Below are 57,671 nucleotides of genomic sequence, written 5' to 3' on the forward strand. Positions count from 1 at the left end.
ACCACCATCGAAATCCACCACGGCCGAGATGACCGGCGGACTGGGCGACACCGCCAAGTGATCGATGGTGTAGGTGACGATGACGCCGCGGACTTCGGACTGCGGTCGCGGCACCTGCGAGTCCACCCCGTGACAGCAGATGCAGACCCGATCTGCCGGGATGTTGACGACACCGCACTTCGAGCACTCGCCGACGATCAATCCAAATTTGTACGCCGCATCGCGGAAACTGGGAGGCGCCGCCGGGGGTTGCGGGTCCGGCCGCCGCGGCGGTTCCCGATGCAAGTGCCCACGCCAGCTCAAATACGTCGGATAGGAAACCGAGCGACCGCCATCACGTAACCGAGCAATCGGCACACTATTTCGGTGGTTCACGATCGCCTCGGTGGTCCGGGCAACGATCCCGACCGCGCCATCACCAATCACGACCACGGCGATGACCTCACCGGGCTCCGCGTGATCGAAGACCTCAGCGAGTCCGCACCCGATCTGCGCGACTCCGGCGCTCCCGGCGGTACCGGCCGCCGTGGCATACCGCGCAGCGTGACGATCCACGCCGCACCCGGCCACGACGCCACGCACCGCACGATCGTGCATGCCGACGACCACCAGATGATCGACATCGCCCGTCGTGAGACCAGCCGTGGAGAGCGCATCGGTCAGTACGTCACGTCCCGCCCCGACGAGGGGGCCTTCGGCGAATCGCTCCTCCCATACATGGGCGGAAACGTCGCCCGGCACTCGCCAACGATCGAACACCTCGAGCGTGCGACTCGCCGTACCGAGAAATTTGGCGATCACCGGCAGTTCGTCCGACCCGGGGCCGACAAGTAACGCCGAAGCACCGTCCGCTCCCAACTTCTCGTCCGCACTGCCCGGAAGCCCGGAACGCGTATCCGAAAAGATGGTGAGAACCGCCCCGTCGCCGCGATGGCGAGCTGCGGTGACGAGTGCACCCGCAGCCGCCCGCATGGAGCCAAGATAGTCCAAAGCCAAAGCGGTGGAAGGTAATTGAAGAGCAGCGTGGACGACGGCCGCATTCGCGCGTTCGAGGTACGCCGGAACCGACGTCGCCAGCAATACCTGCTCGATCCCCGTGCGATCATGCCCGCTCAGTGCGTCACGCGCCGCCTCAACCGCCATCGAGGTGGTGTCCTCGTCGTAACCCGCGACGGTTCGACTCCCTGGCCCGCCGGCTCCGCCGAGCGCCTGCCCGATTTCCGACAGCTGCAGCCGGTGACGCGGCACATGGCTGCCATAACTGAGTATTCCGTGCATGAGACTCCTCGTCGCCGACCAACGGCGTTAAAACAGTATACGCAATTATATGCATAATAGCCGCCGTCTGACTCTACGCAGTCAGTTTCAATCGACGCGAGGCGGTATGTACACGAGAAGAGTATCATCATCCCTATGACCGCACGAAGCATCAAAGATGCCGCCGCCATTGTCGGGATGGGCTTGACGCAGTTCGGCGAGCTGTGGGATCGCAGCGCCGACGATCTGATCGTGGAAGCAGCCCTCGCCGCATGCGAGGACGCCGGCATCGAACTGTCCGACGTGGACGCGTTCTGGCTCGGCACCCGCGCGACCGGCATGAGCGGCCTCGCGTTGAGCCGACCGTTGAAACTGTCCGGGAAGCCGGTGACCCGCGTGGAGAACTTCTGCGCCACGGGTTCGGAAGCGTTCCGCAATGCCAGCTACGCGGTGACCTCCGGGGCTTACGACGTGGTCATGGCATTGGGTGTCGAGAAGATGAAGGACGCCGGTACCTCCGGACTCGTTCCAGTTCCGATCCCGCATGACGGCACAGCCGCCGAGCTGACCGGCCCCGCCTACTTCAGCCTGCTGGTACCGGCGTACGCCGAGAAATACGGTGTGTCCCAGGAGGATTTGCGCACTGCGCTCACATCGATCGCGTGCAAGAACCACTACAACGGTGCCCGCAACCCGAAGGCGCAGTTCCGTAAGGAAGTCTCCCCCGAGACCGTCGCGAAGGCACCGCCGGTCGCGGGCGCGCTCGGAGTCTTCGACTGTTCCGGGATCAGCGACGGTGCCGCGGCCGCGATCCTGATGCGCGGAGACGACGCCGCCGCCCATCGCACGGACCCGTTGTACGTCAAGGGCCTCGCGCTCATCGCGGGCGACGGTTCCGGCCAGCGTGACACCGAATACGACTTCACCACCTTTCCCGAGGTGGTGAGCGCAGCTCGCGAGGCATACCGTCAGGCGGGAGTCACCGATCCTCGCTCCGAGATCGCCATGGCCGAAGTGCACGATTGCTTCACGCCGACCGAGATGGTGCTGATGGAAGACCTCGGATTCTCTGAGCGCGGATCAGCCTGGAGCGATGTGCTGAAAGGCGCCTTTGACCTCCACGGCGACCTCCCCGTCAATCCCGATGGCGGGCTCAAGAGTTTCGGCCACCCGGTCGGCGCATCCGGATTGCGCATGCTCTACGAATGCTGGCTGCAGTTGCGGGGACAAGCACCCGCCGAACGGCAAATCGATCTTCACGGCCGGAGCCTGGGACTGACACACAACCTCGGAGGCCCGCCCGGAGACTGCGTCTCGTTCGTCTCCGTCGTCGGCACGGAGAAGGGCTGACCCGGCTCGCGAGAGCCTCGCGCCGCGGGCGCGTTCATTCAGAGGTCGGGCCGTGCCCAGCAGCATGCGGCAGCGCTTCCGAAATCAGCACACCGATATCGGATACTGTGTTTTCGCAATGCTCGGTCGCCTTCCCGAGAGGACACCCATGTCGACTGCCGACGCTGCGGGCTTCGACCAGGCCGACGCCTCGCCACAGCCTGAGGGAAAATCCCGCAAACTCGGCGGGATCGTCGCTGAGCGGATCGAGAACTCAATTATGCAGATGGGCTGGCCTATAGGCCGAGTCATCGGCTCGGAGGCGGAGCTGCTCGAGCAGCACCACGTCTCCCGCGCGGTGTTGCGAGAGGCTATCCGGCTCTTGGAAGACCACGGCACCGCCATGATGCGTCGCGGCCCCGGCGGCGGACTGGTCGTAACCAAGCCGGATGCGCGGGCAGTCATACGCTCCGCCGCTGTCTACCTCGACTCCGAGGCAATCACCCCGGACAAACTCTCGGCGGCGCGGATAGCCATCGAACTGATCGCGGTGCAACTCGCCGCCGAAGCCATCGATGAAGAGGGAATCCAGGAACTCAGGGCGGTTCTCGAACACGAGAAGACCGCGATTGCTACAGGTGGCCGTGCGGGGGCGACCCGCGACGTCCATTCGACCCTGGCAAAGCTGAGTGGCAATCCGGCAATTCAGCTCTTCACCGAGACGCTCGCGCAGCTCGAGCTCGACATCTTGCGCACGAGTGCGGCGTCCGGTGACCAAATCACCAGGTTTCGGCAGGACTTCCTCAAGGACCATATCGCCATCGTGGATGCGGTCATCGCCGGAGATGCCGGGATCGCCCGGTACCGGATGCAACAACATCTGCTGCGGGTCGGCGAGGATATTCACCCGCGTGGGTCGGTGCAGGGAAAGTCGCACCCCGATTCGGATACCGACCTCGCCTCGACCACCCAGTAGCACGGCACCCTACCTGCCCGCGCCCCATCGCCGCGGTTGTGCGGGCCTCATCGCTGCCGCGCCCTGACACGGCTCGACATTCCGACGGGCACGACCGGCCCCGGCCACCATTCCCGTGCGCCAACCGAAGGCACCATCGAGATGTCGGGTCGGAGTCGGCTGAATTCTAATCTGCGCACCCGCGCCCATTCCGGCGACACCTGTTGCCGTTGACTGCATTTCGTTTACGCCCGACGGACACGAGACCTCTCCCACTCCGCAGGACCTACATGCTGAGACGACGTGAGACAACTGCCGACGTGGTCGCAGGCCATCCGTCCGAGCCAGGCAAATCAGTGACCCTATATATCCAATCACGACGCCATCATCGGGATTCCTTGACGATGAAGGAGCTATATTAGGATACTTATCCTATACTGTGGTGAACCACATCACAGGAGTGCGGTATGCCGATCACCCAGCACGCCCGAAGCACCGAGGTCGATCTCGTTCAACAAGTCCCCTTCGATGCCGAGTCGAGCTCCCACACCATCGGAGGTCCTACGTTCCGTAGTCCGTCGACAATTCCCGTCGAATGAGACAAAAGCCCCTGCTCGACACCGATACGAAGATGAAAGGAGGCCGCCGTGACCGAATTCAGCAGTTTTTCCGCGCGCGAGACCAAGATTCTCGGCCGGGTCACCGGCGCAACGAACCCGGAAAGCGCCGAGCTTCTCGACGATGGCAAGACCCTGGTTTTCGGCAACTGCGCCATGGTGGTGGGCAATCCACACCATCGCGAAGGTAAGAGCCTGGTGTACCTGAAGGACCAGGCGTTCATCACACAGGCGCGGATCGACGACAGTGGTGAGGTGACGGTCACCAATCGACATCTGGTCGACGGCCTGACCGCCACGCTGGGCACCGAGATCCACCGCCTCGGCACCGACGTGTGGCCTGCGGGGACAGGCCTGACAGCTTGCGGCGGAAAACCTTTGGCGGTCGACGTCAATGCGCCACTCGGCACCGACGCGGAGGCTCGCCAGCAAATCTTCGCCTTCGATCCTCTCACCGGGGAACCACGCGGCCGGATCGCGCTGTGGGCGGACTCCCCAATCGCGAAGGCTGTAGGGCACCCGGTCGAGATGCCCAATGGCGTCGCGGTGGCACCCATCGGCGATATATACATCGCGGACAATCCGAACACCAACCCCTCCAGCGCACTGCCACCCCCGTCACCGTCAGCGGTTTACCGTATCCCCTACGGGAGCATCGACGGACTACTCGAGGACAGCGCCGAGGCGGCCGCGGCCGTACGGGCAGTCGAATGGGACGGTTGGTTCAACGGTGTCGCGGCGTCTCCGATCGATGGCAGCGCCTGGGTGGTCACCTCCTCGTATCACGATCCATTGAACGGTGCCGTAATCCGCCTGGACGCAGAAGATTTCGCCGCGGGACGGCTGCCGGACCCATTCGTCAAAGACCTGGGAATCTGCGATGGGGTCGCAGTCAGCAAGCGCGGCACAGTCTTCGCGACCAACCCGGTCGCAAAGGAGATCTTCGTCTTTCCAGCCGACGGTTCTCGCCAACGGCTGACGCTCGAGGGCGAACTGCTGCCGACCGCCAACCCAGCCGATGTGAACGTCATCTACCCGGCGTTCCTCGGGGGCGAACCGGCGCTCACCGTCGGCGACATCGCCGTCGGCTCGGCTCCCGAGACTGCTCAGGTCCTCATCCTCGATATCACCGGACTGTAATCCTCGCGGTCACTCGACGTTCCGTGCCGGCGGAGGCTGTGCGAGAGCCTCCGCCGGCATCGTCCCGCGCCACATGACACACGATGCGAGCGAACATCGCGACACATGAACCGTGATCTCCGACACAGGAATCGCGATAACAGCTCAAGCGAAAGAGACCGCCTGGAGCTCGAGCAATGAGAATGCCGCGGGTTCAGCCTCGGGTTACCGCCTCGCTGCCCCATTCCCGAATCTGTGCAGGCTGCCGTCCGGCAGCGATTGGAGATCCACGTGAAAACTCAGAATCAGGAGCGCCACGACGCCATCGTCATCGGAGCCGGATTCGGTGGAATGTACGCACTTCATCGGCTTCGAGATGGTCTTGGCATGGACGTCGTCGCGATCGAGCGGGGCAGCGATGTCGGCGGCACCTGGTACTGGAACAGATATCCGGGCGCGCGATGCGATGCCGAGTCGATCTTCTATTCGTATTCCTTCGATCCGCAATTGCAGGCCGATTGGCGATGGTCCGAGAAATACGCCACCCAGCCCGAGATCCTCTCCTACGCCGGACATGTCGCCGACCGCTACGGTCTGCGACGCAACATCCGCTTCGACACAGAAGTCACTGCGGCTCATTTCGACGAAGCGACGAACGAATGGCTCGTCCAGACGTCCTCAGGAGATTTTCGGGCACGTTTCCTGATCACCGCCCTCGGCTGTCTCTCAGCATCACGTATTCCCTCTATCGAAGGGATCGACGACTTCACCGGGCAGATCCACCACACCGGTCGCTGGCCGCACGAGGGCGTGGACTTCAGAGGCAAACGTGTGGCGATGATCGGCACCGGATCATCGGGAATTCAACTCCTGCCGGCGATCGCGGCCGACTGCGCACATGTCACAGTCTTTCAACGCACTCCGAGTTACAGTGTGCCAGCACGCAACCGCACACTGGGCCCCAATGAATTCACGCGTATTCGCGCTGTATACCCCCACCTTCGAGCGGACGCCCGGAAGTCGGCAGGCGGGCAGGTCACCGCGCCGCCGATAGGCAGTGCACTGTCCGGTGACACCGATATTCTCGGAGAACTCGACCAGCGCTGGGCAGAAGGAGGCGCCAGTTTCCTCGGCGCTTTCACCGATACTCTGGTCGACGAACGGGCCAACAAGATCAGCGCCGACTACGTCCGAGAGCGCATCAAGGAAACCGTGGCGGATCCGACGACCGCAGAGCTGTTGTGCCCCAAGGAGTATCCGATCGGAACCAAACGGATCTGCGTCGACACCGACTACTACGCCACCTACAACCGCGACCACGTCGATCTCGTCGACGTGTCAACGACCCCCATCGAACGGATCACCGCTGAAGGCCCGACAGTGGACGGCACGGTATATCCAGTCGACGCCATCATATTCGCGACCGGTTTCGACGCCATGACCGGGGCGTTCGAGGCCGTCGACATGCGCGGGCGCGGGGGCATGACTCTGCGCGACGCATGGGCGGCCGGACCTCGCACCTACCTCGGCCTCGCCGTGCACGGATTTCCGAACATGTTCACAATCACCGGCCCTGGAAGCCCTTCGGTCCTGTCGAACGTGATCGTCTCCATCGAACAGCACGTGGAGTGGATCGCCGACTACCTCACTCATCTCGCCAAGTTCGGAATCACCAGAACCGAGGCCGACCAGGATGCTCAGGACAACTGGGTCGACGAGGTCAACAAAGTCGCGGACGCGACGCTGTACACGAAGGGGCGCTCGTGGTACCTGGGCGCCAATGTGCCCGGCAAGCCACGCGTCTTCATGCCCTACGCCGGCGGCGTCGGCGCCTATCGGCAGCGGTGCGACGACGTCGCTGCGAAAGGCTACCCCGGCTTCACGCATGGCACAGCGCCTGATGGGCGGCCTGCAACCACGAACACGGCGAAAGACTCACCTCGGCCGATCGCACAGTCTTACCGCATGACCACGAACAACACCCGCCAGAGGAGCTCGCAATGACCACTCGACCCGATGTTGCGCCGTCCGTGACCGAACACAACGACGCATTCATCGCGGGGCGCTGGACGCCCGCCACCGGGGAGGCAGTGCTGAGTGTCGTGAACCCTGCCACCGAACAGGTCATTGCCACTGTCCGGGAGGCATCGTCGGCCGATGTTCGCGCTGCGGTCGATGCTGCCCGCGCCGCTTTCGACGACGGGCCTTGGGCGCAGACAACACCGGATGATCGCGCTGCGGTCCTCGCTGCGATCGCCGATGCGCTCGACAAGCGCGCCGAGCAGGTCACCGCGCTGCAGACAGCAGAGGTCGGTGCTCCGACCGCTTTCAGTCAGGCCAGTCACGGCCGCGCCGTGGGCTGTCTTCGCTACTACGCCCAGCAAGCGCGAGAGTTCCCATTCAGGACGGACCGCCCGCGCGCGGACGGGAAGATCACTCGAATCCTTCAACAGCCGGTGGGCGTGGTTGCCGCCATCGCACCATGGAACGGTCCACTGGCAGTCGCTTGCCTCAAGATGGGTCCCGCTCTCGCCGCAGGATGTACGGTCGTACTGAAACCCGCGCCCGAAACACCGCTCACAGCAATGGTTCTCGCCGACATCATCGCGGAGCTGGTCGACGCTGGACAGATGCCGGCCGGGGTGGTCAACGTGATCAACGGCGGCCGCGAGATCGGGGCCGAACTCGTCGCCAACCCCGGAGTGGACAAGATCAGTTTCACCGGCAGCACCGCGGCGGGCAGCCGGATCATGGCCTCGGTTGCCGACCGGATCGGCCGGGTGACACTGGAACTCGGCGGCAAATCGGCGGCCATCATCCTCGACGACGCGGATCTGGACCAGGTGCTGCCCAGCCTCATCCCCGGTAGCTGCGGCAATACCGGGCAGATGTGTTTCGCGTTGACCCGCGTGTTGGTCTCCGAACGTCGCCACGACGAAATCGTCGCCGCGATCGCCGACGGGATGGAAAAACTCGCTGTGGGCGACCCCACCGCGCCCGGGACGTTCATGGGGCCGCTGGCCATGCAGCGGCAGCGCGAGCGGGTCGAAGAGTACTTCGAGCTCGCCCGCACCGAAGGTGCGAGAGTGGTCACCGGCGGCAAGCGCCCCGCCGGGTTGGACGTCGGCTACTACATCGAGCCGACTTTGCTCACCGACGTCGGCAGCGACAGCCGAATCGCCCAGGAAGAGATCTTCGGACCGGTTGTCTCAGTGATCACCTACCGCGACATCGACGACGCCGTTCGCATCGCGAACAACTCCGATTACGGACTGTCCGGCGCGATCTACACCGCCGACATCGAGTCCGGATACACTATCGCGCAACGCATTCGGACGGGGACGATATCGGTCAACGGATCCGTATTCGATACCACGGTCCCATTCGGCGGCTTCAAGAAGTCCGGCATCGGCCGGGAGGGCGGACCGGAGGGCATGCATCCCTTCCTCGAAACCAAATCCGTGCACATGCCGAACTGACTCAATGCCCGGCGGGCCCGGACACCTCGATGGTGCCCGGGCCCGTCGCTCTCGGTTCTTCGCTTCCCGCCAATCGCGTCACGGTGTCGGGGACGGACGCGCTCAGCGGTCGGCGCGCGCATCCTCCAGGATCAGATCACTTGCCTTCTCCCCCACCATGATCACAGGGGCGTTGGTATTGCCACTCGTCAGCAAGGGAATCACCGATGCGTCCGCGACCCGCAGGCCCGCGACACCGTTGACGCGAAGCTGCGGATCCACCACCGCGTCCGGATCGGTGCCCATCCGAGCGGTACTCACCGCATGCTGACCGGCGTAGGACTTGCTCTTGATCGCCGCTAGTAGTGCCTCGTCGGACTGTGCTTCATGACCCGGAGAAGTCTCCCTGACAACATATTTCGCGAACGCGGGGGCGGCGAGGATCTCTCGGACACGGCGAATGGCGCGGATCATGTCTGCCGCATCTCGGGGATCACCGTAGAGCGGCCGCTCGATGACAGGTGGGTCCGCGGGGTCCGCGGAGCGAAGCGATACCGATCCGCGGCCCCGCGGATGCACGACGCAGATCAGAGCGCGTGCTGTCGAATGCTTCTCCAGTTCCATCGCATGCAGGTCATAGCCCTCGGTCTTCTTTGCAGCCTGCCCGTATCCCATGGGCGCGAACATGACTTGGAAATCGGTCCGACTCGACTGTGGTGAGAAACTGCCGAAAAGAACAGCCTGGGCCGCGGTAGCCGTCGCGGCGCCGCCGCCGCGCAGAACGAAATCGATGCCGTGCTTGATTACGCCGCGCAGGTTCAGTTCCTCATTGAGCGTGGTCACATTCACGTCCATCGTGACGGCGAAGCACGGATGTTCCTGCAAGTTGCCGCCAACCCCGGGCAGATCCCGCACGACCTCGATCCCGTTGTCACGCAAATGATCCGCTGGCCCGATACCGGACAACATCAGCAGCTTCGGTGTGCTCAGCGCTCCGGCTGAGACGATCACCTCTCGCAGCGCCCGGAAATGCGCCGGCCCTCTCCCGGTACGCGCCTGGACGCCGGTCACCCGACCGTGCTCGGTGACGATTCGATCAACCGCGACACCGGTCAGCACCGTGCAGTTCGGCCGACGGCGGGCCCGCAGCAGGTAGCCGCTCGCGGTGCTCCAACGCAGACCACGTCGTTGCGACAACTGAATATGTGACGATCCGAGCTGCTGCCGACCGTTGTAGTCCGGGTTGTACGGCAGTCCGGATTGATCACCAGCCATAACGAAGGCATCGTTGAGCGGGTGCCGTACTCGCGTCCGGCTCACGTACTGGGGACCGTGGTTGCCTCGGTACTCGTCCGCCCCACCGTCGAAGGTCTCGGCACGTCGGAAGTACGGCAGTACGTCCCGATAGCTCCAGCCCTCGGCACCGGCCTTTTCCCACTCGTCGTAATCGAGCGGATTGCCGCGCACCCAAATCATTCCGTTGATCGAGCTGCCACCGCCGACGACTTTGCCGGCCGCCCACCGATCCACCCGGCCGTCCAGTGAGGGATCGGGCTCGGCAGAATACTGCCAGTCCAGCTCGGGCGGGAGCTTGTACAACCCCGCCGGAACATGAATGAACGGGCTCCAGGCCTCCCCGCCCGCCTCCAGGACGAGAACTCGATGCCGACCAGATTCCGAGAGGCGGTCGGCAAGCACCGCGCCTGCCGAACCTGCGCCTACGACGATGTAGTCCCACTCCTGCGAGGCCGCACGGCGGGCTCTTGATTGCTCTCGTGCCATAGCTTGCTGTCGTTCCTTCGATTCACTGCGGGGGCCTGCGGACGCGGATGTCTCGGTGCGTGCGCAAAAGCGCCCAGCCAGACCGTGACTCCTGTAACAGGATACTCAATATACCCATACCGACGGAGGAGTCAGTCAATTTGCAGACAAATGCGCAATAACATGCACTATATTCGCGAGATGCGTAGGCGTCAGAAAGGTGCTGCCATGCCCACTGCCATGTGCCCATCGCATTGCAGATGGGATTGGCGCGGCCTCGGCCCGCCGCAGCCAGCTCGGACAGTCGGCCAGCCCGATGCCCGCACCGCCCATTGGGCCGCAGTCGCAAAGCGCCGGGGGAGCCACATCGAACGGGCCACGAACCCGAAATTGCACGTCGGCGACACACAGGCCGAAACCCCTGCTCAGGGATCACGCGGAACGTGAGTATCCATGCACGCGACATAGGCATATGCGCCGACCGATGACGCAAACGCCAAACCCACGCGCATACCAACAACCGTCCACGACGGCGATCTACTCCTCACCCACCTACGACATCGGCCGCCATGCGCGCGACGTCCTCATACACGGCACGGACCGGCGTGCTCTGCGTTGTCCGGTCACGGCTCGGCCACCGATGCAGTCGAACCGATACCTCAGTCGGCAGGCTTTTTTGTCCGCCTCATCTTGTCGGACGTCTGCATGCTGGCCTCCAGATAACTACTGATCCCCTCGAGGTGGCGGAGCATACGATGCTTGGCCAGCGCGCCGTCCTTGGCCACGATCGCCTCCACGATCCGGGCATGCGCGTGGTGGACATCGGCCTGCCGATCGGTGGCCGCTTTCTTCTCCTTCGGCTGAATTTCCGGCGTCAAGCGAGCCATGACCTCGAGAAACAATCGCAGCGCGGGATTGCCCGTGAGATCCGCGATCATCAAGTGGATCCCGTGGCTTCCCAGGTGACCACTTTCCTGCATCTGCTCCTCGTGCGCGAGCGCTTCCCGCAGCATTCGCACCCCGTCCTCGTCGATGCGCTCGGCCGCGAGTTCGACGATCGTCAACTCCACCGCCGATCGCGCTTCGAAGATGTCCCGGGGACTCGCCTGGTGGAACTGCAGGTACATGGCAGCGGACTGAGCCACCGAGGCCGCCCTCGGAGCCGTTACGATCAGGCCGCCTCCCGGCCCGCGACGCATGCGTGCGATCTCATCCCGTTCGAGCAGTCGCACCGCCTCCCGGAAGACCGCTCGGCTGATTCCGAGTTCGGCGATCAATTCCGGCTCGGATCCGATCACCTCACCCACCGGAAACCCCAGATCCGCGATACGGCGATGCAATTTACGCACCACCACTTCTGCCAACTTGCCCGCCGACCCGTCGGCGGCCCGGGGCGCAACTGCAGCGTCCGACAGTAAAGGCCCCTCAATGGCCGCCATCGCGTCTTCCTTCCCTCACCCCATCACCAGGAGCGAATGGATCGCTCCGAGCGAATCGCCCGGCACAGCCGAACGCACACACCAACAGTTGACAGTTACACGAGCGACAGGCAGTGCACACTACCAGGCTCACCCGCAGCAGCCATGATACCGCTTGTGGGTTTTTCGTACACTCTTTTCGAGCCGCCCAGAGCTGAACCCGAGCCGCTACTCATGGATCTTGTCGACGATTCCATGCAGGACAAGGCAAGTCGCAGTCGTGAAAGAATCGTCGGCTCACCGCGGAGTGCCTTCATCGAGCCCCCGAGCGATCGCGTCGGCCACGAAGCGGATACCTTCCTCGCTCCCAGGGAGGACATTGACGTAGGTGAAGAAACCATGGGATTGTCCGTCGAACCGCTTGTGCTGCACCGGTACTCCGGCGTCGGCCAGACGATCGCGGTAGGCTTCGCCTTCCGCGCGCAGGGGGTCGTACTCGGCGGTGAGCACCACGGCAGGTGGCAGACCCACGAGGGATTCACTGCGTAGTGGAGAGGCTTCCGGTTCGTTGCGCCGTTGAACGTCAGGTAGGTAGTGACCCCAGAACCACTCCACCGACTCTTTGTGCAGCAGCACTTGGTTTTCCGGTGCCAGGTAGGCCGGGTTCTCCAAGTCGCAATCGGTGGCCGGGTACACCAGAACCTGCATCGCCAGCCTCGGCCCGTTGCGGTCCCGCGCGCGCAATGCCATCACGGCCGCGAGGTTCCCACCGGCGCTGTCGCCCGCAACCAGGATAGGAACACGTTGCCCAGCAATCGCTTCGAGGTTCTCCTCGACCCAGGACAGGGCGGTCCAAGCGTCCTCGACAGCAGCTGGATACGGATGCTCGGGAGCTTTGCGGTATTCCACCATCACGACTGCGCATCCCGTCGCCGCCGCAAGCTTGCGCCCCAGGGTGTCGAACTCGTCGATGGTGCCCAGAACCCAACCGCCGCCGTGGTAGTAGACGATAACTGCCATGGGATCCAGGCGGGGCAGCAACGTGCGCACCCTGAACTCGCCGCGGTCGAATGCGGCCAACGTGCGCTCGGTTGCCGAGTGCATGTCCGGACCGGCGCCGTACATCGCGATGAGTTGCACACCGTTCGCACGGAGCTGGTCCGGCTCATGATGCCAGATCGGCGGGCGACCGCTCGCGGCCATCTGCTCGATGAGTTCTGCCGTCGACGCATCCAAAGGCATGGGGCGCGTCCCTTCTGAGAGATTCCATCGCCATCGACGGATAGCGGTGATGGCGGTCACAGAACCGTACGACAGACGGTGCGGCAACCTCAAGAGCCAGAGTCGATTAGAGTCAACTAAATTGTTCCGCGGCGCAATCGATCAAGCTTGAGACGGGGTCACGGAACCTCACCTCACCACATGCGCAGGACTTGCGGTGGCGGCAAGCAGTCAACGACCTCGATCACCTAGCGTCTGCCCGGAATCGTAGTCCTACCAGTCTATATCGCAGACGGCGCCACCAAGCACCCGACACCTCCAAGATACCCAGAACCGCCCCGAGGCCATGCACTGGAAGCAGTCCGAGCCATCTCTCCAGACCACCCCGCAGTTTTATTTAGTATTCTTATATAACCCAGTGCGGACTGCGTGTCCGATGGACATTCGAGCCGCGTCCCGTCCCGGACCGGCCCCGCCACCATCCCCCTCCACTTCCACCAACACGGGCCCATCCAACGCACCGGTTCAGCTTTCGCGTTCGGCATGGCCCACCGACCATGGCCCGCACGCCAGTCGTCGCACCACTCGGCGTCGCGGGCATCAGACGCTCGAGATCCAAGTTTGAGTGCACTATTACGCCATCGTCGCTCACCCAGGTCATCAGGCGACCGGATCCCCAATTCGACACTGACACTGAGGCTTTCATTGCAGTAACTAAGGGAAGATCATCCTCAGGGCGTCACGCTTCCACCCGCGATTGACGCACAGACTCCGCTATTTAGTATACGCTTATCGAGATAGGCGTCACCAGGCGAAGACAGGATGGATAGACCGTGTACGAGTACGACAAGTTCTTCGTCGGCGGACGATGGGCCGCCCCCACCGGTTCGAACCGACGTGACATCGTCTCGCCCGCGACCGAGGAAGTGGTAGCGAGCATTCCGGAAGCCACCACAGCCGACATCGATGCCGCCGTGGCGGCGGCACGCGCCGCCTGGGACGCTCGGACCTGGCGCGACGCCCCAGTACGTGAGCGCGCCCAGAAGATCCTGGCCCTCGCCGACCTGCTCGACGGCCGCACCGAAGACCTCGCCAAGCGCGTGACCGCAGAGATGGGTCAGCCGATGGGTCTGTCCACGCGCAGCCAGGCCACGGCCATTCACCTGATTCGTTCCTTCGTCGACGCGCTGGACCGCATAGTCTTCGAGGAGCGTCGGCAGGGCCCGTCGGGTCCGGCAACGGTGCGTCGGGAGGGCGTCGGTGTGGCCGCGGCCATCTCGCCGTGGAACGGCCCCTTCTTCCTCTCGGTGATCAAGGTGGTCCCGGCGTTGCTCGCCGGGTGCTCGGTGATCGCCAAGCCTGCGGACAACACCCCATTGACCGGTTATGCGCTGGCCCAGGCAGCCACCGAACTGGACCTTCCTGACGGCGTACTCAGCGTCATTCCCGCCGGCCGCGAGGTCGGCGCGCACCTGGTGGCCCAGCGCGGCGTGGACAAGGTCAGCTTCACCGGTAGCACCGCCGCCGGACGAGCGATCGCCTCGGTCTGCGGTGAGCAGCTCAAGAGCGTGAGCCTCGAACTGGGCGGCAAGTCCGCCGCGATCGCCTTGGACGACGTCGACCTGTCGGTACTGGTACCCGCGATGGTCGCCGGTGCCTTCTACAACACCGGCCAGGCCTGCACCGCACTGACCCGCCTGGTCGTGCATCGCTCTCGTTACGACGAGGTGGTCGACGCGATGGTCACCGCCGCCAAGGGCATGGTCATCGGCGATCCCATGGACCTCGCGACGCAGATCGGCCCCCTCGTCAGCGCCGAACAACGTGACCGAGTGGAGCGCTACATCGAGATCGGCAAGTCCGAGGCGACCCTCGCCTGCGGCGGCGGCCGCCCCACGAATCAGGCCAAGGGATTCTTCGTCGAACCGACCATCTTCACCGACGTCCGCAACGATATGCGGATCGCCCAGGAGGAGATTTTCGGCCCGGTGCTGTCGATCATTCCGTTCGACGGCGGCGACGATGAGGCCATCGCCATCGCGAACGACACCGCTTACGGGCTGCACGGTGCGGTGTTCACACCCGACGCCGAACGCGCGGCCCATGTCGCGAGGCGGGTCGAGTCCGGGACCTTCACCATCAACGGGTACGTAAACAATCCGGCTGCTCCGTTCGGCGGAGTCAAGGCCAGCGGGCTCGGTCGCGAATTCGGCGCCGAAGGCGTAGAGGAGTACCTCGAGTTCCACACGATCAACGACCCTCGCGCGAGCGAATGATCGCTCGACCGTGGATGTATCCGAGATCGATCAGTTCGATCACGCAGGATCCCTCAGCAGGATGGCGTCTTACAACGCCTGCCCGGCACGCCTCGAACCTTGTGCTGACTGGCACCGGCGGATTGTCTGCCTTGTCATGACCGTTCGTCTGGCGATCACCCTCGGTCGGCTCAACCCGAAGTCGTGGCGCGAGACCGCACTCGTCGCTGACCAGCTCGGCTTCGATGCGGTCTTCCTTTCCGATCACCTCGTAGCACCGGTACAGATCGCGGGTTCGCTGCATGGGTCCGACGACTCGCGTCTGATGGCACCGGATACACCGCTGTACGACCCGCTGGGCTACTGCATGTATCTGTCCGGCATCACGGAGAAGATCAAACTCGGCACCTACGTGTATCTCCTCGGACTGCGGCATCCGTTCGTATCCGCTCGCGCGGCGGCCACTCTCGACCAGGTGAGCGGCGGCAGGGCATTGCTCGGCGTTGGCAGCGGCTGGCTGATCAGCGAATGGGCGGCCGCGGGTGTTCCGCCCTCCGATCGAGGGGGTCGGCTGGAAGAGGCGATCGCCGTGTGTCGGCGATTGTGGTGCGAGGATCGGATCGAGCACAGCGGGGAACATTGGTCGTTCCCGACGGTGGGGTTCGCACCGAAACCGGTTCGGCCGAAAGGGGTTCCGATCTTGGTGGGCGGAGAATCGAACCGAGCCCTCCGTCGAGCCGCCAGGCTCGGCGACGGCTGGATGGGCATGGACGGACATACGCCTGCCACCGCAGCCACCAAGGTTGCGCGGCTGCGCAGGCTTCGCGAAGAAGCCGGGATGGCCACCGAGCCATTCGAGATCACAGTTGGTGGTTCAATGCGCACCGCGGATGACTACACCGCATGGGACTCGGCAGGAGTCGATCGGCTTGTGATCACACCGTGGACATCATCCCGGACGGCAGTCCGCGAACTGCGTGAGTTCGCCTCGGCAATCGGTATGCCAGCCGATTCGAACTGAAGTTCCGTATGGTCCCGTATGGCTTCCGTGGATGATTCGAAAGCGCGGCTCGATCGGCCGCCGATGCGAATGCTTGCCTTGGCGTCGCAGTCCGAACGCTTCCTGTCTCCTGAACTCCACGCTGCTCAGTCAGGCTCGATCCACGTCGTCGCAATTAAACGTCACATCATGGACGACCCCACCGCCGAACAAACCACCTCACCGCGCTCGTCGGTCAGCGTCACAGTGGCCTCGGCTAAAAGGCTCCCGCGGTCGGTCCGGTCGACCACGCCTCAGGAAACGCAAGAAGCAGCAGACCCGTGAGGCCTTGCGCCGCACAGCTATTCGTCTCTATGCGGAGCGAAGTGCGGACTCGGTCACGATCAACGACATTTGCGCCGCCGCCGACGGTTCGCCACGCACGTTCTTCAACTACTTCGAGACGAGGACGACGCCCTCCTGGACTGGTACGCGGATCGAGCCGGTGGAACACTGGCCGATCGGATCGCCACCCGTCCAGCCGAGGAGTATCCACTGCAGGCGGTTCACCGGGCGGTCACAGGGAGCATTCGCCGCCTGCAGGAGCGCCCAACCTGGCGGGAGCACCAGGTACCAATGCGCAGAAATCTCCGGCTGATCCCGACAGCTTTCGCCGACAGCCGCGACAGATCATGGTCGAATGCTGCGAGATTTCATGAGATCGCGCTCCGAGCATCGGAATGCCCCCAGTCCGCGAGCAGTGCACGGAGTCCGGTGATCAGCGAGAGCGGCTGGTCCAGCATCGGGTGATGGCCCGCCTCGGGGATCTCCACCACCGGCGCGCGCCGCCCGAGCAGCTCGGACATATCGTCGCTGATGGTGCGGGTCAGGAGGCCGTATTCGGCACGCAGCAGGGCGACGCGGGTGCCGACGCGCCGCAGCATCTCGCGCTGCGGCCGGGCGTTGCCGAAGATCCTGGGATCGAAGCGCCATTGCCATCCTTCGGCTGTTCGGATCACAGAGTGCCGGGCGATGTGGTCGACCACGTAGGGCAATGAGTGTGGCTGATCCGGAACGGTGCGGAAGTGCCCGAGCGCAGTGTCCAGGTCGGGATACACGCGCAGCGGCCCGAACGCCTTCTGGCGCGAGGCCTCGATCTCTTCCGGGCTGCGCTCGCGAATGGGCGAGTCGATCACAATGACTCCGCCCAGCCGATCGCCGGCTTCCGCACCGGCGTTCAGGCTCACCCAGCCGCCCATGCTGTGCGCGATGACGACCGGACGCGGCCCCAGATTCGGAAGAGCGCAAGTCGAAAGCAACTCCGCTGTCCACGATTCCACGCTGTACCTGGCTCGGCGACCGCTGTTGCCGTGCCCTGACAGGTCTATCGTGACCGTCCGGTAGTCACCGAGCATCGGCGCCACATGATCCCACCAGTGCCCATGAGCACCGCCGCCGTGTACGAGCACCAGGCCGGGCGCGCCGATCCGCCCCCACCAGCGCAATGCGATCCGCGCGCCATTCACCGAAATGCACTGTTCGACCCGGGGTTGTGCGACCGATCGCGCGAACCACTCCGGTATCTCGGATACGAGAGCACCAGACGTCTCATGAATCACTTACTCAGTGTACTGAATATGTAGCCATGCGCGTGATGTACGAATACTTCGTGGCCCGATCCCGAACTTTCGCCACCCAACCAACGTCACTATGGTAGAACAGTATCCTAATATACGCTGAGGTAGAGGCGCCCGCCGTGACGCCTTCCAGTAGGACGAACGAGTGGGAGGTCGACCATGCCAGTGGTCGTCTATGTGTTGCCCAGTGGCGAACGCCGGGAGATCAAGGCCGACGAGGGCCAAAGCGTCATGGAGACCGCCGTCGGCAGTCTCGTTCCCGGGATAATCGGTGATTGCGGGGGTTCCCTGGTCTGCGCCACCTGCCACGTGTACGTCGACGATGCGTGGATGAGCCGCTTGTCGTCCGCATCCGACTACGAGCAAGACATGCTCGAATGCACTGCGGCCGAACGCACCGACCGCAGTCGGCTGTCCTGCCAGCTCGAATGCAAATCCGAGCTGGACGGCATCGTGGTTCACGTGCCGGAGGAACAGTGAGCGAGAACGGCGACGCAGCCGGACCGCAGCGCGTGGTCATCGTCGGCACTGGCCAGGCCGGCGCCGACACGGCGACCGCATTGCGCATGGCCGGTTATCCTGGCGAGATCGTGATGATCGGCGAGGAGCCGACGCTGCCGTATTCGCGCCCGCCGCTGTCCAAGGCCTACCTACTGGGCGAAGTCGATGCCGAACACGTCGCGATCCGGCCTGCCGATATTTATGAGCAGCAACGGATTCGAGTGATCACCGGAACGGCCGTCACCGCCGTGGAGCGGGCCGGTAAGGCCGTCGTTCTCGCTGACGGCGAACGCATGCAATACGACAAGCTGGTTCTCGCGACCGGCGGCAGGGCGCGGCAGTTGCCACAATCCGCGACGATCGGTGCGCAAAACATCCACACTCTCCGCACACTCGAGGACGCCGACCGGTTGCGCGATCGGTTGACGCCTGGAGCACACAGCGTCGTCATCGGCGGCGGATATATCGGCCTGGAATTCGCGGCGGTGGCGCGGTCGAAGGGCGTGCGCGTGACCGTCTTGGAGGCTGCCGACCGAATACTCGCCCGAGTCACCGCTTCCGTGGTATCCGAATTCTTCGCACGGATCCACCGCGACGCCGGCGTCGAGATTGTCGTCGACGCACAGCTCGACGGCTTCGAACTGAACGACTCGGGAGACGTCGCTGCCGCCAGGCTTGCCGACGGCACCCGGATCGACGCCGATTTCGTGCTGCTCGGAATCGGGTTGGCGCCACGGACGGAGCTGGCGGTCGCGGCCGGGCTTCCGGTCGACGACGGCATCATCGTCGATCCCGCCATGCGCACTTGGGATCCGGACATCTACGCCGTCGGGGACGTGGCCCGCCATCCCGATCCGGACCGCGGCGGGATGCGCAGGCTCGAATCGGTGCCGAATGCGTCAGCACAGGCTCGCATCGCCGCCGCCGCCATCACCATGAATCGGGGCCCAGCCGACGCGCCACCGTGGTTCTGGTCGGACCAGTACGATCTCAAACTCCAGACGGTCGGCTTGTCCACCGGCTACCACCGCACGGTCGTCCGAGCCGATGCAGAGAACGACCGCGCGATCACCGTCTTCTACCTCCGCGACGGAGTTGTCGTAGCCGCAGACGTGGTGAACCGGCCGGCCGACTTTGCCGCAGCGAAGAAGCTGGTCTCAGCGAATGCGGTGGTCGATCCAGTCCTGCTCGCCGACACATCGATCCCGCTCCGGACTCTTGTCTCCGCAACGCGGCAATCAGCATGAGGCGACAGGCGTCCGAAGCCGGACCTACCGGCTCCGCTACGCCTGCTCTGCGCCGACGCCGTCTGCCACGGTATACCTATTCAACCGCTGCCTGCCGTGGGAGGCGGTGCGTTTCGATCAGTTCAGTCGCGCTGCGAGACAGTACATTCCGCGTTCACGGCGCGAAGCAGAAAGTCGACCAGATCGCGGATGTAGCGGGCTGCCGTGTCGGGCAGCTGGTACCGCAGATGCGCAGGGGTGGCCTGCACATGCATGGTCACGGCACCGCACAACATGTCCAGCAGCAGCGTGACCGACGTGTCGGGAGGCAGCTCGCCTCGAGCGATCGCCCGCCGCACCAGGGCACGAGCCGCCACGATCTGCGATTCACGAATTGTGCGCCAACGTTCGCCGATCGCCGGAATTTCGTCTGCCTCGACCCCCAGGCGCATCGTCGCGCGGCCGTTCGGCCCCATGTACTGCCGCATGACCTCTTCCGCCAGACGGACGAGATCGGTGCGGACGTAGCCGGTTTCGACGTCTTCGATACCTCCGAGCCGATTGAGCGCGTCGATCAACAGGGCTTCACCGGTCGGCCAGCGCAGGTAGATCGACGCCTTTCCCACGCCCGCCGCCTTGGCCACCTTTTCGACGTTGAAGCCACCCCAGCCGGCAGCACTGTACAACTCCAGCGCGGCCTCCAGCACACGACGATCCACCTCTGGATCACGCCGTCGACCCGGTCCCGTTGTGGTCATCGTCCTGCCTTTCCGAGGTGGGTCCTCATCGCAAGCACAGCATTGCCATACGACACCGTTCAGTATAGCCTCTAGAAATTACTAGACGGGGCCGTTCGGTAATTGGTGAAGCCTTCGAAATGCCCGCCAGCGGTTCTCATGTACGGAATGCACAAGGAGCGTGCCCAACGATGAGCAGCGACATCACCCCCCAGCGTTTGAAGACCCTCTTCCGCCCGCGCAGCGTCGCCTTGGTCGGGGCTTCGGACAAGTCGATGTTCTCGGCTCGGGCCTATGAGAATCTCGTCGACTTCGGATTCGCCGACAGCACCTTCCTGGTGAACAGACGTGGGGTGGACGTGCATGGGCAACCGACAGTTCCGACATGTTCGGATATCGGCCAGGATGTGGACGTCGCGTTCATCCAGGTGCCGCAAGCCGGCACGCTCGCCGCTCTCGATGATGCGGCGGCGGCGGGAATCCGCAACGCGGTGGTCCTGTCCTCGGGCTACGGCGAGGCCGGGCCGGACGGGCGGCGCGCCCAGCGGGAATTGGTAGAGCACGCGAGGTCGCTCGACATGCTGTTGCTCGGCCCCAATCACCTCGGGTTCGCGAATTTCGTCGACCATGTCCCGGTCACACCGGTCTCGGGGCTCCCGCACAGCACCGGTCACGTGGCGCTGTTGTCGCAGTCCGGTGCCAGTTCCGCGGCCATGGTCGAATTCGCAACGATGGCTGGCGCCGACCTGTCCTACATGGTCACCCTCGGCAACGAGGCCATGATCACCGCTGGTCACGTGCTCGACTTCCTAGTCGACGACGAGGCGACCAAGGCCGTTGCGATCTTCATGGAGACCATTCGCGAGCCTGGCGTATTCGCAAACGCCGCCCGACGCGCAGCGGCGGCCGGGAAAGCGATCGTCGTTCTGAAGGCCGGCAGCAGCGAGATGTCGGCGCGCACGGCCGCCGCTCACACTGGCGCACTGGTCGGCGACGACCGCGTCGTCGACGCGGTATTCCGCGAACTCGGGATCATTCGGGTCGATTCGATCGAGGACATGATGATCACCGCAGCCGCGGCCGCAAACCTCGGCAAGCTCAGCGCCCACGGTATCGGCTGGGTTTCCATTTCCGGCGGCGCATGCGACATCATCGCGGACCGTTCCGAGGATCTCGACGCAACGTTGTCCGAATTCTCGGCGTCAACTCAGGCACGATTGCGGGATGTCCTGCCGGACTACGGAACTGTGCAAAATCCTCTCGATGTCACCGGTGCGGCTGTGATCGACTCGTCAATCTTCACCAAGACGGTCGAAGCGATCTCGGACGATCCCGCCATCGGCGTGGTGGGGGTGATCAGCGGAGCCCCATGGGAGTCCACTGGCGGAAATTACCCCGCGCAGTACCTGCTCAACGCCATCGGCGCCGCCGAAGCGACCGCGCCGGTGACCCTCGTCAACCAGGTCATCCAGCCGATCACCGCTTACACCAAATCCGTTCTGGCCGAGGCGAAGATCGACCACCTCATCCCGGGTCTGCGGCAATCGGTGGTGGCGCTCCGCAATTTGGCGTGGTGGTCGGCGACCGTCGAGTCGGTCCGGCCGGAAGCCGCGAATCCCGTCGAAATCACGACCACCGTGGCCCGGACGGGCGCATGGTCGGAGTCGACCGCACGCGGCGTCCTGTCAGGAGCTGGAATACCGGTCGTCCCCAGCGAATTGGTGACCAGTCCAGAAGACGCGGTGAAGGTATCGGCCGGATTCGCCGGACCTGTCGCGCTGAAAATCGCCTCGCCCGACGTTCTGCACAAGAGCGACATCGGCGGTGTGGCACTGAACATCTCGGGCGACGCCGAGGTCGCCGCTGCCTACGATCGGATCACCGCCGCGGCCGCCACAAACGCGCCGGAAGCCAAGCTCGAGGGCGTGTTGGTCTCACCGATGCGCTCCGGCGGTACTGAACTGCTCGTGGGCGTGGTCCGCGATCCACAGTGGGGCCCGGTGCTCGCCGTGGCGATCGGCGGCATTTTCGTCGAGGTCCTCGACGATTCCGCGCTGGCGACGCTCCCGCTGTCGGCCGGACGAGCGCGCCGGTTGCTGGACCGGTTGCGCGGGAAGGCACTTCTGCAGGGCGTGCGCGGAACCGCTGCCGCCGATCTCGATGCGCTCGCCGCCGTGATCGCCCGGATCAGCGATCTCGCACTGGCGCTCGGCGACGGTCTCGAATCGCTCGAGATCAATCCGCTGCGTGTGGACGGTTCCACCATCGAAGCACTCGATGCCGTCATCACCTGGACCCCCGCTCGCAACAACCCCGAGGAGGCGTGAGAGATATGAGCATCATCGACCCACGCACACCGGTCCTCGTGGGCGTCGGCCAAGCGGCCGAACGGATCGACGACCCCGGCTACCGAGCACTGTCCGCAGTCGAACTGGCCGCTGCGGCCGCACGGGCGGCGTTGAGCGACACCGGAGCCGACGCCGAAACCATCTCAGCGCGAATCGATACCGCGGCCGGCGTCCGACAATTCGAGATTTCCACCCCCGCTGCAGTAGCGCCGCTGGGCAAATCCGACAACTATCCCCGGTCAGTCACCGATCGCATCGGCGCCGACCCCGCGCGCGCGATCCTCGAGGTCAGTGGCGGCCAGTCACCACAGCATCTGATCACCGAGCTGGCCCGAACCATCGCTGCCGGAAACTCGAACGTAGCAATTGTTTTCGGCTCCGAGGCGATCTCCACCACACGACGTCTCGCCAAAACCAACCAGCGCCCCAATTTCACTGAGCAGCGCGGCGGACAACTGGAAGACCGCGGCTACGGCCTCAGCGGACTCGTATCTCGATACGGGGCGGCGCACGGTCTGACCGACGCGCCCAGCCAGTACGCCCTCCTCGAGAACGCCCGACGCGCTCGGCTCGGACTCTCCCGCGACAGCTACAGCCGGAGCATGGGTGAGCTGTTCGCGCCATTCACCCGGATAGCCGCCAAGAACCCCTACGCGGCCGCCCCGGTCGAACGCAGCGCGGCCGAACTGACCGCCGTCGATGATCGCAACCGCATGATCGTCGAACCCTACCCGCGGTTCCTGGTCGCTCGCGATCAGGTCAACCAGGGCGCCGCAGTTCTGCTGATGTCGGTAGCAGCTGCTCAGGAACTCGGTGTCCCCCAGGATAAATGGGTATTTCTGCACGGCCATGCGGACCTGCGGGAGAAGGATCTACTCGAACGCCCTGACCTCGGTATCGCACCGGCGATGGTTCGCGCCGCCGAGCACGCGCTGGAGATCGCCGGTATCGGCGTCGATCAATTGCACACGATCGACCTGTACAGCTGCTTCCCGATCGCAGTGTCAGCGATCTGCGATGACCTCGGCCTGCGCCACGACGACCCCCGCGGGCTCACCCTCACCGGCGGGCTGCCGTTCTTCGGCGGCGCGGGCAACAACTATTCACTGCACGCGGTCGCGGAAACCGTTGCGCGCCTGCGCTCCGCGCCCGGCAGCTACGGCTTCGTCGGCGCGAACGGCGGGACCCTCAGCAAGTACTCGGCAGCGGTGTACTCGACCACCCCTACCGCGTGGCGCGAGGACCGCAGCGAGGTGCTCCAGCGGCAACTGAATTCGGTTCCGTCCGTAGAGATCGCGACAAGGGCCGACGGCCCGGCGACGATCGAGACGTACACGGTCAAATACACTCGAACCGGCCCAACCGGAATCGTCGTCGGGCGTTTGGGCGACGGCCGCCGCTTCCTGGCGACCGTCGCACCGCAGGACACCGACCTGATTGCCCTCCTGGCAACCGGCGATCCGGTGGGACAACCGATTTTCGCTCACTCCTCCGGCCGCGGCAATGTCGTCACCTGGACCGCGGAAAAGATGAACGAGCTATTCCCGCAACGGGTTCCAGCGCTGCGCCAGTTGTATGAATTCACTGAGGTTCGACGGAACGAACACATCCTCGAGATCACCGTCAACCGTCCCGAAGCCCGCAATGCCCTCACCCCTGAGGCGAACGAGGAACTGGACGAGATCTTCGACGCGTATTTCGCCGACCCGGAACTCTGGGTCGCCATCATCACTGGTGCGGGCGAAAAGTCGTTCTGCGCCGGAAACGATCTGCGGTACTCGGCCGGCGGCAAGCGGGGCTGGATGCCCAACAACGGGTTCGCCGGCCTCACCAACCGCCGCGATATGACCAAACCTGTCATCGCCGCGGTCAACGGTTTCGCTATGGGCGGCGGGTGTGAGATCGCGCTGGCCTGCCACCTCGTTGTCGCCGATGAGACGGCTCAGTTCGCACTCAGCGAAACCAGAGTTGGTCTGGTCGCCGCAGCCGGCGGCCTCGTGAGGCTCCCCCGGACGATTCCGCCGAAGATCGCTACCGAACTGATCCTCACCGGCCGCAAAATCCCTGCCGAGCATGCCCATCAGCTCGGGCTGGTCAACCTGGTCGTCCCCGCAGGCACCGCATTGGACGCCGCCCGGGAAATGGCCGCCGAAATACTCGCTGTATCCCCCACATCGGTGCGCACCTCGTTGCAGATTATGAACGAGACCAGCGGTATTAGCGATGTGGTCGATGCGGTGGACCATCCCTCGTCGGCTCTCGACGATCTGCTGGCCAGCGAGGACATGCTGGAGGGGCTCCGCGCGTTCGGCGCCAAACGCGCACCACGCTGGAAGAACCGCTGACAGGTCCGGCCTCCAGCCGAAGCGTCGCAGCAGCGAGATTACCCGTTCACTTCCGCGAATACCGATCTCATTGGAGCTCAGATGACCCATTAGCCAGTGTTATTACCCAGTCCAAGCGACCGTCCCCATCCCGAGCCGATACAGGCGTTCTGCGGGTCGGACAACGCAGCCCACGGATCGGGCTGCACTTCCTGACATTACGTACGTTCCGCCCCGACCCGGGTGCCGAACTTTTGAGAAGTTTCGAGGATCTGCGAGATATGGCCTACGTGATCACCCAGCGTTGCTGCAACGACGCCAGCTGCGTTCCCGAGTGCCCGGTCGATTGCATTCGTCCCACTCCGGGGCAACCCGAGTTCGCGACGACCGAGCAGCTGTACATCGACCCCGACACCTGTATCGACTGTGGTGCGTGTGTAGATGCCTGCCCGGTGGAGGCCATCTTCTCCGAGGACGATCTGACCGCGTCGCTGGCTCGTTTCCGCGATATCAACGCCGCCTACTTCCAGCGGCACCCGCTGGAGTCGAATTTCGACCCGCTGGTGACCCCGGCGCGCCCGCCCAAGGAGCTGGGCACGCTGCGGGTGGCGATCGTCGGCGCCGGGCCCGCGGCCTGCTACGCCGCCGACGAGTTGCTGCGCCGCGCCGATGTCGAGGTGGAGATGTTCGACCGGCTGCCCACCCCGTGGGGTCTGGTGCGCGCCGGTGTGGCTCCGGATCATCCGGGCACCAAGTCGGTGTCGAGCATGTTCGAAAGCGCGTTCCGTCGCGACACCCTGCAGTACCGGCTCAATGTCGAGGTGGGTAAACACATCTCGCACGAGGAACTACAGGCCCATCACCACGCGGTGATCTACGCCGTGGGCGCCTCCACCGACCGCCGCCTGGACGTGCCCGGTGAGGATCTGCCCGGAAGCCGCTCGGCGACCGAGTTCGTGGCCTGGTACAACGGCCACCCCGACTACGCCGAGCGCAGCTTCGATCTGTCCGGTGAGCGCGTGGTGATCGTGGGTAACGGCAACGTCGCCCTCGACGTCGCCCGCGTACTGACGCTGTCGTCCGACGAGCTGGCGACCACCGATATCGCCGACCACGCCCTGGACGCGCTGCGCTCGAGCAATATCCGTGAGGTCGTGGTGCTGGGCCGGCGTGGCCCGCTGCAGGCGGCCTACACGTCGGCGGAATTCCTCGCGCTGGGGCATCTGAAGGGTGTCGATGTGATCATCGACCCCGCCGAGCTGGAGTTGGATCCGGCGAGCCAGGCGTTGCTCGACGACCCGGATATCGAGCCGTCGCTGCGGCTGAAGTACGAACTGGCCCGCGAATACGCGGCCAAGGCCCCGAATCCGGACAACAAGCGCATCGTGTTCCGCTATCTGGCCTCACCGACCGAGATCCGCGGTGCGGGTCACGTCGAGGAGCTCGAGTTCGTGCACAACGAACTGATCTCCGAGGACGGGCGCGTGGTGGCGCAGGCCTCGGATCGCCGCGAGACTCTGCCGGCGTCGATAGTGTTGCGCTCCATCGGCTATCGCGGTGTGCCGATCGCGGATCTGCCGTTCGACGAGCGCGCCGGGATCGTGCCCAACGAGTACGGCCGCGTCGTCGCCGACGGCGTCCACGTCACCGGTGTCTATGTTTCGGGCTGGATCAAACGCGGCCCGCGTGGCGTGATCGGTTCCAACCGCGTCGATGCCACCGAAACCGTGGAACAGCTGCTCGAGGACTTCACCTCCGGCAAACTGGCTGCGCCGCAGGGAGATCGGGCCGCGCTCGAGGCCCTGCTCGCGCAGCGTCAGCCCGACGCCGTCGGCCGCGACGGCTGGAAGGCCATCGACGCGGCCGAGAAGAGCGCCGGCAAGTCCGGCGGCCGGCCGCGGGTCAAATTCACCACCATCGAGGATCTGCTCAAAGCCGCGCACGGCTGAACATCGGCTCTTTCGGACCCTCCCGCGCGGGAGGGTCCGAAAGCCCCGGCACCGCGCCTTCGAGCTCCCGCGAGGGCTTTCTCGTGCGGGCGGCCGATCGAATGGTGTCTCGCGAACTGGCAGCGATCATTTTCCACGGTGTAGGGCGCGGTTTCAGCTTCCGGCCGCGCCGGTCACGACGACGATCTTGTGCTTCACACGCATTACCACTCCTGATGAAACGTTGTCGAGATATTGCTTTGCAACCGTTTACGCGCGTCGGAGCAGTAGCGCCCCGGACGGCACGCGGCCACCGTTCGTGACGACGGCGACCCTCGCGGATAAACCCGTGCCCGTGCAGCCGGCCCGCCGACAACTGGCCGCCGTGCGGGTTCAGTGAAAGTGCGCCGCCGAGGGCGATGGCTTTCCCATCGACTAAGTCGACCCGAACGGAGTGCTGATCACGCGGGCGGCGAAGTGACCCTCGCCCGCCGAGACCGCAGCCGTGCGTGACGCCGCCCGGATCGGCAGAACGGGCGCGTAGAACAGGCACATCAATCAAGTATTGAGTACACCTACACGGCGCTATCCAGCGATTCAGTTGAAGAATTCCCAAAAATCTTCCATAAAGAGTGCCCTTATAGTACCTTCTTGTGAATCACATCACTGGTAGTTAGGCACGGTAATGACCAGCACTGAACAACCCACGGGCACGGCCTGGGAAGCGTTCGCGGATGTCGATCTGGATGCCGAGTACGAACACGCGCTCAAAACGCCCGACTCAGCCGTTTCCGATCCGCACCCCGTGTACGACGAGCTACGCGCCGAGCGCGCGGTGTACCGGGGGGACGTCCTCCAGGACATTTTCAAACTGCCGTACTCGATGGCGAACCGGGGCGCGGGCGACCGGAAAGTGTTCACCTTCCTCACACACGAGGCGTGCACGACGGCGTATCGCCACCCCGAGGTCTTCTCGTCGACGATCATGCAAGAGACCATCGGCAAGGTCCAGGGCAACAGCCTCATCACCTTCGACCCGCCGGAGCACACCCGGTTGCGCAAGCTGCTGTTGGAGGCATTCAACAAGAAGCAGCTCGGGCACTGGCGCGACGACATCGTCGATCCTGTGGTCGAGCACCTGTTCGCCCGGTTCTCCGGTCGTGGTTCGGCGGAACTCATGCGTGAGTACGCGTTGCAGTTGCCGATCCGCGTCATCCACGACATCATCGGGCTGGCACCGGAACAGTTCGACGAGTTCCAGCGGCTCGCGGTCGGGCTCGGACTGGCGAAGACGCGCCCCGAGATCGGTGCGGCGGCATCGGAGCGACTGTGTGAGCTGTTGAGCGAGGTCATCGAGGAACGCCGCCGGGATCCGGCGAACACCACGGTGGACGTTCTGCTCAATGCACGAGTGGACGGCGAACACCCGCTTACCCATGAGGAACTGCTCGCCTTCCTCCGGGTGCTACTCGTCGCCGGCGGCGAGACAACCACCCGGGGCCTCGGTTCACTGCTGGTCGGGTTGCTCAACGACACCGCGCAACTCGATCGGCTCCGCGAGGACCGCGGCCTGTTGGCGCAGGCGATCGAGGAAGCGATCCGGTGGGAATCTCCAACTCAGTTCAATTACCGCATCACCACCCGGGATATCGAGATCGACGGCGTCGACATTCCCGCGGGTTCCGGTATCAATCTGTGTATCGCGGCCGCCAACCGGGACCCCGCGCGCCATGAGGATCCGCATCGATTCGATATCGGCCGGAAGTCGCGCGGCCATCTGGGCTTCGGCTTCGGCGCGCACGCGTGCATCGGCATGCACGTCGCCCGGACCGAGATCGCCCTCGCCATGAACGCCCTGTTGGACCGTCTACCCGGGTTGCGCATTGCGGCGGGCCATCCCCCGCTCGAGGTCGAAGGAACAACCTTCCGCAATCCCTCTGTCATCCCCGTCGAATGGGACAACTGACCCCGAATCATCGATACCCGATCGTGGGCACCGAATCGAGTCCGGTATGACTTCTTATCCTTGTGTGCCAGGAGAATTCGGCTTCCTGCCATACAACGCCGGCAACGGTACCAGTTGCCCACCCTGCTACTGAGTCGTCGCACCGGCTTCGCAAAATTCATCCCCCCGGGGGGACCGCCACCGGTAACGCGGAATTCCGCTGATTTCCGGTGCCCCCGATCCCTACGCCGGCCACGCGGTCCCGATCGGCGCACCCACACCACACATCGGAGCAGATATGACCCAGAACCTCGCCACCTCGAACGACATCTTCACCCGCACCGAGCTCTACATCGGTGGGCGATGGACCTCATCCGCATCGCGCGGAACGATCGAGATCGTCAATCCCTATACCGAAAAGGTGATCGGAACCGTTCCGGAGGCCAATGCGGCCGACACCGACGCGGCCATCGCCGCCGCAGTCGCAGCTGTACACGACAACCCTTGGCAGAAAATGTCTTTCGTCGAGCGCGGTGCCGTGCTCGGCAAGGTCGCCGAGGGCCTCGTCGCCCGCAGCGATCAGGTGCTCACCACCTACACACAGGACTTCGGCGGGGTCCGGGCTTTCGGGACGTTCATCGCCGCCCAGGCCGCGAACGTCTTCGCCGAGCACACGAAGTTCGCCGAGCACCTGGTGGCCGAGGAGTGGCGGGAGAACGGCGGCGAGCGCAACCTCATTCGGCGCGAACCGGTAGGCCCGGTGCTGGCCATCGTTCCGTGGAACGCCCCGTTGGCCTTGGCCGCGGTCAAACTCGCCCCGGCGCTCCTGGCCGGATGCCCGGTCGTCGTCAAAGCCCCGACCGAGGATCCGACGGTAACGTTCATCCTCGCCGAGGTGCTGGCCGAAGCCGGCATCCCCGAGGGCATGGTCAGTATCCTGCCCGGGCGGCGCGGTTCCCTCGGCGATATCGCCGGCCGTCCCGAATTCGCCCACGTCGCCTTCACCGGGAGCACCGCCTCCGGCCGGACGATCATGCATTCGGCGGCGGACAACATCACCGATGTGACGCTGGAACTCGGCGGCAAATCCGCCGCGATCTTCCTCGACGACCTGGATCCGGCGCAGGGGGCACAGCTGGTCGTTGCCGGATCGCTCGCCCAGTCCGGACAGGTCTGCACCACCTACTCACGACTGCTGGTTCCCGCCACGCGCAAAGACGAATGGATCGGCGCGCTGGTTGCGACCTTCCGGGCGCTGCCCATCGGCGATCCCGACCATCCGGACACCGTCATCGGGCCACTGATCAATGCCGGTCACCGCGCCACCGTCGAAGGTTTCATCGACAGTGCTCGCACCGAGGGCGCGACGATTCTCACCGGCGGCAAGCGGCCCGATCTTCCGCACGGCTACTTCGTCGAGCCCACCTTGATAACCGATGTCACGCCCGATATGCGGGTCGTGCGGGAAGAGGTCTTCGGTCCGGTCATCACCGTGCAGACCTACACCGACCTCGACGAGGCGGTAGCGATTGCCAATCAGACAGAGTTCGGCTTGGCCGCCGGTATCTTCACCACCGATACGGAAGCCGCCATGAAACTGGCGCCGCGGCTGGAAGCCGGCAATGTCGCGATCAACAACTTCGGCGCATGCCTGGTTCAGCCGTTCGGCGGCTACAAGAAGTCCGGTCTCGGCCGCGAGGGCGGCATCGAGAACGTGGAGCACCTCCTTGCTTTCAAGCAGGTGCGTATGCCCATGGAACTGCCTCTGTAGGCATTCGGTGAAGGCCGTGGGGGACGCAAGGCGCATCTCTGCGACGACGGCGCCTTCGCGCTCACCCGCGGAAGCGCACCGCAGCCGGGGCTGGCCATGGCCCGCCCCGGACCGGTCGTAGTGCCTTTCTCGATCGGCCGCTCGGACCTGTGAAACGCGATCGACTCGGCGGCGCTCCCTGAAGCCAGGGGCGCCGCCGAGTCGCTGTGCTTGCGGCCCGTCCGCTACTTGTAGGCGCCAGGAGCCGTCCGGTACGGGTCAACCCCGAGGGGCCGCCGATGCCTGCAGAGCGATCTCGATATAGATCAGCTCCATCAAATGTTCCGAGGTCTTCTGGAACAGGTCGACCACGGTCGGCTGCGCGACCAAGAATGACGACGGTGCCCACGATCCGTCGGCGGCTTGGCGCCGGACGAACCACTCGCCCATCCGGACCGTCCAGGGCAACATTCCCGAGGCCGGGTCCGCAGCGAGCACGCTCGCCGCTCCCCAGCCGAATTTGCAGATCTGCACCTGCCCCGGGTCGGCGAACTGCGCGGGGGTTCCCTCGACATTGAGGGACAGATACGAGCGCGCGAGATCCAGGGCAGCGCGATCCTGCGTCTGCTGCGCGTAGCCGGCGAGGAATGCGGCGGCGATGCCAGGATTGAAATAGGTCTGACGCTCCTTGCTGTAGTCGGCGATGTAGAGCCACCGCTGCATGCCGGAGACGTCGGTGACGATCCCGTCGCCGCGCCAGCTGCTGTACAGACGACCGGGCTCGGGTTGCGCCTCCCATTGCCGCCGTAGCCACTTGTAGATCCGCTCGGAGTGTTCGCGACGACCGCAGACGAGCGACGAGATCCCCAGCTGACCGGTCTTGAGTACGTCCTGCTGCGGGTCGGTTGCGAAATCGCGATGCTCGTAGGCGCCGCCGGAGACCGGATCGGTGAAGTAGTCCAACCGGCGGTTGATCACGCCGGCCAGGTCGTACCTACCCAGTAGCCATCCACCGATCGCCAGCGCGGACAGAAAATAGACCGGACTGCTCGGCCCGCCGCCGTACGGTCCTTCACGCAAGTCCCCCTCATCGGTCAGTGCGGTGCGTTCTGCCCATCCCAGCAGGGCCGACGCGGCGTCCGGAGCGCCCCCGAGAGCCAGCGCCCAGGGACCGCGCCACCAGCCGATGCCGAGCTCGGCGCCTGCGGGGGTGCCGTCGGCGGCGACGTGATCGGTCAACCAGCCGACCGCACGTTCGCGGGCCGTGCGAATCCTGGCCATCCCCTCGTCGGTCACGGCGTCGGGCCACCGAGCGCCGGGGTCCGCGAAAGGCGGAGTCTGGGGAGAAGTGGTCATATTGTGCTCCTCGAAAACGTCGGGCATGCGCTCATCGCGAGATCAGGCTGTACTTGACCGAGAGGTACTCGTGGATTCCCTCGATTCCGCCCTCTCGACCGAACCCTGATTGTTTGATCCCGCCGAAGGGTGCTGCGGCATTGGATACGGCTCCGGTGTTGATGCCGGTCAATCCGGTTTCCAGCCGGTCGATCAGCCGATGCGCGCGCGACAGATCCGTGGTGAAGGCATAGCTGGCCAATCCGAATTCGGTGTCGTTGGCGAGCGCGACGGCCTCGTCCTCGGTGTCGAACGGCACCACGGCCAGGACCGGCCCGAATATCTCCTCACTGAGCACGGCACTGCCCGCCGGCACCTCACCCAGCACAGTCGGCTCGTAGAACGAACCCGGCCCGGAGACCTCGTGCCCGCCAAGCAGTACCTCGGCGCCGCGGTCAACAGCATCGGTGACCAGCCGGTGCACGCGAGCACATGCACGGTCGTCGATCAGCGGCCCGATGGTGACACCGTCGGTGAGCCCGTCACCCATGATCATCGCGCCGACCCGCTCGACCACGCGCTCGGTGAACTCACCGGCCACCGCGCGATGAACGAGGAACCGGTTCGCGGCGATGCACGCTTGACCGATGTTGCGGAACTTGGCCTGCATCGCCCCGTCGACGGCCGCGTCCAGGTCGGCGTCGTCGAAAACGAGGAACGGGGCGTTACCGCCGAGTTCCATCGAGGTTCGCAGGACATTCTGCGCGGCCTGGGCGATGAGTATCCGGCCGACCTGCGTCGACCCGGTGAAACTGACCTTGCGCAGCCGCGGGTCCGCCATGATTTGCGCGCAGACGGCGGCAGCCGAGCCGGTGGTGACCACATTGACCACGCCTGCGGGCAGGCCCACCTCGACCAATAGCTCGGCGAACAGCAGGGTGGTCAACGGGGTCTGTTCCGCAGGTTTGATCACCACGGTGCAGCCGGCCGCGAGTGCGGGGCCGATCTTGCGGGTGGCCATGGCCAGCGGGAAATTCCACGGTGTGATGAGCAAGCACGGACCCACCGGACGGTGACCGACAACGACTGTGCCGGTGCCCTCCGGATTGGGGCCGTAGCGGCCGCTGATCCGGGGCGCCTCTTCCGCGAACCAGCGCAGGAACTCCGCCGCGTAGGTCACCTCGGCGCGAGCTTCGGCCAGCGGCTTGCCCATTTCGAGCGTGATGAGGGTGGCGAAGCGTTCGCGGCGCTCGGTCAGCAGATCGAACGCGCGACGCAACAGCTCTGCCCGGTCTCTGGCCGGAGTGGCCGCCCATCCTTCCGACGCCGCGACTGCGGCGTCGACCGCCGCAATGCCGTCCGCGACGCTCGCGTCGGCGACATCGGCCAGAAATCCGCCGGTGGCAGGGTTGTCGACAGCCGACGTCCGCCCTCCTTCGGCCGCAACCCAGGTTCCGCCGACGAACAACTCACCGGTGTGCGCGGGAAGAGCGGACGCCGCGGCCGCCCGCGCGGGAGCCACCCCGCTCATCGCGCGGCCACCGGGGTGGGCACGACACCTGCGAGCAGCGATTTCAACGGAACAGAAGAGTCGGCGACCAACTCGGGTGGGGCGGATCTCCCCGCGGCCAGTGCGGACTTCACAGCCATGAAGTCGCGAGCGCTGTTGACACACTCCCCGGCGATGAGCCGCCCCTGCCGGTAGTACAGCACGGAGAACTGCTCCGCGGCGGGGTCGCCGCGCACAACCGTCTGGTCGTAACCGTCCACCAGGCCTGCTACCTGCAACTTCAGATCGAACTGATCGGACCAGAACCAGGGGGTGGCACGGTAGGGGCGAGGAGAACCCACAATGCTCGATGCGGCACTCTTCGCCTGTTCGATGGCGGTGTTCACCGACTCGAAGCGCATATGGCCGGTTCCATTCGGCACCGGGCACGGATAGCAGGCGCAGTCTCCGGCCGCGACCGTACTCCTGTCCGAGGCAACGCCGAACTCGTCCACGACGATGCCGTTGTCCACCTTCAAGCCCAGCGCGGCGGCCAGTTCGACATCGGGCATCACGCCGATCCCGACCACCACCACGTCGGCCCGCAGTACCGTCTCGTCGCTCAGCACCACGGCCTGTACCCGGCCGTTGCCGTCGTCGAGGAATTCGATGGGTGTGGTGCCGAAACGCAGATCGGTACCACGACGAGTGTGCGCGCCGCGGAAGAACTCGCTGGTGGCCCTACCCACGGCGCGTCCCATCAGACGGTCGTCCTGGGTCACCACCGTGACGTCCAGGCCACGCCGACGCGCGGTCGCAGCGACCTCCAGACCGATGAACCCGCCGCCGATCACCACAAGACGCTCGGCGCCGCCGAGGCGCTCGCGCAGGGCCAGCGCATCGTCGACGTCCCGGAGCCCGTAGATTCCACGCAGCCGGCTGCCCGGAATCGACAAGTCGCGCGTCCGGGCGCCGGTGGTGAGCGCCAGCCGCCCGTACGGTAGCACCGCGCCGGAATCGGTGACTGCCACACGCGTTGCGGGGTCCACGGCAACGACCCGTTCGCCCGGCCGCACGTCGATTTTCCGGGCGGCGAAGAAATCCGCGCTACGCAATTCCAGCGATGCCGGTTCGACGGTGCCGGCCAGGAGGGCTTTCGACAGCGGCGGCCGCTGGTAAGGCAGTCGGCGATCGGCTCCCACGAGGGTGACGGGCTCGTCATAGTCCATATCGCGCAGGGAGCAGGCGAGCTGCACACCGGCCTGCGATGCGCCGATGATCAACGTCCCATGGTGTGCGGTCATGTCCGGGCCACTCACTCTTGGCATTCGGGAGTGGTCACGTGGAGATCGCCGAGGCCCTCGGAAACCTCGAGCTGACAAGCCAATCGGGAGTTCTCGGTGCGGTCGACAGCGGTGCCGTCGAGCATGGCGTCTTCCATCTCGGAGACCTCGGGCAAGCGGTCCGCGTCGGCACTGTCCACAAAGACGTGACACGTCGCGCAGGACAGGACACCGCCACAGTCACCGACGATTTCCCGAATCCCGTTGCGAACGGCGGTCTGCATGACGGATTCGCCGACCGTGGCGACGATTTCTTGCTTCTCGCCCGTCGAGGACGTGAAGGTGATGGTGGGCATGGAAAGGCTCGCTATCTTGTCGGCGCCGCATCCCCGGCGGCGCGGTCGAACGGAAACTGATGGTCTACGGCCGGGCCTCGGCCGGAACCGTGGTGTCGAAGGGCTCGAAGGTGGCGGGCACCGTGTCGTAGCCGATCACCCCGGTCTTGGTCGGGTACTCGACCACCTTGGCCGGATCGATGGCGAAGTCCGGGATCCGGCGCAGGATCTCCTCGAGCATGATCCGCATCTCCAGCCGGGCGACGGGCGCACCGAGGCAACGGTGGTTACCGGTGCCGAAGGCGAGGTGGTCCTTCACGTTGTCCCGATCCATGTCGAATTCCAGCGGGTTCGGGAACTTACGCGGATCGCGGTTGGCGGCGCTGTTGGCCATGAAGACACGCTGACCTTCCTGGAAGGCGAATCCGTGGAAGTCCAGGTCGCGTGTCACGGTGCGGGCGGCGCCGACGCCGGGTGTGAACAGCCGCAGGAACTCCTCCACTGCCTTGGGCACCAGCGACAGGTCGGCCCGGAGCTGTTCGCGTAGTTCCGGATGGGCGGCGAGGTACTGCAGGATATGCAGCATCGTGGTGTTGGTGGTGTCGGTGGAACCGAAGGTCAGGCCGTTGAGAACCGTCTGCGCCTCGAGCGCGGTGACAGGCTGACCGAGGATCGAGCCGCGCATCAGCGCGCTGGCGACATCGTCGCGGGGATCTTCCTTCCGCTCAGCACAGAGCTGAAAGATCTTTTCCTGCGTGGCCCGGAAGCGCTCCAGCGGAAAGTCCGGCGAACCGAAGCCCGTCAGGCCGATGGCGTGCACGGTGGCCGCGAAATCCGCCCAGGACGCCGTGTCCACGCCCAGGAGCCGGCAGGCCATCTTCGTGCTGACCGACGCGACGAACTGCGCGAAATCGAGCTCACCCAGCGCGGCCACCGCATCGAGCGATTCCACCGTATGACGCCGGATCTCGGCCTCGTAACCGCGCACGGCCTTCGGCGTGAAGAACGGCGCCTCCAACGCGCGAACCTCGGTGTGCAGCGGTGGATCAGCCTCGGTCGGGACGAAACGCGAGGGCGCCTCCGGGATGGAGAAACCTGTTCGGCGGCTTCGTGTCTCGCGGCCGGTGGTCCGGTCGGCGAACGGATCGCCCGGCACATCGTCGTGCGTCGAAGAGAAGCGCTCCCAGTCGGAATAGACCTCGCGGACTTCTTCGTAACCCGCCACGACCCAGTAGCCGCCATGCGCCCGGTTCCAGGCGATCGGAGTCTCGGCGACCAGCTTGTTGAGTACTTCGTAGAGATCGGCCGTGGCAATCGGGACATGCAGATCGAGGTCGATCTCCACGGGCTGCTGTGTGCTTGTCACTGGGGACTCCTTCGTCCGGAAATGGGTCGCAACACGTCCAAAGTGTATCTTCGCGTCAGTGACTGTCAATACATGATTTGCCGGAAATACCGCGTTGAGATACCAGCTCATGCGGCAGATTGATCGATCAACCTTGAACAAATCCAGACCATCGGAAGACACTCTTGTCATTAACTGTCAGATTGACTTACGCTCTCGAACACGCGCCGCACGGCGACGCCAGACGACGATGTCCACAGAAAGGGACCCCCATGACCGAGTTCTCCGTCGAGAGGCTCCGCGACGCCCTCACATCCGACGCCGAGCTGCGTTACAAGCTCAACGGCTTCCATGGCCGGTATCGGATCGTCGTCGACGAAGTGCAGGCCGATGTGGTCGTGGACCACGGGATGATCACGGGCGTGGGCCCCGTCTCGGGCGAGGCAGAGCTGACTCTCACCGTCCCGGCAGCCGTGCTCGCCGACGCCGCGCTATCCAAGCCCGTCCCCGGGACCGAGGCTGCGCAGCTGGCCGCCTCGCGTGGTGTGACCGTCGCCGGTGACCTGTTCTCCGCTGTGGCTCCCTACGCCGGGGCGACATCGCGCGTTTATGAGCTGCTCCGGCAGCTGAGCGGAGCCACCGAGAACGCGCTCCCGGCCGGCGGTGAGACCCTGTTCGAAGAGACGGATATGGCGGTCGGCCGCTACGTGTATGTGACCGTGGACGGGGTGCGATACCGCACCTACTACGAGGAGGCCGGCACCGGCGACCAGGTTGTGCTGCTGCAGCACACAGCGGGCGCGGACGGTCGCCAATGGCGGCATCAGCTGGCCGACCCCGAGTTCCAGTCGCGCTTCCGGATGATCGCCTACGATCTGCCGTTTCACGGACGCTCGCTCCCGCCGACAGCGCAGCGCTGGTGGCAGCAGGCGTATCGACCCACCCGCGAGTGGCTGATGGACTTCGTCGAGGCCTTCTCCGATGCACTCGAGCTCGAACGCCCCTCGTTCATGGGGTGCTCGGTCGGCGGCCAGCTCGCCCTCGACCTCGCGGCGTACCGCGGTGAGCGGTTCGGGGCGTTCTTCGCCCTGAACGGCACCCTCGACAACGCGCTGGACGGTGACCCGTACATCGCCGGGTTCAATGATCTGTGCCGCGACAACCGCGTATCCACCGAGTTGTACGCGACCGGTAATTTCGGAGCGACCTCGCCGCTCGCCCCGGAGCCCTACCGCCGCGAACTGTACTGGATCTACCGATCGAACTTTCCCGGTGTCTACGCGGGAGACAACGACTACTTCCTGACCGGCCACAATCTCACCCGCGGCGACGTCGTCATCGACACCGACCGCAACCCTGTGTACGTGCTGGCCGGCGAATACGATCCCGTCGCCACCGATGCCGAGCACGGCGGGTCCGCCGTCGCGAAGCGGTTCCCGGGCGTGGTCTACCAGGAGCTGGAAAACCTGGGCCATTTCGCCCCGACCGATGACCCGCTGGGCTTCCGCGCCGTCCTGCCCGCTCTCACAGAAGGAATCGGGCGGCTCGGCGCCGCCGCCCTCTGAGCCTTCTCCTGGCCGGGGAGCATCGTCCCCGGCCGGAAGACCCGAATCGACAGTGCCGTACGACGACGCGGAACCCGATCGTAGGCTCGTCGCCAAGCTGATCACAGGAGGTGCCGTGGCCGTCCGCACGACTCGACGGGAGCGGCAGAAGGCCGCGGTGCGCGCGGAACTGCGCACCGTGGCCATCGACGTGTTCCTGGCCCAGGGTTATCACGAAGCCAGCATCGCCGAGATCGCTGACCGAGCCGGGGTATCGGAGCGGACGTTCTACCGGTACTTCCCCACGAAGGAAGCCGTCGCGCTCGACTGGATCGATGAAACCGCCCCGGCCGTGCACGAGATGCTGCGCCGACAGCGCCCCACCGTGTCCCCCAGCGACGCATTGTGCGAAGCCTTCATCGCCGCGACGCCCCCCTCGATGGAAGGCACCCTGGAACATCGGGTTCTGTCGCTGATCTTTTCCACACCGCGGCTGCTCAATGCCTATTACGACCAGGCGCGAACCTGGGAGAAAGATGTCGCCCAAGTCCTGGCCGAGTGTCTGGGGACAGACGTTGCGTCCGATCCTCGCCCAGCACTGTGGTCGGCTATGGGTTTCGCAATCGCCCATACCGTGGCGCGGGAACGCGCGGCGCAGGGCGATACCGATTACACGACCTATCCAACGTTGCTGCGCAAGCGTTTCGCCGAAGCCGCGCAATTCTTCGAGGACCTCAGCGTCACTGGATAGTTCGCCAGTCGCCCTCGATCTGCTCGGGGTGCGGAGACAGTGCGCCGATGAACCTCCTACTTCGAGGCGAACACCGAGTCGATTCCCGCGATATCGGTGATATTCCAGTTGTGCGCGCCGTCGATGGTCAGCCGGTAGGTTGCGGTCGAGTTGATGCCATCCGGCGCCTGGCTGTTCTTGGTGAGCACGTTGACGAAGCAATCCACCGAGTACGCGCCGTTGGTCTCGGAGCGCACCTTCGCGGCGATCGGCTTGGCCGTCGAAGTCCATTGCAGCGGTGAGATGATCTGCTCCATCGAGGTCGCCGCCTGGGTGAGCCGGTTGGACAACTCCGGGGTGGTTCCCTTGGTCAACCGGCCTCGCCACGCGGAGAGGTCGTGGAAGTCCATTTCCGCTGCGCCGGTGGCGTAGTCGAGCGCGACCTGCTCGGCGTGCGACCGATCCTGGGACTGCTGATTCACCGCGGCCAGGTCGCTCGACTTGGCATGGACCTGCCACCCGAGCACCGCCACCACAGCGACCAGGACGACGACGACGGCCGAAATCATCAGGGTCTTGAGCCGGATCGATGAGCCCGCGATCCTATTTCCCTGCGCGACCATCGCGTCGATCCGTGCCGACCGCTTCTTCGCACCGATTTTCCTTTTATCGGATTCGCCTGCACCACCGAAAGTTTCGACGACTTCTTCGGCCGCAGGATCCTTCACAGTGTCTTTGTTCTCGCTGCTGTTCGTGGTTATGGACGTCTGGGCTGTCATGTGTTCCAATCCGTTTCCGAAAATATTTGCCCCCGCAACAGTTCTCGATCAGGTCGCTCAGGATGGCCTCACCTCCCCGGAGTCCGGACATGGACGGTGACGCCGTCTTCCGAATCAGCCGCCGCGAGCGCCTCGTCCAGTAATCGCCCGATGTCGATCGTCTTCAGCGCCGCGGCCCCGTTCTGCGCGGCCGGTAGCAGATCCATCCCCAGCGTTTGCAAATCCGCAGCATTCTCATCCGCGAATTTCTGGACTTCGGATACGAAAGGGACCGTTCCGTCCCTGTTGGCCGCAACAATCGGCTGCCAGTTCTTGAGAAGCGCGAAGAGGTCCCACAGGTCGCTGAAGGATCTGCCCATTGTCGGGACAACCGGACCGGCGCCGCTCAGATCGGGGCCGATCCAGGAACTGTCCTGCAGCATCGGCTGAATGGCGTTCAGCAGCTTGGTGAACGCGCCCGATTGCGTGGTGATCATCGAGGCCAGCAACCTGCCCGCCCGGTTCAGATCGTCCAGCACCTGCGCATCCTGCGGCAGGGCGACATCCATTTCGTGGAAGATCGCCCCGATCCGGTCTGGATCCAGCTGTTCGAGCAGTCTGGTCAGGCGCGCGGACAGTTCCTTGATCGTCGTCGGCACGACCACCTTGCCGGTGTCGATGACCGAGTGGTCGGCCAGATACGGCCCCTTTTCGGTGGCCGGTGTGACCGCGATATAGGTCTCCCCGAGCGCCGAGAGGTTATCCACCCGATAAGTGCTGTCCAGCGGTACCCGATATTTCTTGTCGAATTTCCACTCGACCTCGATCCTGTCGGCGGACGAGACGACCCTCGACACATCGCCGATGTGCACGCCGCGCAACAACACCGGAGACCCGACGACGACGCCGTTGGTATCGGGCAGTGACATTTTGACGGTGTCCAGATCGTGCAGCGCGTCCGCCGGCATGCCGATCTCGTACATGTAACCGAAGGAGCCACCGGCGATCAGGGCCATGCCCAACACCGACGCGACAGTGCGGTTGATCATCGCACGGCCCCCAACATGCGCAGCACGTTCTCGATATCACCGACCAGTTGATCACCGTTGGCTGCCTGCACGGACCGAATGTTCACCGACGGGTGCTGCGCGAACGGCAGAACCACGGTCCGCAGGAACGTTGCCATGTTTCCGGCCGCGCTGGGGGCCGTATCCCAGATGCCTCGGCCCTCGTGCGTTGTCTCCGAGAGCGAATTCAGCATCGGGACCATCCAGCTGCCGCCGACGAAGAGACTGCCGATCGATGGGAGTCCTTTTCCGACCGCGCCGTACATCACACGCGCGGAGTAGTTCCAGTACTGCAATGCCCAGTCGTTCAGCAGTACCCGATTCAGCGTGGCGGAATTGTCCGCGACGACGCTCGAGGTGCGATCGAATCCGGCCAGTGTGCGGTCGATTTCGCCGGTGTTCTGCGACAGGTCGTGCAGATCGCCGGTGATGACCGTGGACAGCTTGCGGATCTCGCTCACGGCCGGCATGACGGTGTTCAGGCGCGACATCGCGTCCTCGATCTTCTGAATACTGCCGCCGTTGACGAAGTAGGCGAGCACGGCCAGCGTGTCCTCCAGTTGCGGGGGCGAGGTGGTGTCACCGACCGGGACACTCCCGCCCGTCGGCAGGTACCGCGTGTCCCCCTGGGCCGCACTGCGATCCAGCCCGATGTAGGTGTCGCCGAGAATGGTGTCCTGCCGGATCGTGGCCTTCACGTTCGAAGGAACACGCACACCCGGCGACAGCGTGACCGTCACGGCGACATCCGAGGCGCCCAGGTCCACCCTGGCGACCTTGCCGATCGGCAGACCGTCCATCGTCACCGTCGCCCCGTCGGGCAGGTTCATCACACTCGCGAAGTGCAGCACGATGTCCGCACCACCGGAACTGGACTGGAAGCTCGGAATATCCTTGGGGCCGAGGGAACACGCGGCGGTCACCGCACCGCAAAACAGGGCGGCGGCAACTCTTGGGACGAGTCGTCCGAAAGTCTTCATCGCTCTGCCTTCCCCAGCACGAGATCCAGCAAGGGCATCGTGGGCGCGGCGCCGGCACCTGTTTCGACGATCGGCTGCTGATACGTGACAGTCATCCCGTTCGCGTCCTGGGTCTGCTGCTGGATCGCCGCCGTGATCGAGGGAATCACCGACAGGAGTCCGGCAATGTCCTTCGAGCGAGTGGCCGCCAGGTGGATCACGTCGGTGACATTGCCGTGCACGAACGGCCAGATCTGATCGCCGTAGCGACGTTGCACGTCGTAGAGGGTCTTGCCGGTATAGCCGACGCCCTCGCATAATTCGATCACGCCCGGCAACAGGTCATACGTGGCGGCGTTCACCACGTCCGGAGCCTGATCGAGTATGGACCGAATGGCGGACCACCGCTGCAGCGCCTCCTCACTCAGCGGCGCCATGTTCATGATCGTGGCACCGATGTCGGAGATCAGTTGGTCCGGGCTGTCCATCGCCGCGGCCGCATGCCGCATCATTGCCTGTGCGTCGTTCCCGTTGCCGTTCAACGCGGTGTCCATGCCTTCCAACGCCCGCCGCAGTCCTTGCCCACCGTCCTCGGGCGCTATGGCCTCGATGAAATCAGCTGCCGATCCCGTGATCTGCGAGATGCTCTTCGGCGTAGAACTATCGCCGAGCGCGATACATTTACCGGACGCGAGCTGAGGACCCGATTTGTAGTTGCCGACAAGTTCCACGCTGCGATCGGCCAGCAGCGATTTCGACCGGGTCACCGCTTTCACGTTCGCGGGATATTTGCGTCCCTCGTCCAGGGAGAAGGTGACTTCGACATGATCCGACTCCGGAACGATACTGGTCACCTTGCCGACCTTCACACCCATTTGAGTGACCGGGTTTCCGGTGTACAGCCCGACCGCGTCGGGCATCTCCGCACAGAACCCCGAGCCGCCGCCGGACGTGATGTGGGACATGGATATGTAGGCGATCCCACACGCCGCAGCGACAACTGCTGTGACCGCCATCGCCGCGATTGCCCTATTGGGTTTCTTGATCATGTCAGCACGTCCGTCCCGGCGTCGGGATGCAGATGTCGGAGGCCAGCAGTGTGCCGCCGCCGATCGCCGTCAGACCGTCGGGCCCGAGCCATTGCTGCAACTGCACCCGCAGGTCGGTCATCCGGTCCAGCGCCGGCCCCATTGTCTTCTGAAATTCGCCGATAGCGTCCCGTGTCTTGGTGATCGCAGCGAAGATCTCGTCCGAGTGGTTGAGATAGAACTTCATGAAAGGCTCGACGCGACCGATGATGTCACCGAGATCCGTATAAGCCTGGTCGAACCCGGCTTTGGTGATGTTGTACCTGGTGGTGAGGATTTCCACCTGACGCAGCAACTCGAAAATGAAGTCGCGGCTCCGATTGAACGTTTGCATGTATTCCGCGGCCGTGTCCATGATCGTGCGGACCTGGTCACGCTGGTGATCCATCACGGTCGCAATGCTGTTGAGGCCGTCGATCAACGACTTGACCGAGGGCGCATTGTGTTGCAACGCATCGGCGACCTGATCGATATTCGCTTGAACCGTGCCGCCGTCGACCTTGTCGGTCACGTGCGGTGCGGCCTGCAGGACATCGGCGATCGAATAGGGGACGGTGACCCGTTCAGGCGGGATGACGGCGTCCTTGTCAAGCGGCGCGCTGCCGGACGGGATCAGCGTGACCGCGTACCCGCCCACCGGAGTCAGCATCCGTACGTCCACCGTGGAATTCGAGCCGACGAACACATCGCCCTTGATGTCAAGATCAACTCGCACAGTGTCGGGCTGGATCGACAATCTCGCGACCTTACCGACGCTGATGCCGGCAACCCGAACCTCCTCACCCGCGGCGAGCGCGGACGCGTCGGTCGTCTCGAACGCAATCGTCTTGCGTCCCAATGGATACAGGTATAAAGCGGTAGCCGCGACCAGTACCATGATCGCGACTGCGACCACCGTGAGACCCAGCAGTGTTTTGTTGCCGCCGATCCTGCGCAGCACGGACACCGCTCTGGACCGCAGACGAGCCGTCAGTTCACTCAGTGCGCGTTGCATACCGTGACCTCACTGCCATTCAGCAGGATCTGCACATCCGTCGGAAGTACTGCGATCCCGTTGCTGCATTTCACCGCGCCCGAACTGTTCTGGAGCGCGGGTAGTTGCAGTCCCGCGAACGCATTCGGCAGCAGGCGCAGGGCATCGGCTGCGGCAGGGATCGAAGAAAATGCCGAGTGCAGGAAGCTGTCGACGTCCAGCTCGGGATTCAGTCCGAGATCGACGAGCATCCTGTCGATCGGCCGGGTGAACGCGGGGCCGAAGGCGTCGGCCTTGGTGAACTCGTCCAGCACCGTCAGGGTTCGGCCGACCGGAATACTCATGGACTGCAGGAAATTGATGAGATCCGGGGACTTACCGCCCATCGTCTGGGACATCCGATTCAGGTTCGTGGTGAGAATCGAAATGACCTGCTCGCGGTCGCGCGCATAGTCACCCAGTTTCTGCACGCTGTCCATGATCGGCGCGAGGCCGTTGCCATCGCCCTGCAGCATGGAGATGGCGTTCTGGGTGAACCTGTTCACTTCGTCGGTGCTCATCGTATTCAGCACCGGCTGAAGGCCGTTGAACAACTGGGTGATGTCGAACGACGGCTTGGTCATCGCGGTCGTCAGATGATCGGTCGGCGCACCGGGACCGTCCGGCTCGCTCATATCGAGATAGCGGATACCGGTGAGATTCTGGTACTTGACGGCGAGCACCGTTTTATCGGTCAGTCGATGCGGCCGCGTCAGGGCCAGACCGACCTTCGCGATACTCTGCCCGTTCTGCCGGACCAGATCGATCGACTTCACCTTGCCGACGAGAACGCCCTTGATGCGCACGTCACCATCAACGTGCAAACCAGAGACATCGGTGAAATCGGCTGTGTACGAGGCAGTTGCGTCCGAGACCGGATTGCGGATGGCATTGATCGTAATGATGAACAGCAGCGCGGTCACGACTGCGACGATGGACAGCTGCACCACTCTGGTGACCATGCGGGTGGACTTCATCGTGGGCCTCCCGGCTGCGACGCGGGCGGAGTTCCGGTGAGCGCCAGCGGCGTGGCGAACGACGGCAGATCGTCGAGGATGACCCGCATGTTCAGCGTCTTCTCCCCTGGCGGGCCGGAGTATGCCTTACCGTATTGCTCCACGAGCCGGGAGAGCTTCGACGCCGCCGCACCGCCGTCGAGGAGATTCGGCACGGCGCTGGTCAGCGCCGTCACCGTTTGCGTCAGTGGAGTGAGTTCGCCCGGATGGCTCTTCAACAAGTTCCCGGAAGCGTCGAACAACCCGCCCAGGATCAGATTCAGACCTTCGTTCAATTCGGACCACCACGCGTCCCGATCCTCGGGTGAGAGGCCCCACGTATCTCGCTGCGTCTGGTTGTCGTACATGTTGTACAGCGCGTCGATGGCCTGCTGACCGAATCCGGGCAGCACTTCCAAGGTCCGATTCATGTCCGCGAGAAGGACACTCGGCATCGCCTGCTGCGTTTGGGCGATGCGATCGGCGAGCACGATACCGGTCTGGATCATCGGCGTGAGACCATCGGTATAGCGAACGATCTTGTCGAGGGTCTGGATCATCGGGTCGGTCAGCGTGCCGTTGACCACGAGCGAGCCCTTCTCGATCATCGTCGACATGGTGAAGTCACCCGATGGCCTCCGGTCCAGAACCCGTCCGGAACTCAGGGGTCCGCCGCCGGCCTTGCCCACGAGATTCACCGCCGAGACGCCGAAGTAGTTCTCCGGCCGGAAATCCAGATCGAATGCGTCGGTCAGCCCCGTGATATTGCCCGGCCGCAGCGACAGGTTCATCCGCACCGAGTTGTCCTGGTGACGGGTCAGCCCCTCGACCTCGCCGACCTCCTGACCACGCAGAATGACCTTGGTGCCGGTATGTATGCCCGGCGCCACAGCCGGTACGTCAACAGCCAGGTCCAGCGTGTCCGAAGTCTCGAACCGCGGATACACCCATTTGTAGGCGACGACCACGATGACGACGGCCACGATGACGCCGATCGCGGTCATGTTCAGGACCCTGGTTTGGCGCGCACCCGTGCCTCGAAGGAAGTCCTGACTTCTGAATTTGCTCATTCCTATCCTTTGAAGATCAGGACCGGGCTCAATCCCCACAGAGCCACTGTCATCACGAAATTGAGCACAACAAGAGTGACGAGACTCGCGCGAATAGCTCGACCGGACGCTGCGCCCACACCAGCTGGCCCGCCGGAGGCGAAATACCCGTAGTAACAATGGATGAGCGTGATGGCCGTGCAGAAGACCAGCACTTTGACAATGGAGGCGAGCAGATCCTCCGGACTCAGGAACATCCGGAAGTAGTGATCGTAGGTACCCGCCGGCTGGGCGAAGAATATCTTCACCACAAGGCTGCCGGTGATGAAACTTACCACCAGAGCCATCAGATATCCGGGCAGGACCACCAGCATGCCACCGATCAGCCGGGTGCCGACCACGAACGGAATCGCTTGCAGGCCCATGGATTCGGTGGCATCGATCTCCTCGGAGATGCGCATTGCGCCGATCTCCGCGGTCATCCGGCAACCCGCCTGTGCGGCGAATCCGACCCCGGTGATGATCGGCGCGATCACCCGCAGGTTCCCGAACGATCCGATGATCCCGCTCATCGCTCCGAAGCCCAGCAGATTCAGCGCGGTGAACGACTCGATCGCGACCACCGCGCCAACCGCGACGCCCAAGAAGAACATCAGGCTCACTACGCCGCCGTCCACGATCAACGACCCACTGCCCCAAGCCATCTGGTTCATGGTCTTGACCGTCGCCCTGCGGTAGTGCCGCACGGTCTTCGGTAGCAGATACAGCGTCTTGGCGCAGAATACGACGATCTGCCCGATCTCGCCCAGCCCCTCGGACACTCTGCGTCCGATCGACCGCGCGGGACGGACGACTACCGATCTCGGGGAAATTGCGAACACCCTCGACAATCCGTTCATGATCACGCCAGATGCGCCGGGAAGAACATCTGCTGAAGCTGACTGACCAGCAGGTTCGTCATGAAGATGCAGAACACGCTGAGCACCACGGACGCATTGACCGCGTCGGCGACGCCCTTCGGTCCGCCCTTCGCTTCCAGGCCGCGCAGACTCGCCACCAGCACGACGATCGCAGCGAACAGCAACGACTTGACTACCGCGAAGACCACGTCGGTGGGCGTAGCGAAGGCTCCGAACGTCTGCCAGAAGCTGCCCGGCACAACATGGTTGACCGTCGTCGAGATGACCAGGCCCGCTGACACACCGGCCGCGATGATGACCGCGCAGAGCACCGGCGCGATCGCGATCATCGCCAGGAACCGCGGCATCACCAATCGCTGCACCGGATCCACGCCCATCACCCGCATCGCATCGATCTCCTCGCGGATCGAGCGCGCGCCCAGATCCGAGGCGATCGCCGAGGCTGCTGCGCCACTCATCAGCATCCCGGCTGCCATCGGCGCGCCCTGTCCGACTACGCCCAGACCGCTCGCGGCGCCGGCCAGGGAGTTCGCCCCGACCTGATTCATAATGCCGCCCACCTCGACCGCGACCTCGGCGCCGATCGGAATCGCCATCAACAGCGCCGGCAAGGCCGTGACCTTCAGCAGATTCCATGTCTGATCCAGGATTGCGTACAGCGGCAGCCGCAACCGCACGCCGTCGACGACCAGGTATCGCACCACCGCCGCGGTGAGTTCGGCGGATCTACCGATAGTTGCCAGTGAACGGATCGGCGCTTCGCGCAGATACTTCAGGGGGCCTGACCCGCCGCCCGGGCGGAGCTCTTCCGGTTCGCCGACCGATGATGCGTCGAGCCCGGGCGGCGATTGTCCGGCGACCGACGGCACCGTTGCAGTCATCGATCGCTATCCTTTCCACGTACTGGAACCGCAAGCTATGGGGATTTCATGAAGCCTGCGGATTCGAAGCTAGAAGAGCACCCGCAGCTCTGCTGGAGAGCGGAAACTATGTCCGAGTATTTCCGGCGCGGCGAACGACGGGTCGAGCCGGATATCCGGTGCACGATCCAGGATCATGCCGACGGCCGCGGCGATCTCGACCCGCGCCACATGGAGTCCTATGCACAGGTGCGGGCCATACCCGAAACCGATGTGGGGTCGTCCATTTCTTGCCAGATCGAACGTTTCGGGGTCGGTGAATACATCGTCGTCGTGGTTCGCTGAGCCGACCCACGCAACCACACCCGTACCCGCCGGCACATCGATGCCTGCAATCGAAGTATCCGCTTTCGCTTGACGGAAGACCGCGACAATCGGCCCCTCCCACCTGAGTGTCTCTTCGACGGCCTTGGGCAACAGGTTTCGGTTCGCGGCGACTGCGGCCCGCTGATCGGGATGGGTGAGAAGCGCCACCATCGTGTTCAGTGTTCCGCGCATCGCAGTTTCGGCGCCTGCCGCCAGCAGGGTTCCGAAGTAGGGGGTGATTTCCTCGGAGGTCAAGCGACGGCCGTCGACCTCGATGTCCACCAGGTCCTGCATCAACCCAGGCCGGCTGTATTTGCCTGCGCGCCGCTCGTCCACCTCCTCACGCAGGAGATCGTGCAGGCGCACGGCACCGGCCATCGCGATCTCGGGGTGAGTGCCGAACAGCAGCGAGGACACCCCGAGCTTGAGAAACTCGTCCGCATTCTCCGGGCGAAGGCCGAGGAAATGGTGCAGAACTTCGACCGGAAAGATCAGGGCAAAATCTTTCACAAGGTCTGCCGAGCCGGCGGCGATCAGCTTGTCGAGCAGCTTGGAGATCGCAGGTTCCACGATTTCTCCGCGCATCGTTTCGGCGATGCGCCGTCCGAACGCGTCCTTCACCAGGCCGCGGTAGAACGTATGATCCGGTGGGTCCATCATCATGAAGCTGCGTCCATGCAATTGCCCGAGGGTGGGGAGATACACCTCGGAGGAGAAGACGGCCGGGTCTTTCAGTACGGCCGCGACTTCGTCGTAGCCGAACACCGATACCACGGACTTGCCGACCGTCGACGCGGCGATACCGGCTATGGAGAACGTCTCGAATTCTTCCGTAAGTATGTCACCCGCGTAGACCGGGCTATTTTTTCGATAGCGCCGGAGCACCGAGTAGATATCTTTTGTCTCATTACGTGCCTTGCCGGCCGCGTCCTCGAATGCGCCGAACACATCGAAAGAGTTGAAGTCGGTCACGTGTGGAAATTCGGTCATGGGTACCCCTTGGCAGGATCGAAGATTTGTGAGGTGAAGCGATCCGTCATGCCTTGGAGGCCCTGGCGATCGTCTTGATTTCTGTATATTCGAGCAAGCCTTCGATGCCTCCTTCTCGCCCGATTCCGGAGGCCTTGAATCCGCCGAACGGCCATGCCGGGTCGAGGAAGAATCCGTTGACGCTGCATGTGCCGACGCGCATCGACTGCGTGAACCGTTCGATGCGTTCCGGATCCGAACCGAAAATCGCCCCGGCCAGTCCGTATCCCGAGGCGTTGGCCAAATCGAGGGCCTCCTCGTCGGTGTCGTAGGGAATGACGACAGCGACGGGGCCGAAGATCTCCTCTTGCGCGACGCGACTGTCGTTCGACAAGCCGGAAATGATCGTCGGCTCCACGAACCACCCGGTGGTGAGACCGGCCGGGCGGCCGCCACCAACGCTGATGGTGGCGCCCTCTTCCCGGGCAAGCGCGATATAGGACTCCACGCGGTCCCGTTGACGCTCGGCGACCAACGGCCCGATGACGGTCCCTTCCTCCCGCGGATCACCGACGGTCAAAGCACCGACGGCAGCGGACAACGCAGCGACCCATTCGTCGTGACGCGATCGCGGCACGAGAACCCTCGTCAGTGCGGCACATGCCTGTCCGTTGTTGAGGAACATGCCGGGAAGGAGCCCCGGGAGCACCTCGACCGGGTCGACGTCATCGAGGATCACGGCCGCGGATTTGCCACCCAGCTCGAGGGCTACGCGGGTGAGGTTACGACCGCATACCTCCGCGATATCACGGCCTGCCAGCGTACTTCCGGTAAAGGACACCTTGTCGATGCGTGTCGACGCAACAAGATGGGCTCCCGCCTCTCGCCCGGCCGGAAGGATGCTCACAACACCGTGCGGCAATCCCGCGGCATGGACCGCTTCGGCCACGATCATTGCATCGAGTGCCGTTTCCGGGGACGGCTTGATGACGATCGTGCAGCCGGCCGCGAGCGCCGGCGCGAGCTTGCTGGCGAGCAGATAGACAGGCCCGTTCCACGGGACGATCGCGGCCACCACACCAACCGGCTCACGCACCAGCACGGAGTCCACGCCGAACAACCCGGGTCGCGGCTCCCGCCAGGGCGCAATTTTTAGCAACCCGGCGTAGTAGTCGAAGAAGACCGCTCCGGCCGGCGCTTGGCCGACCGTGCTGAACGCGATCGGAGAACCGACCTCGGCAGTGATCAGTTCGGCAAGCTCAGTTTCGCGCCGGCGCAACTCCCCCGCGATCCGGCCCAGCACATCGGCCCGCTCCTCGAGCGTCGTATGCGGCCACGGCCCATGGTCGAAGGCCTCACGGGCCACAGCGATCGCACGGTCGATGTCGTCTTCGGTGACAACCGGAACCGTGCCACACACCTGCTCGGTGGCGGCATCGCGCACTTCGAGCACATCCGGTGAGGAGGCCGCGACCCATTCACCCCCGATGAACAGGTCTTTCCAGGTCTTCATTGCAGATCTCCTTGAATACGGACCGATCGGCCCTACTTGTGGAACTTGGACAGCGGGCACGACGAACCGGCTCGCCATCTTTTGGATCGAGTGGATACGCGGGCGCTAAGGCGTCGGGCGATCTCCCGGAAAACGAATTACACCTCGACCGACGATCCGGCCCGCGCGCAAGTCGCTGTAGCCCTGTTCGAGGTTCTCGAAGTCGTACTCGGTGATGTCGATTTCGGCTTTACCCGCCCCCACCAGCTCGAAGAGGGCCTTCAGCTCCGACAACGAGCAACTCGCGGAGTTGAACACCACGGCACCGAACTGCGGCAGCCCGAATCTGAACGGCAACGTCCCCCCGCCCGTGCCGACAATTCCGACGGCGCCCAACGGCTTCACGATCCGCGATGACAACTCTAGCGTCGCGTCGATACCCACGAATTCCAGAACGGCATCCACACCGCGTCCCGAGGTGAGTTTCATGATTTCCTCGACCGTGCCAGGACCGGAAACCACACCGAGGTCCGCGCCGCGCACGATCGCGTTGTCGAGACGCTCCGCCAAATCGACCGCGATCACCGTCGCCGGCGTCATGAAACGCAGCAGCTGCAATGCGAAAGCACCAACGCCACCGACACCGACAACCGCCACATACCCGTTGTCACGTACATGCGGCAGCACCCGATGGATCACACCATATGCGGCAGCACCCGCGTCCGCGGCAGGCGCGATGAGAAGATGGACCAGCTCCCCGATCGGAAGAGTGTCCCGGCGCCGCGCCACCATATACGGTGCCAGACCACCATCACCGCCCACCCCATAGCTCATAGGCCGATTGAGGCAGACATTGTCGTTGCCCTCGACGCAATACTCACAGGCACCGCACGAGCTCGAGGGCGACACGGCAACCGAGTCCCCAATGCTCAGGTCCCGAACATTGCTGCCAACAGCAGCAACCCACCCCACGTTTTCGTGCCCCAGCGTGTACTCCTTGGCAGACTGCATAAAGCCGTGATCCATCAGTTCGAGATCCGTACGACAGATACCCGCAGCCGTCATCTGAATCAGCACATCATCGGGCCCTGGGGACGGAACAGGGATATCGCGCCACACACCGGCACCACCACCCGCGGGAACGCGGTATGCCTTCATGCTGATCGGAAGGTCAGACACAACAAGCTCCTCATCTACCTACTGCCCAATCCGGCGATCCGCGATACGGACGGCGGCCTGGCTGTGATCTGCATCGCACCATACTTACCGACACACTGTGTTGGCAAGTAGTTGTTCGGACCAGTCCGGATACGGTGGTAGTCGGATCCCCGCAGTGGCAGCCGATTCGCCACTCGGACATGGGAAGGAGAGGACTTTGGGTGGACGAGCTACGTCCTCGGACGGCGTGAAACCGAGTGGGCCCGGGACACGTACCGGTCGACCACGAGACCCTGCCATCGACGAGCGCGTACTGTCAGCCGCCCGGTTGGTTTATCGAGATGTCGGCCACGCGGGTTTTCACTTCGACGCCGTAGCCAAGGTTGCCCGCGTTTCGCGGGACGCACTCTATCGGCGCTACGCCAGCAGCGACGCACTGCTCCTCGCGGCTCTCGAGTATGCCCGATGGCCGGTATTCCGATACGAGAGCGACCGATCTCTTCGCGTCCAGCTGACCGATTTCGCCACCAATGTCTACCACTACTTCTCCTCGGTGGACGGAAGCGCGCACCTGCGGTTACACGTAGAGGCCAACCGGATCCCGGAGGTGTTCAGGGAGTACCGGCAAAGACTGCTGGAGCCGCAACTGGTCGCGATCATCCAAGCCGTAGACGCTCATGCGCGAGCCGAGGGCATGCACGATCTGGATGCCGGGGAGTTGATGCTGACACTCAGTGGGGCAGTGATGATGCGCGCCCTCGTCGATCAGGACACCAACAACGCTTCGCTTGACCCCATAATGGTCGACAATCTCATCGAGGGCGCATTGCGAGGCGCAACGTTCAGACGTTAACGCGACCGGGCCAACGCCGTCGCGGAGGTCGGTCGGGTCACATGATCAGGTGCGGTTCGAACGCCGCGTGGCGCGAGATCAGTTGTGGCCGAATTCCGAGGAGCCTCGACCACGAGGCGTACCAACCCGCGACTCGTGGCGTCCAGGCAGGTAATGCGGATCTACCCGGAAGCCGCCCCACCGTGCGCTGCCGAGATCATCGAGCGCACCGCACACGAGAAGCGGGGCCCCACTATTGCTGAACGGGCTCGTTCAGTATAGTCTCCAAGAGCAAAAGCTGAACGGCCCAGTTCGTGAACTGTACCGACTGCATTTTAGCAGTTGGAAACTTCACGCAAGGAGCGTGCCCAACGATGAGTACCGAGATCACTCCGGATCGCGTACGGACGTTGTTCCGGCTCGTGTTTGCCCCGGTCACACGGCAGCGGTGGCGTCAGGCGCTGCGACGGTACCGCACGGTGCAGAATCCGCTGGATGTCACAGGTGCCGCCGTCATCGATCCGACGATCCGGACCAAGGCGATCGAAGCCGTCTCCGAGGATCGCGCGGTCGGCACAGTAGCCGTGATCTCCGGTCCGTCAAGGAAGCCACCGGCGCCCCCCATTTGGCCACGCGTTACTCAATGCGATCGGGGCCCCGGCACCAACGACTCCGGTCACCTTGGTCAACCAGGTGCTGCAGCCCATCGCGGAGCATACGAAGTCGACTCCCGGCGAGGCGCAGATCGGTCATCCGATCCCCGGACCGCGGCAGTCGGTGGTCGCGCTACGCAACCTCACCTGCGGTCCCGAACGATTGATTCCGTTCACGCTGCCTGGGCGCCGACGGAACCCGTGACAGTGGAGGTGACAGCGCCGAGACACGGGACATGGTCGGAATCGAACGCTCAAACCGTCCGGACTCAGACCGGGATCCCCAAAGTGCTAGCAGGTTGGTGACCAGTTCGGAACAGGCCGTGCCGGTAGCGATGGGTTTCGGCCGGCAGGTGGCGTCGAAGATCGCGTCGTGCCCACGGACGGCACACTCTCCTTCGCCCGCACATTGGCGGCCGAAATATTCACCGTCTCAACAACTTCCGCTCGCCACAGTGGAAGAACCGATGACACCGAACAAACTGCCGACGCGCCGTCGGTACCCCCATTTCCCCTACTCCATCGAGTGGAACCATGAAAATGCAAGCCGCACTGTCCCGAGGGGCGTCCCCCCTTTCAGCATCGAAGAGATCGACATCGATGATCCACGACCCGACGAAATCCTGGTCCGTATGCGGGCCGCCGGCATCTGCCATACCGATCTCCTGACTCGACAGATGCTTCCCACCGACACGCCGGTCGTTCTGGGCCATGAGGGCGCGGGCGTGGTTGAGAAGGTTGGGTCGTCGGTGCGGCGCGTGTCCCTCGGCGACCATGTCCTGATCAGCTATGACAGCTGTGGCTCCTGTCCACGGTGTACGGCGGGGATGCCGAGCGACTACGCGCAATTCGCGGTCCTAAACTCTTCCGGTGGACGGGCGGACGGTTCCAGCCCGCTGAGCCAGGACGGAAATCGTGTTGCCGGGGCGTTTTTCGGACAGTCGAGTTTCGCCACTCACGCACTGGTCACCGAGCGCAATGCGGTGGTTGTCGAGGACGATGTCGATCTCACGACCACGGCGTCATTCGGCTGCGGAATGCAGACCGGTGCGGGGGCGGTGGCCAACGTGCTACGGCCGGGATCGGATGCACGCCTTGCCGTTTACGGCGCCGGCTCGGTCGGAATGGCAGCCATCATCATGGCCGCCCGCGCCTTGGATGTGTCCACCATTGTCGCCGTCGATCTCTCCGAGAGCCGACGTGAAACGGCCCTGAAACTGGGGGTCGCTGCGTCGATCGACGGCTCGGCCGCCGATGTCATCGAGCAGGTCAAGACCGCGGCCGGCGGCGAGATAACGCATGCACTGGACACCACGGGGGTGCCTGCGGTGATCGCCGGCGCAGCCAATGCCCTGGGCCCGTTGGGCACACTGGTACTGGTCGGGCTCGGCGCGCCCCAGGCCACCATCGATATCCCTCCATTCATCGGTGGCGGGCGGTCCCTGCGCGGGTGCATCGAGGGAGACGCCGTCCCGGGCGAGTTCATCCCGCACCTCGTCGAATGGCATCGCACAGGTCGGTTCCCCATCGAGCGAATCGTCACGCCGTTCCCATTCGCCGAGATCAACACCGCTGTCGCGGCCATGGCCGCGGGCGGTGCGATCAAACCGGTTCTTACCTTTCCCTGACCTTGTCGATCACTGTATTCGAACGAGAGGACTTCACAATGCCCCCCCAGCCGCTTTCACTCGATGCCGATCCATCCGCAGCGCAGCTTCGTGCAGTTCTGGACGCCCAGCGAGCTGCGTTCTTGCAAGAAGGGCCGCCGACCGCACAAACCCGCCGCGATCGGATCAACTGTCTAGTACAAGCGGTCGCCGACCACTCCGCCGAACTCACCGCCGCGATGAACGCCGATTTCGGCAACCGCCCGGAACTGTTCAGCCTGATGTCGGACATGGCCGGTGTGCTGCCCAGCGTGATGAAGCTGAACGAAAAGCTGGAAACCTGGATGCGAGACGAGGTCGTCGCGGGATCTGCCGAAACGGGTCTGCCTACGGTCCTGCAGCACCGCCCGAAAGGCGTCGTCGGAGTGATCGGGCCCTGGAACTTCCCGCTCGGATTGGTCATCCAGCCAGCCGCCGAGGCACTCGCGGCGGGGAATCGTGTGATGATCAAATTCTCGGACGTTCCGGAGCGGACAGCCGAGGTCTTTGCCGAGGCGATCGCCGAACGCTTCGCACCCGAGGAGGTGTACGTCTGCCGGGGCGGCCTGGAAACGGCGCAAGCATTCTCCGATCTCGAATTCGACCACTTGTTCTTCACCGGATCCCCAGCTGTCGGGCGGCGTGTCGCCGCGGCCGCTGGTGCCAACCTCGTTCCGGTCACCCTCGAACTGGGCGGGAAGAACCCCGTCGTCGTGGCCCCAGATGCCGACGTGAATGTGGCCGCCGAGCGGATTGCCGCCAACCGGATGATCAACGGCGGTCAGGTCTGTCTGTGTCCGGACTATGTTTTCGTTCCCACCGACCAGACCGACACATTCATCACCGCGTATCGGGAACACATCGGCCGGTTCTTTCCGACCTATCTCGGCAATCCCGATGTGACGACGGTGATCAACGATGCCAACTACCGCCGGATCGTCGGCCTGATCCAGGACGCCGCAGCGAAGGGTGCCGAGATCATCACCATCGCACCCGCCGGAGAAAGCGACAGCCTTCCCGACCCCGAAACGAGGCGGATACCACCCTCCATCGTGCTGGGTGTCACGGACGAGATGGCCATTGCTCGAGAGGAGATCTTCGGACCGGTCATTGCCGTCTTCTCCTACCAAGACGTCACTGAGGCAATCGACTATATGAGAGCTCGGCCCCATCCGCTCGTCGCCTATTGGTATGGCGACGACACTGCCGACTATCAGACATTCCTACGGTTGACGACTTCGGGCGGAGTCACACGCAACGACATTGCCTTGCATTTGCGGGTTGACGGCGCCCCGTTCGGCGGAGTCGGCCCCAGTGGCATGGGTTACTATCACGGAAAGGCCGGTTTCGACACCTTTACTCACACTCGCGCCATCACGACCAACCAACTCGGTGTCGGCATCGCCCCCACAATGATGCCGCCATATACCGATACAGTGCGTGACGGGCTGCTGGAAATCCTCGACACCGCCCGCTCGGCAACGACCGGGTAAGTCGATCAGGAGGAACGGTGAGCTGACAAAGTAACGCAACCGGATTCCTGGCACCACTGGCGGGAATGAAGAGGCACGATTGCCTGGCGCGCGTTCCAAAGGTCGAACCGAATAAGCCACGAAATAGCAATACACCGGACGAACAACAGTTAGCCGAGAACTGAAACGCACTAGTCGAGACGAATCACTACGATACTGCCACCGAATTACAGGGAATAAGCTAGACAAGAAGAGGTATTTGAGGTTGGTTTGCTCGCACCCTATAGGGGTCAGAGTAAATAATTCTTAAACACGCCGGTGTGTCATGCGCGACCGTACTTAGGCCAATTGCTCATGAGCCTCGTCCGCCGTGTCGCCCGGCAGGACCGTCCTCTGGGCATCCTCCTCACCGTACGGTTCCCGAATCAGGATGGCCGGTATTGCCCACCGGGATCGTGTGGCTCGCTATTCGTACATCTCGCGTAGCGTCTTGAACAATGCCCTGACCGTGAGCATCTAAGGGCCTCATCCATACCGGATCGTGCCGGTCTCGACGCGCCTTGGACTGCAAAATAATTCGGCTGCGGCTGCGTCGGGTGCCGCGTTGCCTCCTCGCCGAGTGGGCAGGTGTATTCGGTAGCCAACCCAGAACGAAGTGGAACATCGGCCGGGCCCCCTTGTCGAGCACTCCCATGCCGCCCATAACGGGCCCCCTGCAAGTCGGAAGATCTGACCCGTCAATCGTCCGCTGCATGAGAAGGAAAGGTAAAGACCCAGCGGTTCCTTGTCCACAGGACGAACACCAGGCCGCATCGGAGAGTCCCAGATCAGCCCGTTCAGGTGGCCCACCGAGCCGATCCAGAGATGCGATTCGGTCGTCCACGTGACCGCACACAAACGACGTTTCGGGCTATCGCGGCAATCACGGTGCGCCGCCGCATCGCCTCCTCGAGCACCGCTTTGAAGAACTTGTCGTCGCCGTTGGCCGCGGCTTGTCGGGCGGCCTGCTGCTGACGGCCACGCTGGTTCAGACTTCGACGGACCTGGGTGCCGATGAGCTGATCACCGCCGAGTTGTGGTCGCTGATCAGCGAGGAGTTCTTGGCGCTGGTGAGCTGGTCGGCCGCAAGGCGGTCGACCGGGTCACGACGATGCAGTGCGACCGGCACGGCAACAAGGTCCGGCGCGAGGCCAAGGTTAACGCAATATCATCGGCGAGCGTCTGCTCGGCGCTTCCGAAGGACAGGTAGTTTCGCATGGACATGCTGTTCACCGCCGAACAGGAGGCGATCGCCGGCTTATGCGCGGCATCGGCGTGCCCAGCTGACCAGCCAGTCACGGATGCGGTCCGCTGTGTGGTCGTCGACTTCAATCGCTTCGACCCGGAGCACGTCCCGTGGCACCGAAGGAGGATGGAACTCATCCTGAAAGTCCCTGCGCTGCACGCCCATTCGACCCTTCGCTACCGAGAATGGCGCGACGTCGTCGCGGATTTCGCGGCCACCAGGCTCGGCGTGGCTGCTGACGAACTCCTTCCTCAAACGGTTGCC

The 57,671-nt window shown here is 64.1% G+C and carries 45 protein-coding genes and 2 pseudogenes (1 of these 47 running past the window's edge); 22 read left to right on the top strand and 25 right to left on the bottom strand.

The features are described from left to right. Positions 1–1,278, bottom strand: a 1,278-nt coding sequence (locus tag NA5_RS14790) for a hydroxymethylglutaryl-CoA synthase family protein (protein WP_062986149.1), incomplete at its 3' end; no start/stop codon positions are given. A gap of 135 nt (positions 1,279–1,413) precedes the next feature. Between NA5_RS14790 and NA5_RS14795 the strand changes: the two genes are divergently transcribed. The 5 genes from NA5_RS14795 (at position 1,414) to NA5_RS14815 (ending at position 8,756) form a co-directional block, all read left to right on the top strand. Then, the gene (locus NA5_RS14795) at positions 1,414–2,607 is read left to right on the top strand and encodes an acetyl-CoA acetyltransferase (RefSeq protein ID WP_062986151.1); all 1,194 of its coding nucleotides are present in this window, start codon (positions 1,414–1,416) and stop codon (positions 2,605–2,607) included. A 148-nt stretch (positions 2,608–2,755) separates the two neighbouring features. Next, on the top strand, positions 2,756–3,562 hold the full coding sequence (locus NA5_RS14800) for a FadR/GntR family transcriptional regulator (RefSeq protein WP_169811305.1): 807 nt from the start codon (positions 2,756–2,758) through the stop codon (positions 3,560–3,562). A 626-nt stretch (positions 3,563–4,188) separates the two neighbouring features. Continuing rightward, positions 4,189–5,298 carry an SMP-30/gluconolactonase/LRE family protein gene (locus tag NA5_RS14805; protein ID WP_062986155.1) on the top strand — a complete coding sequence of 370 codons (1,110 nt, stop codon included), beginning with the start codon at positions 4,189–4,191 and terminating at the stop codon, positions 5,296–5,298. A gap of 270 nt (positions 5,299–5,568) precedes the next feature. After that, positions 5,569–7,281: a flavin-containing monooxygenase gene (locus tag NA5_RS14810; protein ID WP_084484154.1), complete on the top strand. Its 1,713-nt coding sequence runs from the start codon at positions 5,569–5,571 to the stop codon at positions 7,279–7,281. Continuing rightward, positions 7,278–8,756, top strand: coding sequence for an aldehyde dehydrogenase (locus tag NA5_RS14815; RefSeq protein ID WP_062986157.1), 1,479 nt, complete (start codon positions 7,278–7,280; stop codon positions 8,754–8,756). Before NA5_RS14810 ends, NA5_RS14815 begins: the two co-directional genes overlap by 4 nt. Positions 8,757–8,858: 102 nt before the next feature. Here the strand turns inward: NA5_RS14815 and NA5_RS14820 are convergent, their stop codons facing one another. The 3 genes from NA5_RS14820 to NA5_RS14830 form a co-directional block, all read right to left on the bottom strand. After that, entirely contained in the window at positions 8,859–10,517 is a 1,659-nt protein-coding gene (locus tag NA5_RS14820; RefSeq protein ID WP_063813401.1) for a GMC family oxidoreductase, read from the bottom strand. 638 nt (positions 10,518–11,155) lie between these two features. Then, on the bottom strand, positions 11,156–11,935 hold the full coding sequence (locus NA5_RS14825) for a FadR/GntR family transcriptional regulator (protein ID WP_084484141.1): 780 nt from the start codon (positions 11,933–11,935) through the stop codon (positions 11,156–11,158). Between the two features lie 276 nt (positions 11,936–12,211). Next, positions 12,212–13,216, bottom strand: coding sequence for an alpha/beta hydrolase (locus NA5_RS14830; protein WP_245672237.1), 1,005 nt, complete (start codon positions 13,214–13,216; stop codon positions 12,212–12,214). A gap of 752 nt (positions 13,217–13,968) precedes the next feature. Here NA5_RS14830 and NA5_RS14835 point away from each other — a divergent pair. The 4 genes from NA5_RS14835 to NA5_RS43185 all read left to right on the top strand — a co-directional run bounded on the left by NA5_RS14835 (position 13,969) and on the right by NA5_RS43185 (position 17,027). Beyond that, a complete protein-coding gene (locus NA5_RS14835; RefSeq protein ID WP_062986164.1) occupies positions 13,969–15,411 on the top strand; it encodes an aldehyde dehydrogenase in 1,443 nt (480 codons plus the stop codon). 136 nt (positions 15,412–15,547) lie between these two features. Next, positions 15,548–16,411 (top strand): TIGR03619 family F420-dependent LLM class oxidoreductase, encoded by an 864-nt coding sequence (locus NA5_RS14840; protein ID WP_062986166.1) that lies wholly within the window; start codon positions 15,548–15,550, stop codon positions 16,409–16,411. 18 nt (positions 16,412–16,429) lie between these two features. After that, positions 16,430–16,714: a hypothetical protein gene (locus NA5_RS41795; RefSeq protein ID WP_218020097.1), complete on the top strand. Its 285-nt coding sequence runs from the start codon at positions 16,430–16,432 to the stop codon at positions 16,712–16,714. Positions 16,715–16,718: 4 nt separating this feature from the next. Next, positions 16,719–17,027: a TetR/AcrR family transcriptional regulator gene (locus tag NA5_RS43185; protein ID WP_218020098.1), complete on the top strand. Its 309-nt coding sequence runs from the start codon at positions 16,719–16,721 to the stop codon at positions 17,025–17,027. A 55-nt stretch (positions 17,028–17,082) separates the two neighbouring features. On the opposite strand, the gene NA5_RS14845 is transcribed toward NA5_RS43185, so the two are convergent. Next, positions 17,083–17,988 carry an alpha/beta fold hydrolase gene (locus tag NA5_RS14845; protein ID WP_245672238.1) on the bottom strand — a complete coding sequence of 302 codons (906 nt, stop codon included), beginning with the start codon at positions 17,986–17,988 and terminating at the stop codon, positions 17,083–17,085. 177 nt (positions 17,989–18,165) lie between these two features. Here NA5_RS14845 and NA5_RS14850 point away from each other — a divergent pair, with 177 nt between their 5' ends. Further along, positions 18,166–18,486, top strand: a complete 321-nt coding sequence (locus tag NA5_RS14850) for a 2Fe-2S iron-sulfur cluster-binding protein (RefSeq protein ID WP_062986168.1) — start codon at positions 18,166–18,168, stop codon at positions 18,484–18,486. Continuing rightward, positions 18,483–19,754, top strand: a complete 1,272-nt coding sequence (locus NA5_RS14855) for an NAD(P)/FAD-dependent oxidoreductase (protein ID WP_245672239.1) — start codon at positions 18,483–18,485, stop codon at positions 19,752–19,754. Before NA5_RS14850 ends, NA5_RS14855 begins: the two co-directional genes overlap by 4 nt. Positions 19,755–19,876: 122 nt before the next feature. Here the strand turns inward: NA5_RS14855 and NA5_RS14860 are convergent, their stop codons facing one another. Beyond that, positions 19,877–20,440, bottom strand: a complete 564-nt coding sequence (locus tag NA5_RS14860; protein ID WP_245672240.1) for a TetR/AcrR family transcriptional regulator — start codon at positions 20,438–20,440, stop codon at positions 19,877–19,879. 221 nt (positions 20,441–20,661) lie between these two features. Here NA5_RS14860 and NA5_RS14865 point away from each other — a divergent pair, with 221 nt between their 5' ends. From NA5_RS14865 to NA5_RS14875, 3 genes are all read left to right on the top strand, one after another. Next, positions 20,662–22,797, top strand: a complete 2,136-nt coding sequence (locus tag NA5_RS14865) for an acetate--CoA ligase family protein (RefSeq protein ID WP_062986172.1) — start codon at positions 20,662–20,664, stop codon at positions 22,795–22,797. A gap of 5 nt (positions 22,798–22,802) precedes the next feature. Beyond that, entirely contained in the window at positions 22,803–25,163 is a 2,361-nt protein-coding gene (locus NA5_RS14870; protein ID WP_062986173.1) for an acetyl-CoA acetyltransferase, read from the top strand. Between the two features lie 260 nt (positions 25,164–25,423). Continuing rightward, positions 25,424–27,091, top strand: coding sequence for an FAD-dependent oxidoreductase (locus NA5_RS14875; protein ID WP_062986175.1), 1,668 nt, complete (start codon positions 25,424–25,426; stop codon positions 27,089–27,091). Between the two features lie 249 nt (positions 27,092–27,340). Here the strand turns inward: NA5_RS14875 and NA5_RS42200 are convergent. Then, positions 27,341–27,500: pseudogene (locus NA5_RS42200) on the bottom strand (thiolase C-terminal domain-containing protein); the annotation flags it as partial. Between the two features lie 255 nt (positions 27,501–27,755). Here NA5_RS42200 and NA5_RS14880 point away from each other — a divergent pair. Then, positions 27,756–29,036 carry a cytochrome P450 gene (locus NA5_RS14880; protein ID WP_062986177.1) on the top strand — a complete coding sequence of 427 codons (1,281 nt, stop codon included), beginning with the start codon at positions 27,756–27,758 and terminating at the stop codon, positions 29,034–29,036. 277 nt (positions 29,037–29,313) lie between these two features. Beyond that, the gene (locus NA5_RS14885; RefSeq protein WP_062986180.1) at positions 29,314–30,786 is read left to right on the top strand and encodes an aldehyde dehydrogenase family protein; all 1,473 of its coding nucleotides are present in this window, start codon (positions 29,314–29,316) and stop codon (positions 30,784–30,786) included. Between the two features lie 258 nt (positions 30,787–31,044). Here the strand turns inward: NA5_RS14885 and NA5_RS14890 are convergent, their stop codons facing one another. The 5 genes from NA5_RS14890 to NA5_RS14910 all read right to left on the bottom strand — a co-directional run bounded on the left by NA5_RS14890 (position 31,045) and on the right by NA5_RS14910 (position 36,735). Beyond that, entirely contained in the window at positions 31,045–32,121 is a 1,077-nt protein-coding gene (locus NA5_RS14890; RefSeq protein ID WP_157110424.1) for a hypothetical protein, read from the bottom strand. 31 nt (positions 32,122–32,152) lie between these two features. Next, positions 32,153–33,631: an NAD-dependent succinate-semialdehyde dehydrogenase gene (locus NA5_RS14895; RefSeq protein WP_084484144.1), complete on the bottom strand. Its 1,479-nt coding sequence runs from the start codon at positions 33,629–33,631 to the stop codon at positions 32,153–32,155. Then, complete coding sequence (locus tag NA5_RS14900) at positions 33,628–34,893, bottom strand: NAD(P)/FAD-dependent oxidoreductase (RefSeq protein WP_084484145.1); 1,266 nt, start codon at positions 34,891–34,893, stop codon at positions 33,628–33,630. The genes NA5_RS14895 and NA5_RS14900 overlap by 4 nt, the downstream gene beginning before the upstream one ends. Before the next feature lie 11 nt (positions 34,894–34,904). Beyond that, positions 34,905–35,228, bottom strand: coding sequence for a 2Fe-2S iron-sulfur cluster-binding protein (locus tag NA5_RS14905; protein ID WP_062986186.1), 324 nt, complete (start codon positions 35,226–35,228; stop codon positions 34,905–34,907). Between the two features lie 64 nt (positions 35,229–35,292). Then, positions 35,293–36,735: a cytochrome P450 gene (locus NA5_RS14910; protein WP_218020099.1), complete on the bottom strand. Its 1,443-nt coding sequence runs from the start codon at positions 36,733–36,735 to the stop codon at positions 35,293–35,295. Positions 36,736–36,824: 89 nt separating this feature from the next. Here NA5_RS14910 and NA5_RS14915 point away from each other — a divergent pair, with 89 nt between their 5' ends. Together NA5_RS14915 and NA5_RS41305 are read left to right on the top strand one after the other, a co-directional pair. Continuing rightward, the gene (locus tag NA5_RS14915) at positions 36,825–38,117 is read left to right on the top strand and encodes an alpha/beta fold hydrolase (protein ID WP_084484147.1); all 1,293 of its coding nucleotides are present in this window, start codon (positions 36,825–36,827) and stop codon (positions 38,115–38,117) included. A gap of 157 nt (positions 38,118–38,274) precedes the next feature. Further along, on the top strand, positions 38,275–38,847 hold the full coding sequence (locus NA5_RS41305; protein WP_169811306.1) for a TetR family transcriptional regulator: 573 nt from the start codon (positions 38,275–38,277) through the stop codon (positions 38,845–38,847). A 56-nt stretch (positions 38,848–38,903) separates the two neighbouring features. On the opposite strand, the gene NA5_RS14925 is transcribed toward NA5_RS41305, so the two are convergent. The 12 genes from NA5_RS14925 to NA5_RS14980 all read right to left on the bottom strand — a co-directional run bounded on the left by NA5_RS14925 (position 38,904) and on the right by NA5_RS14980 (position 51,519). After that, complete coding sequence (locus tag NA5_RS14925) at positions 38,904–39,605, bottom strand: hypothetical protein (protein ID WP_062986192.1); 702 nt, start codon at positions 39,603–39,605, stop codon at positions 38,904–38,906. Between the two features lie 68 nt (positions 39,606–39,673). Next, positions 39,674–40,633: an MlaD family protein gene (locus NA5_RS14930; RefSeq protein WP_062986194.1), complete on the bottom strand. Its 960-nt coding sequence runs from the start codon at positions 40,631–40,633 to the stop codon at positions 39,674–39,676. Continuing rightward, positions 40,630–41,631: an MlaD family protein gene (locus tag NA5_RS14935; protein WP_062986196.1), complete on the bottom strand. Its 1,002-nt coding sequence runs from the start codon at positions 41,629–41,631 to the stop codon at positions 40,630–40,632. Before NA5_RS14935 ends, NA5_RS14930 begins: the two co-directional genes overlap by 4 nt. Continuing rightward, positions 41,628–42,659: an MlaD family protein gene (locus NA5_RS14940; protein ID WP_062986197.1), complete on the bottom strand. Its 1,032-nt coding sequence runs from the start codon at positions 42,657–42,659 to the stop codon at positions 41,628–41,630. Before NA5_RS14940 ends, NA5_RS14935 begins: the two co-directional genes overlap by 4 nt. A 1-nt stretch (position 42,660) precedes the next feature. Next, positions 42,661–43,692, bottom strand: coding sequence for an MlaD family protein (locus NA5_RS14945; protein WP_062986198.1), 1,032 nt, complete (start codon positions 43,690–43,692; stop codon positions 42,661–42,663). Further along, positions 43,677–44,687, bottom strand: a complete 1,011-nt coding sequence (locus NA5_RS14950) for an MlaD family protein (RefSeq protein ID WP_062986200.1) — start codon at positions 44,685–44,687, stop codon at positions 43,677–43,679. Before NA5_RS14950 ends, NA5_RS14945 begins: the two co-directional genes overlap by 16 nt. Beyond that, positions 44,684–45,775: an MlaD family protein gene (locus NA5_RS14955; protein ID WP_062986202.1), complete on the bottom strand. Its 1,092-nt coding sequence runs from the start codon at positions 45,773–45,775 to the stop codon at positions 44,684–44,686. Before NA5_RS14955 ends, NA5_RS14950 begins: the two co-directional genes overlap by 4 nt. 2 nt (positions 45,776–45,777) lie before the next feature. Then, a complete protein-coding gene (locus tag NA5_RS14960; RefSeq protein WP_062986204.1) occupies positions 45,778–46,653 on the bottom strand; it encodes an MlaE family ABC transporter permease in 876 nt (291 codons plus the stop codon). Positions 46,654–46,655: 2 nt separating this feature from the next. Next, a complete protein-coding gene (locus tag NA5_RS14965) occupies positions 46,656–47,555 on the bottom strand; it encodes an MlaE family ABC transporter permease (RefSeq protein WP_062986206.1) in 900 nt (299 codons plus the stop codon). 69 nt (positions 47,556–47,624) lie between these two features. Next, positions 47,625–48,890, bottom strand: coding sequence for a cytochrome P450 (locus NA5_RS14970; RefSeq protein ID WP_062986208.1), 1,266 nt, complete (start codon positions 48,888–48,890; stop codon positions 47,625–47,627). A 46-nt stretch (positions 48,891–48,936) separates the two neighbouring features. Continuing rightward, positions 48,937–50,382 carry an aldehyde dehydrogenase gene (locus NA5_RS14975; RefSeq protein WP_062986210.1) on the bottom strand — a complete coding sequence of 482 codons (1,446 nt, stop codon included), beginning with the start codon at positions 50,380–50,382 and terminating at the stop codon, positions 48,937–48,939. Between the two features lie 105 nt (positions 50,383–50,487). Continuing rightward, the gene (locus tag NA5_RS14980) at positions 50,488–51,519 is read right to left on the bottom strand and encodes an alcohol dehydrogenase catalytic domain-containing protein (protein ID WP_063813402.1); all 1,032 of its coding nucleotides are present in this window, start codon (positions 51,517–51,519) and stop codon (positions 50,488–50,490) included. A gap of 328 nt (positions 51,520–51,847) precedes the next feature. Between NA5_RS14980 and NA5_RS14990 the strand changes: the two genes are divergently transcribed. The 3 genes and pseudogenes from NA5_RS14990 to NA5_RS15000 all read left to right on the top strand — a co-directional run bounded on the left by NA5_RS14990 (position 51,848) and on the right by NA5_RS15000 (position 56,143). Next, a complete protein-coding gene (locus tag NA5_RS14990) occupies positions 51,848–52,372 on the top strand; it encodes a TetR/AcrR family transcriptional regulator C-terminal ligand-binding domain-containing protein (protein WP_062986215.1) in 525 nt (174 codons plus the stop codon). 1,166 nt (positions 52,373–53,538) lie between these two features. Continuing rightward, positions 53,539–54,632 (top strand): annotated as a pseudogene (locus tag NA5_RS14995) (NAD(P)-dependent alcohol dehydrogenase). 38 nt (positions 54,633–54,670) lie between these two features. Continuing rightward, complete coding sequence (locus tag NA5_RS15000) at positions 54,671–56,143, top strand: aldehyde dehydrogenase family protein (RefSeq protein WP_062986259.1); 1,473 nt, start codon at positions 54,671–54,673, stop codon at positions 56,141–56,143. Between the two features lie 1,006 nt (positions 56,144–57,149). On the opposite strand, the gene NA5_RS40375 is transcribed toward NA5_RS15000, so the two are convergent. After that, positions 57,150–57,290, bottom strand: coding sequence for a hypothetical protein (locus NA5_RS40375; RefSeq protein ID WP_157110428.1), 141 nt, complete (start codon positions 57,288–57,290; stop codon positions 57,150–57,152). A gap of 87 nt (positions 57,291–57,377) precedes the next feature. Here NA5_RS40375 and NA5_RS15005 point away from each other — a divergent pair, with 87 nt between their 5' ends. Then, on the top strand, positions 57,378–57,671 hold the 5' portion of the coding sequence (locus NA5_RS15005; RefSeq protein ID WP_062986216.1) for an acyl-CoA-like ligand-binding transcription factor. 117 nt of this gene lie beyond the right edge of the window; only the first 294 of its 411 coding nucleotides appear in the window; it begins with the start codon at positions 57,378–57,380; the stop codon falls past the right edge of the window.

This window comes from Nocardia anaemiae NBRC 100462 (assembly GCF_001612725.1).
In the GTDB taxonomy this organism is placed as follows: Bacteria; Actinomycetota; Actinomycetes; order Mycobacteriales; family Mycobacteriaceae; genus Nocardia; species Nocardia anaemiae.

Bases quoted from the DNA above. Each gene is read 5' to 3' on its own strand.
- NA5_RS14975 (WP_062986210.1), bottom strand. From the start codon at position 50,382: ATGAAGACCTGGAAAGACCTGTTCATCGGGGGTGAATGGGTCGCGGCC.
- NA5_RS14900 (WP_084484145.1), bottom strand. From the start codon at position 34,893: ATGACCGCACACCATGGGACGTTGATCATCGGCGCATCGCAGGCCGGT.
- NA5_RS14880 (WP_062986177.1), top strand. From the start codon at position 27,756: ATGACCAGCACTGAACAACCCACGGGCACGGCCTGGGAAGCGTTCGCG.
- NA5_RS15000 (WP_062986259.1), top strand. From the start codon at position 54,671: ATGCCCCCCCAGCCGCTTTCACTCGATGCCGATCCATCCGCAGCGCAG.
- NA5_RS14800 (WP_169811305.1), top strand. From the start codon at position 2,756: ATGTCGACTGCCGACGCTGCGGGCTTCGACCAGGCCGACGCCTCGCCA.
- NA5_RS14960 (WP_062986204.1), bottom strand. From the start codon at position 46,653: ATGAACGGATTGTCGAGGGTGTTCGCAATTTCCCCGAGATCGGTAGTC.
- NA5_RS14850 (WP_062986168.1), top strand. From the start codon at position 18,166: ATGCCAGTGGTCGTCTATGTGTTGCCCAGTGGCGAACGCCGGGAGATC.
- NA5_RS14925 (WP_062986192.1), bottom strand. From the start codon at position 39,605: ATGACAGCCCAGACGTCCATAACCACGAACAGCAGCGAGAACAAAGAC.
- NA5_RS14865 (WP_062986172.1), top strand. From the start codon at position 20,662: ATGAGCAGCGACATCACCCCCCAGCGTTTGAAGACCCTCTTCCGCCCG.
- NA5_RS14870 (WP_062986173.1), top strand. From the start codon at position 22,803: ATGAGCATCATCGACCCACGCACACCGGTCCTCGTGGGCGTCGGCCAA.
- NA5_RS14820 (WP_063813401.1), bottom strand. From the start codon at position 10,517: ATGGCACGAGAGCAATCAAGAGCCCGCCGTGCGGCCTCGCAGGAGTGG.
- NA5_RS14905 (WP_062986186.1), bottom strand. From the start codon at position 35,228: ATGCCCACCATCACCTTCACGTCCTCGACGGGCGAGAAGCAAGAAATC.
- NA5_RS14965 (WP_062986206.1), bottom strand. From the start codon at position 47,555: ATGACTGCAACGGTGCCGTCGGTCGCCGGACAATCGCCGCCCGGGCTC.
- NA5_RS14955 (WP_062986202.1), bottom strand. From the start codon at position 45,775: ATGAGCAAATTCAGAAGTCAGGACTTCCTTCGAGGCACGGGTGCGCGC.
- NA5_RS14840 (WP_062986166.1), top strand. From the start codon at position 15,548: ATGACCGTTCGTCTGGCGATCACCCTCGGTCGGCTCAACCCGAAGTCG.
- NA5_RS14875 (WP_062986175.1), top strand. From the start codon at position 25,424: ATGGCCTACGTGATCACCCAGCGTTGCTGCAACGACGCCAGCTGCGTT.
- NA5_RS14915 (WP_084484147.1), top strand. From the start codon at position 36,825: ATGACCGAGTTCTCCGTCGAGAGGCTCCGCGACGCCCTCACATCCGAC.
- NA5_RS14815 (WP_062986157.1), top strand. From the start codon at position 7,278: ATGACCACTCGACCCGATGTTGCGCCGTCCGTGACCGAACACAACGAC.
- NA5_RS14885 (WP_062986180.1), top strand. From the start codon at position 29,314: ATGACCCAGAACCTCGCCACCTCGAACGACATCTTCACCCGCACCGAG.
- NA5_RS14945 (WP_062986198.1), bottom strand. From the start codon at position 43,692: ATGCAACGCGCACTGAGTGAACTGACGGCTCGTCTGCGGTCCAGAGCG.
- NA5_RS41795 (WP_218020097.1), top strand. From the start codon at position 16,430: ATGGCTTCCGTGGATGATTCGAAAGCGCGGCTCGATCGGCCGCCGATG.
- NA5_RS14895 (WP_084484144.1), bottom strand. From the start codon at position 33,631: ATGAGCGGGGTGGCTCCCGCGCGGGCGGCCGCGGCGTCCGCTCTTCCC.
- NA5_RS14935 (WP_062986196.1), bottom strand. From the start codon at position 41,631: ATGAAGACTTTCGGACGACTCGTCCCAAGAGTTGCCGCCGCCCTGTTT.
- NA5_RS14825 (WP_084484141.1), bottom strand. From the start codon at position 11,935: ATGGCGGCCATTGAGGGGCCTTTACTGTCGGACGCTGCAGTTGCGCCC.
- NA5_RS14940 (WP_062986197.1), bottom strand. From the start codon at position 42,659: ATGATCAAGAAACCCAATAGGGCAATCGCGGCGATGGCGGTCACAGCA.
- NA5_RS14950 (WP_062986200.1), bottom strand. From the start codon at position 44,687: ATGAAGTCCACCCGCATGGTCACCAGAGTGGTGCAGCTGTCCATCGTC.
- NA5_RS14890 (WP_157110424.1), bottom strand. From the start codon at position 32,121: ATGACCACTTCTCCCCAGACTCCGCCTTTCGCGGACCCCGGCGCTCGG.
- NA5_RS14930 (WP_062986194.1), bottom strand. From the start codon at position 40,633: ATGATCAACCGCACTGTCGCGTCGGTGTTGGGCATGGCCCTGATCGCC.
- NA5_RS14970 (WP_062986208.1), bottom strand. From the start codon at position 48,890: ATGACCGAATTTCCACACGTGACCGACTTCAACTCTTTCGATGTGTTC.
- NA5_RS14795 (WP_062986151.1), top strand. From the start codon at position 1,414: ATGACCGCACGAAGCATCAAAGATGCCGCCGCCATTGTCGGGATGGGC.
- NA5_RS14980 (WP_063813402.1), bottom strand. From the start codon at position 51,519: ATGAAGGCATACCGCGTTCCCGCGGGTGGTGGTGCCGGTGTGTGGCGC.